Below are 56,926 nucleotides of genomic sequence, written 5' to 3'. Positions count from 1 at the left end.
CATGGCGATCTTGCCGCCGTTGGTCATGTTGGCGACCATCTCGCGCATCGCGCGCGGGTTGCCGGACATCTCCAGGCCGACGTCGAAGCCCTCCTTGAGCCCGAGAGTGCGCTGGCCGTCGGCGATGCTCTGCTCGGCGACGTTCAGCGCCAGCGAGACACCGGTCTTGCGGGCCAGCTCCAGGCGCTCCTCGCTGACGTCGGTGATGACGACGTGGCGGGCACCGGCGTGCTTGGCGACGGCCGCGGCCATGATGCCGATCGGGCCGGCGCCGGTGACCAGGACGTCCTCGCCGACCAGCGGGAAGGACAGGGCGGTGTGCACGGCGTTGCCGAAGGGGTCGAAGATCGCGGCGACGTCGAGGTCGACGGGGACCCGGTGCACCCAGACGTTCGAGGCGGGCAGCACGACGTACTCGGCGAAGGCGCCGTCGCGGCCGACGCCGAGGCCGACGGTGGCGCGGCAGAGGTGGCGGCGGCCGGCCAGACAGTTGCGGCACTTGCCGCAGACGAGGTGGCCCTCGCCGCTGACCAGGTCGCCGACGTTGACGTCCGCGACGTCGCGGCCGGTCTCGACGACCTCGCCGACGAACTCGTGGCCGACGGTCAGCGGGGTCGTGATGGTCTTCTGCGCCCAGCCGTCCCAGGAGCGGATGTGCAGGTCCGTGCCGCAGATACCGGTCCGCTTGACCTTGATCAGGACGTCACCGGGGCCCGCCTCGGGCATGGGCACGTCCGCGAGCCAGAGTCCCGGCTCCGCCTTCTGCTTGACCAGCGCCTTCAATGTCACGGCTCCCGACGTACGTGTCCTGTGATGATCCGGGTCCGGGCGCGGCGAAGCACCCAAGATCCCTGGAAGAAAATCTCCCGCACGTCGGGCCCGTGGTCCATCGAGGTTTTCTTAAGCGGGCGCGCAGATCAGCTTCACGCCCCTGGCGGGGGCGCCGCCGGCGTCAACCTGCGGTGCCCTCGAGTACCGACATGGCCGCATTGTGGCCGGGTACGCCGCTCACGCCGCCGCCACGCACGGCGCCGGCGCCGCACAGCAGCACGTTGGCGTGTGCCGTCTCGACGCCCCACCGGCTCCCCGGCCCTTCCGCGAAGGGGAAGGAGAGGTCGCGGTGGAAGATGTGCCCGCCGGGGAGCCGCAGCTCGCGTTCGAGGTCGAGGGGCGTCTTCGCCTCGATGCAGGGCCGCCCGTCGGCGTCACGGGCCAGGCAGTCGGCGATCGGCTCGTCGAGGCGTGCGTCGAGCTGGTCGAGGGTGGCCTTCAGGAGCGCGTCGCGGGCGCCGTCGGGGTCGGCGGCGAAGAGCCGGGCGGGGGCGTGCAGACCGAAGAGGGTGAGGGTCTGGTAGCCGCGGGCGGCGGCCTCGGGGCCGAGGATGCTCGGGTCGGTGAGGGTGTGGCAGTAGATCTCGGCGGGCGGGGCGGCGGGCAGCCGGCCGGCCGCGGCCTCGGCGTACGACGTGGCCAACTCCCCGTATCCCTCGGCGATGTGGAAGGTGCCGGAGAAGGCCTCGCGCGGGTCGACGGCGCGGTCCCGGAGCCGTGGCAGCCGGGTGAGCACCATGTTGACCTTCAGCTGTGCGCCCTCCGCCGGCGGCAGGGCGGGCTCGCCGAGCAGGGCGGCGAGCGCCTGCGGGGAGGCGTTCACCAGGACGCGCTCCGCCCCGACGACGCCCTCCCCGTCGGCGGTGCGGTAGGCGACCTCGGCGCGGTGGCCGTCGGTCTCGATCCGGGTGGCCTCGTGGCCGGTGAGGATCGTGGCGCCGGCGTCCCGGGCCGCGGCGGCGAGGGCGTCGGTGAGGGCGCCCATGCCGCCCACGGGGACGTCCCAGTCGCCGGTGCCGCCGCCGATGACGTGGTAGAGGAAGCAGCGGTTCTGGAGCAGCGAGGGGTCGTGGGCGTCGGCGAAGGTGCCGATGAGGGCGTCGGTGAGGACGACCCCGCGGACCAGGTCGCTGGCGAAGTGCTTCTCGACCGCGACCCCGATGGGCTGCTCGAAGAGCATGTCCCAGGTCTCGTCGTCGTCGACCCGGGCGCGCAGCGCGTCCCGGCTCGGCAGCGGCGCGGTGAGGGTGGGGAAGATCCGGCGCGCGGCCCGGGCCGTACGCCCGTAGAAGGCCTCCCAGGCCTCGTGCTCGCGGTCGGAGCCGGTGAGCGCGGCGAAGGAGGCCCGGGTGCGGTCGCGGTCGCCGCCGACGAGCAGGCCGGAGTCGCCGTACGGGGTGTAGGAGGAGACGGACCGTTTCCGCACGGCGAAGCGCAGTCCGAGGTCACGGACGATCTTCTCGGGGAGGAGCGAGACGAGGTACGAGTAGCGGGAGAGCCGGACGTCGACCCCGGCGAAGGGCCGCGTGGAGACGGCGGCCCCGCCGGTGTGGTCGAGCCGTTCGAGGACGAGGACCCGGCGTCCCGCGCGGGCGAGGTAGGCGGCGGCGACGAGGCCGTTGTGTCCGCCGCCGACGATGACGGCGTCGTACGAGCTCTGGGGTGCGGTCGGTGCGGTCATGTCTCTTGCTAACACCTCGCGGGCGCTCCCACCAGGTGCCGTGCGCACGGGTGTTGTGCGCGGCGACGGCCTCGCGCCTGGTCCCCGCACCGCGGGCCCCGTCGCCCCGGCCCCCGCGTCCCCGGGCCGCGGCTCACGCCTCCGTGGCGAGGCGTTCCCGGCAGTGGGTCTCGTCCTGACGGGCGGCGCGGGTGTCGGGGTGGTCGAAACCGAGGAGTCGGGTGCGGACCTCGGTGACCTGGCGGTACTCGGCCAGGGCCTCCGACCAGCGGCCCAGCCAGCCGAGGGCGATGGCGGTCTCACGGCGGCTGGCCAGGGTGTCGGCGTGGTCGGCGCCCAGGACGCGCGTGCGGGCGGCGCAGACGGCGCGCGCCTCCGTGAGCGCCTCGTCCCAGCGCCCGAGCCGGCCCAGGTTCACACCGAGGCCGTGGCGGGCCCGCAGCGTCTCCTGGTCCTCGGGGCCGGCGTTCCGGGTGCGGGCCGCGACGAGTTCGCGGTAGAGGACGGCGGCCTCCTCGGCGCGCCCGAGCCGGCCCAGACAGATCCCGGCCTCGTAGCGGGCGGCGAGGGTGTCGGGGTGGTCCGGGCCGAGGACGGCCCGGCGCGCCTCGGCGACCTCCCGGTACTGGTCGAGCGCGGCCGGCCAGCGGCCGAGCCTGCCCAGCGCGTGGCCGACCTCGTGGCGGGTGGCCAGGGTGTCGGGGTGGTCGCCACCGAGCAGCCGGGCGCGGGCGTCGGCCACCTCGCGCGCCGTGGCGTAGGCCTCCGGGACCCGGCCGATCCGGACGAGGGTGAAGGCCAGGTTGTGGCGGCAGCGCAAGGTGTCCGGATGCTCGGCGCCCATGGTGCGTTCACGGGCGGCGAGCACCGTCTCGTACACCGCGTGCGCCTCTGCGTGCCGGCCGAGGCCGCCCAGGACGTAGGCGGTCTCCTGACGGGCGGCGAGCGTGTCCGGGTGGTCGGCGCCCAGGGCCCTGGCCCGCCCCTCGGCCACGGCGTCGAAGTGGCGCAGCGCTTCGGCGGGCCTGCCCAGGCGGGCCAGGGCGAAGGCGAGTTCGTAGCCGCTGGCGAGCGTGTCGGCGTGGTCGGCGCCGAGGACGTGCGTACGGTCCCGGACGACGGTGCCGAGCAGCGCGGCGGCCTCTTCCCAGCGGCCGAGCCGGCCGAGGCCGAGTCCGGCCCGGTGCCGCCCGGCGAGCACGGCGGCGAGCTCGGCGGCCGTCGTCGGGGCCTGCGCGGAGGTGGCCGGGCGGGCGGCGCCGGTCCATTCGCCGGTCAGGGCGGTGGCCGGGTCGTAGACGTCGGTGGCCCGTCCGGCGGGAGTGGTCGTGGCGGGGCGGCCGGTGCCCATGGCGCGGGCCCATGCGGGCAGCGCGGGCGCCACCGGCGGTACCGGTGGCGGAACGGTCCAGGCTCCGCTCACGCCGACGCGGCCGGTGGTGAGGCGGTCGCGGAGTTCGGCCGCGTCGGAGGGCCTGCCCTCGGGGGTCTTGGCGAGCAGGTCGAGGACGATGAGGTCGAGGTAGTCGGGGAGTTCGGCGCGGTGGCTGCGCAGCGGCGCGGGCTGGGTGTCGCGGTGCCCGATGAGGATGGCCCAGGTGTCGTCCAGGTCGAAGGGCGGGACACCGGTGGCCAGCTCGTAGAGGACGCAGCCCAGCGAGTACAGGTCGCTGCGGTGGTCGACCTCGCCGCCGCCGATCTGCTCCGGGCTCATGTAGTGCGGGGTGCCCATGGCGATGCCGGTGCCGGTGAGCCGGGAGGTGAAGCCGATGTCGGCGCCGAGGCGCGCTATCCCGAAGTCGCAGATCTTCACCGTGCCCTCGCCGAGCCGCACGATGTTCGCGGGCTTCAGGTCGCGGTGCACGACGCCCTGGCGGTGGGTGTAGGCGAGGGCGTCGGCGACCTGCTCGGCGATGTCGACGACCTGGGTGACGGGGAGCGGCTGCTTGCGGTTGTCGGCGAGGAGCTGGCTGAGATTGCGGCCGTCCAGCAGTTCCATGACGAGGAAGAGCACGCCGTCGGACTCGCCGAAGTCGTGCACGACGGTGATGCCGCGGTGCTGGAGCGCGGCGGCGACGCGCGCCTCGCGGCGGAAGCGCTCGCGCAGCACGGCGAGGTTGTCCGGGTTGCGCTGCTGGCCGAGCGGCCGGAGGCACTTCACGGCGACGCGCCGGCCGAGCGACTCGTCCGTCGCCCGCCACACCTCGCCCATGCCGCCCCGGCCGATCACCTCCTGCAGCCGGTACCGGCCCTGGATCAGCCTGGTGTCCGTGTCCGCCATCGCGTGCTGTCGCCCCCGTTTGCCCCGTTGTCGTGCCGCTCCCTCCCCGGCCCGTCCAGTATGGCGGCCGCGGTCCGCAGACTGTACGGCACGGGTCGGGTATGTGGGCCGAGCCGCTCCATCGCGCGCAGGATGTGCCCCGGGGGCAGCCGCCAGCGGAGCCGGTCGGGCACGCACCGGAGGAGGTTGGCCAGGGCCGTGAGCCGGTACGTGACGCGCTCGGGCGGCGGCGCGGGCCGGCCGTACAGCTCGTGGGCGTACGGGGGCAGGGTGTCGTACGCGAGGGCGGACACGCGCCGCCAGATCACCTCGCGCGCGGGGCGCAGCGCCGGTGCGACCGGTGGTCTGCGCAGGAAGGCGTCCACGGTGAGCGCGTCGGCACCGCCGGTCAGCTTCGGGCGGATCTCCTCGAAGTAACGGGCGAGCGCGGCGGTGCTGCCGGGCACCTCGTCGGGGTCGAGGCCCACGAGCCGGGCGGAGACGCGCTGTTCGTCGACGTACCGGTCGGCCTGGGCGTCCGTCAGCGGGATGCCGGAGCGGCGGACCACGTGGAGGTACGAGTCGATCTCGGCGCAGTGCACCCACAGCAGCAGTTCGGGGGCGTCGACGCCGAGCAGCCGGTGGATCTTGCGCACCCTGGCGCCGGCGGCCTCGGCCGCCTCGGAGGTGCCGTAGCTGAGCGTGCCGACGAAGCTCGCCGTCCGCATGAGCCGTCCCCAGGGGTCCCGGCGGAAGTCGCTGTTGATCATGACTCCGCGGACGGCGACGGGATGCAGCGCCTGGAGGTACAGGGCGCGCACCCCGCCGATCCACATGACGGGGTCGCCGTGGAGCTGCCAGGTCACGGACCCGGGACCGAAGAGTCCCGGGTCGGCGTCGTGCTTCGTCGCGTCCGACCGCATGGCTTCAGGCTAGGGCCGGGGCCCGTACGGGTCGACGGGTCAGCGCCAGACCGTCTGCGCGGAGTCGAGCTGGACCCAGGTGATCGGGTTGCCGGTGTTGGCGCCGAAGACGCTGACCGAGCCCGCCGTGTTGATCTCCAGGCGGCAGGCGTTGATGCCCTGGCTGTTGTTGCGGGGCACGGCCGCGCGCACGTAGCCGGTCGGCAGCGCGAAGCCGTCGGGCAGGCGGCCTATCTTGGCGTCGCCGGTGAGGTTGCAGGTGACCAGGCCGCGGGCCTGGAGGAACGTGGTGCCGGCGATGGTGACGAGCCGGACCTCGGGGATCGCGGTCGCGTTCGGGGTGATGCCGGGCTCCAGGACGAGCGGGGTCCAGGCTCCGGCGTCGACCGTGCCGGGGTCGGCGGCCGCCGGGGTCGCGGCGGCGAGGCCGCCGACGGTGAGGGCGGCGGGCAGGGCGAGGGCCGCGCCGAGGACGCTGCGGCGGTTCTGCGACATGGTGGTGGGCTCCTTGGTGCCGGGAAGGTGTGGGGGTCAGCGCCAGACGGCGCTGACGTTGTCGAGCTGCGCCCAGGCGATGGGGTTGGTCGTGCGTCCGCCGTAGAGCCGCACCGCGCGGTCGGTGCCGACCTCGACGCGGGCGACGGCGGGGCCGCCGAGGGCGTTGTCGCGCGGCACGGTGGCGCGGGCGACGACGCTCGGGGTGAGCGAGTCGGGCAGGGTGCCGAGGACGGTGTCGGCAGTGAAGGGGCCCTTGACCCCGCCGGAGAGCTGGAGGGTCGTGGTGCCGGCGAGGCTGATCAGGCGTCCCTGCGGGGCGTTCTGATCAGCGGTCACCCCGGCTGCCAGGGTGATCGGCTGCCAGTCCGTGAGGACCTTCACGCCGTCGGTCTCGGGGGCCGCCGAGAGGGACAGGATCGTGCAGGTGCGCGGGCCGGGGTCCTCGCAGGCGAACCCGAAGTGCAGGTGCGGGACACCGTCGCGGACGGAGACGGCCATCCCCTCCGCCTCGCGCCACGTCAGGCCGGGGCCGGCCGTGATGTGCTGGTGGTCGAGCAGGGCGCCGGTGGCCCAGTCGATGGCGGCGATGTGCGTGTTGCCGGGCAGCGGGGCGGCGTCGAGGCTCTGGCCCTTCAGGGTGTACAGCACGCCGCCGTGGGACGCGTATCCCTGGAAGTCGACGCCGTCCGCGGGGACGGCCGGGGTGAGCCGCTGCTTGGCCTGCCAGACCCCGGCCGCCGCCTGGGCCAGGTCGTACCGCTCGAAGGTCATCACGCCGTTGAGGTTGAAGCGGACCACGAGCTCGTCGGCGCTGCGGTCGATCGTCGGGGTGATGCCGCGGCACGCCGGGTCGGGCCGGTACGGCGGCGTGTGGGCCGAGGAGCCGTAGTCGACGGTCGTCCCGGTCTGGAACGGGAAGCTGGTCACGGCCGTGCCGTAGCCCTCGTTCTTGCTGTTCGGCGAGGACGCGGTCTCGGTCCAGAGCCAGACCGTCCCGTCACGGTTCTCCACGCCCAGGCTGACGCCGTGTCCGAACCCGCGCAGGTACATGTGGCCGGTGATCGCGCCGGACGGGTTGAGCCGGGTCAGGCACAGGTCGCCCTTGGTCTTGCGGGTCGGGTAGTCGACGGCGGCCGGCTCGTCGGGCAGCTTGACGTCGCCCTGCATGATCTGCAGCACGAAGATGTCGCCGGACGCCGGATCGATGCCGAAGCCCTGCATGACCGTGCTGTTCTGCAGCGGACGCCGGTGGAGCAGTTTGCCCACCGGGCCCGCGATGTCTATCTGTCCTGCGATGGTGACGCTCAACGGCACGGCTCCTCTGACGCATGTGTTTCCGTCATGATCGAACCGCGTCAGTCTGCCACTCCTCCCCCTCCGTCCGGAGGAACCGCGCCGCCGGCCGGCGGCGAGCCCGGGCAGTTCGCCGGTTCTGCCCGGACCGGGACGACGGGCGCTAGCCGGCCTCTTCGGTCCAGTACCGGGCGAGGGCCCCCTCCCGGTACGGTGCCGGGCTCACGCTGAGGTCGCCGGCGAAGGGGCGGTCGAGGACGAAGACGAGCAGCAGGCTGAAGCCGATGAGCGCGGCGACGCAGGAGACGAAGAGGAGCTGGATCCGCATCCTGCGCATGCCGTAGAGGAAGGTGAGCGGGATCAGGACGACCGCGCCGCCGAAGGCCAGGACCTGCAGCAGCGGGGGGAGTTCCTGCTCGGCCATGGTGAGGCGGGCCCGGCGCTGGCCGGCGACGTCGTTGAGTCGGGCGACGGCCTCCTCGTAGAAGACCTCCTCGCGCGCGGTCTTCGGCTCGTACGCCTGGAGCGCGTCGAACACGGCCTGGAGCTTGACGGCGGTGGTCCCGTAGCTCGGTTCTCCCGCACGCATCCGGGGCCACTGGTCCTCCACGACCGCGTGGACGTATCCGCTGAGCGCGGCGTCGACCTGGCCGCGCACCGGGGGCGGGAAGGCTGCGGCGTCGCGCGCGATGAGGGCGACGTCGGTGGCCTCGGTCGCGACGATGGTCTGTGTGCTGTCCAGCTGCGTCCAGAGGGTGACGATCACGAAGGCGAGGATGATCCCGTAGATCGCGCCGAACATGCCCAACGTCACCCCGACCATGTCGTTGTGCTCCCCCTCGGCGAGCGAAGGGTACTTGCGGCGGGCGAGCACGCTCCCGGCGACCGCCAGCGCGACGGTCCCGCCGACGGTGAGGAGGGCCAGGGTGAAGGTGCTGAAGTGGTTGAGCAGCCAGAGCGACATGTGCCGGAATACTAGGGATCGATCACCGCCGGGCGCGTGCCCGGACGTGCCGGGAAAGGCTTGATCACCCGCGCGTGTCTGCCCGGGAACACGTGGTTGCCTCCTCCTTCGGACACGGGAGCAGTGGCTCACCCGTACGGGACGGCAAGTGGGCCGACCGGGCCGCCGGTTCGCCCCGCCGGTCCCGCTTCCGACGTGGACCGTCGCGTTCGGCCCGAGGCCGCCCGGCCCCGGCGGGCCGCGTGTAGGGTGGCGGTGCAGCTGGTTCGCCCCGCCATCCAGGCGGGCGCGTCGCAAGAGGGAACCCGGTGGGAATCCGGGACTGCCCCGCAGCGGTGAGCGGGAACGACCGCCGTCACACAGCACTGGGCCGATGCACACGGCCTGGGAAGCGACGGCCAGTAGGTGTCCTCCGTCAGGAGGGCGTGCCCGCGAGTCCGAAGACCTGCCCGTTGCCCGCACGCGGACGATTCCGCGCGCGGATCTCCCGGCGACCTCGTGGGCGGGTCGGAGTGGAACGAGACGTACGACGGCGCGGGCGCCGGCGCCGCGCGGCGCGTGCTCGTCCCCGTCCCGTCCGTCACCCCTTCGCGCCCCCGTCCCGCCGGGATCTCAGGGATGCAGATCGCGAAGGAGATCTCCGTGAGCACGAAGTCCACGACCGCGGCCGCTCAGGCCACCGTGTACGGCTATCCCCGCCAGGGACCCGGGCGGGAACTGAAGAAGGCCGTCGAGGGGTACTGGAAGGGGCGGGTCGACGCCGCGGCCCTCCGGTCCGTCGCCGCCGAGCTGCGCGCCGCGAACTGGCGGCAGCTGTCCGAGGCCGGTGTCGGCGAAGTCCCCACCGGAGACTTCTCGTTGTACGACCACGTCCTCGACACCACCGTGATGGTGGGCGCGGTGCCCGAGCGGCACCGGGAGGCCGTCGCCGCGGATCCGCTCGCCGGGTACTTCGCCATGGCGCGCGGCACGCAGGACGTGGCCCCGCTGGAGATGACGAAGTGGTTCGACACCAACTACCACTATCTCGTCCCGGAGTTGGGGCCGGACACGGTGTTCTCGGCCGACTCCGCCAAGCAGGTCGCCGAACTGCGCGAGGCACTCGCGCTCGGCCTGACGGCCCGGCCCGTCCTGGTCGGGCCCGTCACCTACCTGCTGCTGGCCAAGCCGGCGCCCGGCGTGGCCGCCGGCTTCGACCCGCTCACGCTGCTCGACCGGCTCCTTCCGGTGTACGCGCAGGTCCTCGCCGATCTGCGGGCGGCCGGCGCGCAGTGGGTGCAGCTGGACGAGCCCGCCCTCGTGCAGGACCGGACGCCGGCCGAGCTGAACGCCGCCGCGCGCGCCTACCGTGACCTCGGTGCGCTCGCCGACCGGCCGAAGATCCTCGTCGCCTCCTACTTCGACCGGCTCGGGGAGGCCCTGCCCGTGCTCGCCAAGGCGCCCGTCGAGGGGCTGGCGCTGGACTTCACCGGACCGGCCGCCACCCACCTCGGCGCGCTCGCCGCCGTGGGCGGACTGCCCGGGAAGCGCCTGGTCGCGGGCGTCGTCGACGGCCGCAACGTCTGGGTCGGCGACCTGGAGAAGTCCCTCGCCGTCCTCGGCACGCTGCTCGGCCTCGCCGACCGCGTGGACGTCTCCGCCTCCTGCTCCCTGCTGCACGTGCCGCTCGACGCGTCCGCCGAGAAGGACGTCGACCCGCAGATCCTGCGCTGGCTCTCCTTCGCCCGGCAGAAGACCGCGGAGGTCGTGACCCTGGCGAAGGGCCTGTCGGCCGGCGCCGGCGCCGTCGCCGGCGAGCTGTCGGCGAACCGCGCGGCGCTCGCCTCCCGCGCGCACTCCCCCGTCACCCGGAACCCGGCCGTGCGCGCCCGCGCCGCGGCCGTCACCGCCGCCGACGCGCGCCGCTCGCAGGCGTACCCCGAACGGGCCGCGGCCCAGCGCGACCGACTGCGCCTGCCGCTGCTGCCGACCACCACGATCGGCTCCTTCCCGCAGACCGCCGAACTGCGCGGCGCCCGCGCGGACCTCCGGGCCGGCCGGATCGACGCCGACGGCTACGCGGAACGCATCCGGGCCGAGATCCAGGAGGTGATCGCCTACCAGGAGAAGACCGGCCTCGACGTCCTCGTGCACGGGGAGCCGGAACGCGACGACATGGTGCAGTACTTCGCCGAGCGGCTCGACGGCTACCTGGCCACCCGGCACGGCTGGGTCCAGTCGTACGGCACCCGCTACGTCCGCCCGCCGATCCTGGCCGGCGACATCTCCCGCCCCGCGCCGATGACCGTCCGCTGGACGGCGTACGCCCAGTCCCTCACGGACCGGCCGGTCAAGGGCATGCTCACCGGCCCGGTCACCATGCTCGCCTGGTCCTTCGTCCGTGACGACCAGCCGCTCGCCGAGACCGCCCGGCAGGTCGCCCTCGCCCTGCGCGACGAGGTGGGCGACCTGGAGGACGCGGGCACGGCGGTCATCCAGGTCGACGAGCCCGCCCTGCGCGAGACGCTGCCGCTGCGCGCCGCCGACCGGCCGGACTATCTCGCCTGGGCGACGGAGGCCTTCCGCCTCACCACCGGCGGGGTGCGGCCGGACACGCAGATCCACACCCACATGTGCTACGCCGAGTTCGGCGACGTCGTCCAGGCCATCGACGACCTCGACGCCGACGTCATCAGCCTGGAAGCGGCCCGCTCCCACATGCAGGTCGCCCGGGAACTCGCCGCCCACGGCTATCCCCGCGAGGCCGGGCCCGGCGTCTGGGACATCCACTCCCCGCGGGTCCCGAGCGCCGAGGAGGCGACGGCCCTGCTGCGCGCCGGTCTGCGGGCCATCCCGGCCGAGCGGCTGTGGGTGAACCCCGACTGCGGGCTGAAGACCCGCGGCTGGGCGGAGACCCGGGCCTCATTGGACCACCTCGTGGCGGCCGCCCGTAGCGTGCGCGGTGAGCTCCCCACCGCCTGATCCCGCTCCTCGCCCCGACCGGCCCGGGGGCGGGCGCGTCGCGCTCCGCCCCGGGCCGGGCCCCTGCCCATCCCCACCAGCTGCAAGGACGGTTCATGGACATCACGACGGTGGTCTACCCGGGAGAGTCGGCGCTCGCGCTCGCGGACGAGTTCGTCCACCTGCGACGGCTCGCCGCGCGCGGGCGGATCCCGGGGCAGGACGACCGGCACGCCCGGGAGTTGCGCGAGCGGATCGCCGAGGAGGCGCGGTCGCCGGGTTTCCTGGCCGTGACGGCGCGGGCGGACAGTCTCCTGTGCGGGTTCGGGACGGCCACCCGCACCCCCGTTCCGTACGCGGGGGAACTGCTGTCCGGGGACGCCCGTGCGCAGGAGTGGCTCGCCGGCGCCGTACGCATCGCGGACCTGGTGGTCGCTCCGGCGGCACGCGGGCGGGGCGTGGCGACGCGGATCCTGGACACGTTGACGGCGCCCGCCGTCGACGACCGGGTCTGGGTGGCGCCCGACCGGCGCGACGCCGGGGCGCTGTCCTTCTTCCGGCACCTGGGCTGGCGGCAGACGGTGTTCCCCCGCCCGGGGGACGGCCCGTCGCGGACGGTGTTCCTCGCACCGGGTCATCCGGCGCTCGCGGGGCTGCCGGTGGTGGGCTGCTGAGGCGCGCCGCCCGGGGACGGACCGGTCGAGCACGGAAGGTGTTGCCTGATCAAGGCCGATCCGGAGAGGTCAAGGTCACAGCTGATCACCCTGCTGCTCCGTTGTGCATCTGGCCTAGCATCCGGGCATGACTGTGCTGCCTGACGACGGCCTTTCCCTGGCCGCCGAGTTCTCCGCAGCGACCCATGCACAGTGGCAGCGCCTCGTGGCGGGCGTGCTGAGCAGGTCGGGCAAGGACATCCCTGACACCGAGGCCGAGGACGCGCTGTCCACCGTGCTGGAGGACGGCCTGCGTGCCCGGCCCCTCTACACGTCCGCCGACGGCGCGCCCGATCCCGGTCTTCCCGGTTTCGCCCCGTTCGTCCGGTCCGGCCGGGCGGAGGGGAACACGGCCGGCGGCTGGGACGTGCGTCAGCGGCACGTGACCGCCGACCCGGAGGCGGTGCTCACCGACCTCGAGAACGGCGTCACGTCCCTGTGGCTGGCCGTGGGGCCGGGCGGCATTGCGGTGACCGAGCTGGACCGGACCCTCCGCGACGTCTACCTCGACCTGGCCCCGGTCGTCCTGGAGGCCGGCCCGGAGACCTCGGCCGCGGCCACCGAACTCCTCGACATCCACACGCGTCGGGGGGTCGCTCCCGAGGCCGTCCGCGGCAACCTCGGTGCCGACCCGCTGGGCACGGAGGCGCGCACCGGCGCCGCGTACGACGGCGACGGCTTCCCCGCCACGGTCGCCCTCGCCCGGCTGTGCGCCGAGGCGTACCCGGGGCTGCGCGCCCTCACCGTGGACGCACTGCCCTACCACGGGGCCGGCGGTTCGGCCGCGCAGGAGCTGGGTGCCTCGCTCGCGACCGGTGTCGCCTATCTGCGGGCGCTGACCGACGGCGGCCTGACGGTCGAGCAGGCCCTCGGGCAGCTGGAGTTCCGCTACGCGGCGACCGCCGACCAGTTCCTGACGATCGCCAAGTTCCGTGCCGCCCGGCGCCTTTGGGCCCGGGTCGCGGAAGCCTGTGGCGTCCCGGCGGCCGGGGCGCAGCTCCAGCACGCGGTGACCTCGCCGGTGATGATGACGGGCCGCGACCCGTGGGTGAACATGCTCCGCACCACCGTCGCCACGCTGGCGGCCGGGGTCGGCGGCGCCGAGTCGGTCACGGTCCACCCCTTCGACCACGCGCTCGGTCTGCCCGACGCGTTCGCCCGCCGGATCGCCCGCAACACGTCGACGATCCTCATCGAGGAGTCGCACCTCGCGCGGGTGATCGACCCGGCCGGCGGCTCCTGGTACGTGGAGTCCCTGACCGACGAACTCGCCCACGCCGCCTGGGAGTTCTTCCAGGAGATCGAGCAGACGGGCGGCCAGGCGGCGGCCCTGCGCTCCGGCGTCCTGCGCGAGCGGCTCGCCGCCACCTGGGCCGAGCGGTCCAAGGCGCTGGCCAAGCGCCGCGAGCCGGTCACCGGCGTCAGCGAGTTCCCGCACCTCGCGGAGAAGCCCGTCGTGCGCGAGCCGGCACCGGCCACGCCGGAGGGGGGCCTTCCCCAGGTGCGGCGCGACGAGGCGTACGAAGTGCTGCGCGCCCGATCCGACGCCCACCTGGCGGCGACCGGCGCCCGGCCGCGGGTGTACCTGGCGGCCCTCGGGCCCGCCGCCGCGCACACCGCACGGCTCACCTTCGCAGCCAACCTGTTCCAGGCGGGCGGCATCGAGCCGGTCACCGAGGGCTCCTTCGAGGACAGCGGGGCCACCGAGGTCTGCCTCTGCTCCAGCGACGCGCTCTACGAGGAGCAGGCCGAGTCCACCGCCGCCGCCCTCCGCGCGGCCGGTGCCGGGCACGTGTCCCTGGCCGGCCGGGGAACGTACGCCGGTGTCGACAGCCACGTCTTCGCGGGGTGCGACGCCGTCGCCGTCCTCTCCGCCACCCTCGACCGCATGGGAGTGTCCTGATGGGAATCCCCGACTTCACCGGGATCGACCTGGGATCCCCGACCCCGGCGGGCAGCGCCGACGAGTGGCGCTCCGCCGTCAAGGGCGCCGCCGGCGGGGACGACCTGCTGTGGGAGACGCCGGAGGGCATCGCGGTCAAGCCGCTGTACACCGGCCGTGACCTGACGGACGTCGACTTCCTCGGGACGTACCCGGGCATGGCGCCGTACCTGCGCGGCCCGTACCCGACGATGTACGTCAACCAGCCGTGGACGATCCGGCAGTACGCGGGCTTCTCCACGGCCGAGGAGTCCAACGCCTTCTACCGGCGGAACCTGGCGGCGGGTCAGAAGGGCCTGTCGGTCGCCTTCGACCTGCCGACGCACCGCGGCTACGACAGCGACCACCCGCGCGTCACCGGCGACGTCGGCATGGCGGGCGTGGCCATCGACTCGATCTACGACATGCGGCAGCTCTTCGACGGCATCCCGCTGGACAAGATGTCGGTGTCGATGACGATGAACGGGGCGGTGCTGCCCGTCCTCGCGCTGTACATCGTCGCGGCCGAGGAGCAGGGGGTGCCGGCGGAGAAGCTCACGGGGACCATCCAGAACGACATCCTCAAGGAGTTCATGGTCCGCAACACCTACATCTACCCGCCGAAGCCGTCGATGCGGATCATCTCCGACATCTTCGCCTTCACGTCGCAGCACATGCCGCGCTACAACTCCATCTCCATCTCCGGCTACCACATCCAGGAGGCCGGTGCGACGGCCGACCTGGAGCTGGCGTACACCCTGGCGGACGGCGTCGAGTACATCCGGGCGGGCCGCGAGGCGGGTCTGGACGTGGACGCGTTCGCGCCGCGCCTGTCGTTCTTCTGGGCGATCGGCATGAACTTCTTCATGGAGGTCGCCAAGCTGCGCGCGGCCCGCCTGCTGTGGGCGAAGCTGGTCAAGGAGTTCGACCCGAAGAACGCCAAGTCCCTTTCGCTGCGCACCCATTCGCAGACCTCGGGCTGGTCGCTGACCGCCCAGGACGTGTTCAACAACGTCACCCGCACCTGCGTGGAGGCTATGGCGGCCACCCAGGGGCACACGCAGTCGCTGCACACCAACGCGCTCGACGAGGCGCTGGCCCTGCCGACCGACTTCTCGGCCCGCATCGCCCGCAACACCCAGCTCCTCATCCAGCAGGAGTCGGGCACCACCCGGGTCATCGACCCGTGGGGCGGCAGCGCCTACGTGGAGCGCCTCACCTACGACCTGGCGCGCCGGGCCTGGCAGCACATCCAGGAGGTCGAGGCGGCCGGCGGCATGGCGCAGGCCATCGACGCGGGCATCCCGAAGCTCCGCGTCGAGGAAGCCGCGGCCCGTACGCAGGCACGGATCGACTCGGGGCGGCAGCCGGTCATCGGCGTGAACAAGTACCGCGTCGACGGCGACGAGCAGATCGAGGTCCTCAAGGTCGACAACTCCTCGGTGCGCGCCCAGCAGATCGACAAGCTGCGGCGGCTGCGCGCGGAGCGCGACGAGCGGGACTGCCAGGCCGCGCTGGACGACCTCACCCGGGCCGCCGGCGGCGAGGGCAACCTGCTGGAGCTGGCCGTGCGCGCGGCCCGCGCGAAGGCCACGGTCGGCGAGATCTCGGACGCCCTGGAGAAGGTGTACGGACGGCACGCGGGCCAGATCCGTACGATCTCCGGGGTGTACCGCAACGAAGCAGGCGAGTCCCCGTCCGTCGACAGCACCCGCGCGCTCGTCGACTCCTTCGAGGAGGCCGAGGGACGCCGTCCCCGCATCCTGGTCGCCAAGATGGGCCAGGACGGCCACGACCGCGGCCAGAAGGTGATCGCGACCGCCTTCGCCGACCTGGGCTTCGACGTCGACGTCGGCCCGCTCTTCCAGACGCCGGCCGAGGTGGCCCGGCAGGCCGTCGAGGCGGACGTCCACATCGTGGGTGTCTCGTCCCTGGCGGCCGGCCACCTCACGCTCGTCCCCGCGCTGCGGGACGAGCTGGCGGCGGAGGGCCGCGAGGACATCATGATCGTGGTCGGCGGGGTCATCCCGCCCCAGGACGTGCCCACGCTCCTGGAGATGGGCGCCGCGGCCGTCTTCCCGCCGGGCACGGTGATCCCGGACGCGGCGGCGGACCTGGTGCGGCGTCTGTCGGCCGACCTGGGGCACGATCTCTGACCCCATGGCGATCGACATCGACACGTACGAGAAGGGTGTACGGGACGGGAAGCGCGCGCTCGTGGCGCGCGCCATCACGCTCGTCGAGTCCACCCGGCCCGCCCACCGGGCACTGGCCCAGGAACTGCTGACCCGGCTGCTGCCCCACAGCGGCCGGGCCCGGCGGATCGGGATCAGCGGAGTGCCCGGCGTGGGCAAGTCCACCTTCATCGACGCCTTCGGCACGATGCTCACCGGCCTCGGGTTCCGGGTGGCGGTGCTCGCCGTCGACCCCTCCTCGACGCGCACGGGCGGGTCGATCCTGGGCGACAAGACGCGGATGGAGCGGCTCGCGGTGGACCCGGCGGCGTTCGTCCGCCCCTCCCCCAGCGCGGGCACGCTCGGCGGCGTCGCCAAGGCCACCCGCGAATCGATGGTGGTGATGGAGGCCGCGGGCTACGACGTGGTCCTGGTGGAGACGGTCGGCGTCGGCCAGTCGGAGACGGCCGTCGCCAACATGGTCGACACCTTCCTGCTGCTCAGCCTCGCGCGCACCGGCGACCAGCTCCAGGGCATCAAGAAGGGCGTCCTGGAGCTCGCGGACGTCGTGGCGATCAACAAGGCGGACGGCCCGCACGCCACCGACGCGCGGGCCGCCGCGCGTGAACTCGCGGGCGCGCTGCGCCTGATGCACGGCCGCGAAGCGGTGTGGACCCCGCCGGTCCTCAGCTGCAGCGCCCGCGAGTCGACCGGGCTCGACGAGGTGTGGGAACGCCTGGAGCAGCACCGCTCGTTGCTCGACGCCACGGGCCGCCTCGACGCCCGGCGCCGGGACCAGCAGGTCGACTGGGCCTGGACGATGGTGCGCGACGAGCTCCTCGGCCGTCTCCACTCCGACCCGGCCGTCCGGGCGCTCACCCCGGAGGTCGAGCGTCAGGTCAGGGACGGGGAGCTGACGGCGACGCTGGCCGCGGAGCGCATCCTGGCGGCGTTCGAGAGCCGGCAGGACTGAGGCACGCGGGTCCCCGTACGGCACGGGGACCCGCGACGCTCCCCCGGACCCGGTGCCGCCCCGTGGGACCGGACGACGTCGCCGCGCCCGACCGCGCCGATCACACGGGGTGCCCGGTCGGGCCGTCAGGCGTCCGTGCCGCCGCCGAAGCGGGTGCGGAAGGACTCCAGGTCCTCCTCCGTGATCTTCGCGAAGAGCACGGGCGGCACCGTGAAAGCGGTGCCGGCCGGGACGGCGTCCAGGGCAGCGGCCTCATCGGCGGTCACCCAGGTCGCGGTGTCGTTCGCCAGAGCGAAGGCACCGCGCATGGCGGCGGCCGTGGACGGGATGAAGGGCTCGGACACGACGGCGTACAGGTGGATGAGGTTCATCGCGGTGCGCAGCGTCAGCGCGGCGCCCTCGGCATCGGTCTTGATCTCCAGCCAGGGGGCCTTCTCCTCCAGGTAGGAGTTGCCCGCGGACCACAGCGCGCGCAGGGCGGCGGCGGCCTTGCGGAACTGCAGGCCCTCCATCTGCTCCTCGTACTCGCCGAGCAGCCGCGCGATCTCCTCGCCGAGCCTCGTCTCGGCCTCGCCGGCCGCGCGGCCGGCCGGGACCTCGTCCCCGAACCGCTTGCGGGAGAAGGACAGCACGCGGTTGACGAAGTTGCCGAGGGTGTCGGCGAGGTCCTTGTTGACGGTGGCGGTGAAGTGCTCCCAGGTGAAGGAGGAGTCGTCGGACTCGGGGGCGTTGGCGACGAGGAAGTAGCGCCAGTAGTCGCCGGGGAGGATCTCCAGGGCCGCGTCGGTGAAGACGCCGCGCTTCTGGGAGGTGGAGAACTTGCCGCCGTAGTACGTGAGCCAGTTGAAACCCTTGACCAGGTCGACCTTCTTCCACGGCTCGCGTACGCCGAGCTCGGTGGCGGGGAACATCACGGTGTGGAAGGGGACGTTGTCCTTCGCCATGAACTGCGTGTACCGCACGGAGTCGTCGGCCTCGTACCACCACGACCTCCAGTCGCGGGTCTCGCCGTCGGAGGCGGCGTCCGCCCACTCCTTCGTGGCGGCGATGTACTCGATCGGGGCGTCGAACCAGACGTAGAAGACCTTGCCCTCGGCGGCGAGCTCCGGCCAGGTGTCGGCCGGGACGGGCACGCCCCAGTCCAGGTCGCGGGTGATGGAGCGGTCGTTCAGGCCCTCGGTGAGCCACTTGCGCGCGATGGAGGTGGACAGGTGCGGCCACTCGGCGCCGACGGCGGCGATCCACTCCTCGACCTCGTGCTGGAGCTTGGACTGCAGGAGGAAGAGGTGCTTGGTCTCGCGGACCTCCAGGTCCGTGGAGCCGCTGATCGCCGAGCGCGGGTCGATCAGGTCGGTCGGGTCGAGGACGCGGGTGCAGTTCTCGCACTGGTCGCCGCGGGCCTTGTCGTAGCCGCAGTGCGGACAGGTTCCCTCGACGTACCGGTCCGGCAGGAAGCGCCCGTCGACCGGCGAGTACACCTGCCGGATCGCCCGCTCCTCGATGAAGCCGTTCTCGTTCAGCTTCCGGGCGAAGTGCTGGGTGATCTCGACGTTCTGCGGCGAGGAGCTGCGCCCGAAGTGGTCGAAGGCGAGCTCGAAGCCGTCGTACACGGCCTTCTGCGCGTCGTGCGCTCGCGCGCAGAACTCGGCGACGGAGAGCCCGGCCTCCTTGGCGGCCAGCTCGGCCGGGGTGCCGTGCTCGTCGGTGGCGCAGATGTAGAGCACGTCGTGACCACGCTGGCGGAGGTACCGGGAGTACACGTCCGCCGGGAGCATCGACCCCACCATGTTGCCCAGGTGCTTGATCCCGTTGATGTAGGGAAGCGCGCTGGTTACCAGGTGTCGAGCCATCCTCGGATGCTCCATTTCGTACGTACGGCGCCGGTGCGACTGCTCCGGCGGGCCCGGGTCGGGGGCCGCGAACCGCGACCTCCGGGTCGCGGCGGCGTCACGGCGGGTGACCGGGGGTGCTGCGGGCCTTCGGCATCGTATCGAAGGCGGGCTGTGTGTTTCGCCGGGATTTCCGCTGGTGGCGACGCGGCGGGCCGCCCGGCGGGCCCTCTCGGGCGGGCCGGACGGGCGTTCGTCAGACGGCGGGCAGCCGTGCCGCGTAGTAGGCCTGCAGCGCGGCCTCGGCGCCGGAGCCCAGTGCGGTCATGATCCGTTGGAAGCGGGCGGAGCGCAGGTCGCCGGCCACGAGGACGCGTGGGTGCTGGTCGCCGGGTGGGCAGTAGCCGTCCGGGCCTCGGACCAGGTCTCCGGGCGGGGCCGTGGGGGCGTTCCCGATGCTGAGGTAGGCGGCGTCCGCCGTGACGGTACGGCGTGCGCCGCGCGGGTCCACCGCTTCCGCGGTCACGGCGGTCGGCCCTCCGGAGGACCTGAGCGTCAGGTGCTCGACGGGCAGGAGCGTGACGCGGGGGTCGTCGCGGATCTCCTCCGTCTTGTACGCGTCGGCCGCCGTGTGCGCGACGAGCAGGCGCGTGGCCGTGGTCGGGTGGGCGCGCAGGAACGTGCCGATGGGGCGGTCGCCGCCGAGGACGAGGAGGGTACGGCCTGCGGCGTCGTCCCCGTCGGCCTGCCAGAGCGGAGGCAGGGCGAGGCCGCTCGGGGAGCTGATCCAGGGGACCTCGGCCGGCTGGAGGGGGCCGACGCCGGTGGCGACGACGGCGTACGGGGCGGTGAGGCGGGTGCCGTCGTCCAGGGTGACGGTGACGTGGGTGGCAGCGGCGCGCAGATCGGTGACGCGGCGGCCGATTTCGAGCCGGCACAGGTCGGTGTTCTTGAGCTCCGTGGTGACGGCGTCGGCGAGTGAGGGGCCGCCCGGGTGGCCGCCGAGGACGTTGTTCAGGGCGGTGACGCGGTAGAGGTTGCGGCACAGGGCGTCCGGCTCGACCAGGACCGAGCGCATCCCGACGCTCGCGGCCGTGCGGGCGGCGGCGCAGCCCGCCGGGCCTCCGCCGATGACGAGCAGGTCGGTGTGGGACGAGGTGGCTGGCATGCGGACCATTCCAGCATCACCCGCCCCACGACGGCAGGGCGCGTCCGCTCGCGCTTTCGCGATCGTCCCCCTGCGCCTGCGCGATGCCCCTGGACTTCCGCTCAGCGCTTCCGTGATCGTCCCTCGGCACTTCCGTGGGCGTCCCCTGAGTTTCCCGTGATCGCCCCCTTGGTCTCCCGTGGTCGTCGCCCTGAGCTTCGGTGATCGTTCCTTTCCGCTTCCGCGGGAACCCGGCGCCCCGCCCGTCCGACTGCCTCTTCGTACCGGGCAGCAGCGGCGAAAGGCGGACGATGGGCGGACTGGACATACGCATGCGCGGAGTCGTCTGCCGACACGGCCGCACCGAGGCGGTCTCCGGGGTCGATCTGGAGGTCGCCGCCGGCGAGCGGGTCGCCCTGACCGGGACGAACGGCTCCGGGAAGACCACGCTGCTCCGTGCGGTCCTCGGGCTGCACCGCCCGTCCGGCGGTGCCGTCGAGGTCGGCGGGCGGCCCGCCCGCTCGGCCGCCGAGTGGGCGTGGCGCCGCAGGTCCTGCGCGTGGATTCCACAGAAGCCGGCCGCCGGGCGCTTCCCGCTGCGCGGGGACGAGCTCCTGGCGAGCAGCGGCGCGCCGACCGAGGCGGCCGAGGCCGCGGATCGGCTCGGTGTGGGCGTGCTGACCGCACGCCCCGTGCACTCGCTGTCCGGTGGGCAGCTGCAGCGGATGTACCTGGCGCGGGCGATCGGCTGCGTCGCGGCCGGGGCGCAGGTCCTGCTCGCCGACGAGCCGACCGCCGCGCTCGACTTCGACGGCCAGGCGGAGGCGGCCGACGTGCTGACCGCGCTGCCGGTCACCCTCGTCGTCGTCACCCACGACCGGGCGCTCGCCGAACGCTGCGACCGGGTCCTGGAAATGGCGGCGGGCCGGCTGCGGGAGGTGCGGTGAGCACGCTCGCGGCCGCCGACCTCGGCGCGATGCTCCAGCTCGTGCCCGTACAGCGGGCGGGGCTCGCCCTGCTGCTGGCGGCGATCGGGCTGCCGGTGATCGGCGTCGTCATCGTCGGACTGGACATCATGCCGGTGCGGTTCGCGATGATGCACGTGGCCCTGCTGGGCATCGCGGTCGGCCTCTTGACCGGGCTCGACCCGATGCTGTGCGCGCTGGTGGCGTGCGCGCTGTCCGGGGCCGGGGTCGCCCCGCTCGCCCGTACCCCCGACGGCCTTTCGGGGGCCATGGGCCTGCTGATGAGCCTGGCGATCGCCGCGGCCCTGCTGGTCCTGGCCGTGTCCGGGGTCAACGCCTCGGGGGCGTTCGCGCTCCTGTGGGGGTCGATCCTCTCAGTCGGCACCGCCGACCTCGTGGTCCTCGGCGTGCTCGCCGTGGCCGTGCCGTCCCTGTTCTTGTGGCGGCGCCGCGACGTGGCGCTGCTCCTGTACGACCGGGAGCTCGCCCAGTGCTCGGGCGTGCCCGTCCGGCTGCTGACCACGGCACTCCTCGTGCTGGTAGCGGTCGCGGTCGCCGGGGCGATCAAGCTGACGGGGGCGCTGCTCGTCGACGCCCTCACCCTGCTGCCCGCGCTCGCCGCGCGGCGCCTGGGCCGTTCGCTGCGGTCGATCACCCTGTGGGCGGTCGGCATCGGCGTCGCGGTCGACCTCACGGGCTTCCTGCTGGCCCTGTGGCTGGACTGGCCGCCCGGCCCGGTCCTCGTCCTGACGGCGGGGGCGGTCGTCCTCGCCGCGCACCTCGTCCCCGAACGGAGAACCACCTCATGGCGCGCATCCGCGTCCGCAGCACCGCCCGTATCGCTTCCCTCGTCGCACTGAGCGCGGCGCTCCCGCTCCTCGCCGGGTGCGGCACGGACACCGCCGCGTCCGGCGGCGCGCCCGCCCCTGGCGCGGCCGGGCGCAAGCCGGTGGTCGTGGTGACCACCACGTGGGAGGGTGCCTTCGCCAGGGCCGCCGGGGCCGAGGACGTCACGGTGATCGTGCCGCGGTCGGTCCACCACGCCCCCGACTACGACCCCAAGCCCTCGGACCTCGCCGCCGTCGCGAAGGCCGACTTCGTGCTGTACGCGCCGTTCGAGCCGTACGCGGCGAAGATCAAGGAGGCGGCGGGGTCGAAGGCGAAGCTGGTCGAGGTGAACCTCGACAACGACCCGGCCAGGGCCGGTGCCGAAGTCGCCCGGCTCGGCGGACTGTTCGGCACCGAGGACGTCGCCGCCCGCTGGAGGACCCGGCTCGACGGCGAGGTCACGAAGCTGAACGGAGAGCTGAAGTCCGCCTGGCCCGGCGGCCGGAGCCCGGTGGTGGTGAGCCAGGTGTTCACCGCCTGGGCGGCGAACCTCGCGGGCGCCACGCAGGTGGGCACGTACGGTCCTGAGCCGGTCACCCCGTCCCAGCTCGCCTCGCTGTCGGCGAAGGAGCCCGCGTACGTCCTCGACAACGCGCACATGTCGACGGGGACGGTGCTGCCCGACTCGGGCGCGCGCCAGATCGAGATCGCGAACTACCCCGGCGAGGACCTGGACCTGCTGGCCGTGTACCGCGGAGCGGCGACCCAGCTGAAGAAGGCCATGAGCGGAGCCTGACCGCCCCGCGCAGCGGTGCGCGGAGGGGGAGGGAGGGCCGCGGAAGCGGTCCGCCCTCCCCCGTGGTCACCGTGCCGGAGCGGGGTCCGGTTCAGCTGGTGAAGTAGCCGGCGTCGAGCCCGATCCAGCCGGTGAACCCGCGCTGGTCGAAGATGCGCAGCGAGCCGTCGGTGAGGACCTCCCACCGGACGGTCAGGGAATCCGTGACCCCGGAGCCGGTGATCTGACCGACCATGCCCTGGGTCCGGTTGGGACGGATGTGCGGCGGGAGGGTGAGGATCGTCTCGCCGTTGGTCCACGCGGCGCCGTTGACCCGGGACACGCGCAGGTGGAGGTCGATGCGGTTCCCGAGCTGGCGGTACTGGGGTACGTAGTTGTCGGAGTTGGGCTTGTAGGTGGCGACGTCGTAGTCCAGTGGCGTCCACGGGACGTGGTCGCCGGTGCCGTCGGTGGTGCTGGTGATGCCGTAGAGAGCCATCTGGCGCGGTCCTGTCTCCTGGGTGGCGAAGCCGAAGACGAGCTGCGGCCCGTTCGGCGTCTGACGGACGGTGATGGCTTCGGTCTCGCGGTGGGACAGGTCGAGAGCGGTGGTGTTGAAGCTCCGCTCGATGATCTGGCCCGTGGTGATGTCGTAGACGTTCCACCAGGAATTGCCGGGACGGGGGTTGGTGGCGCTGTAGGCGCCGCCCTCGTTCTGGTAGACGAGGTCCCCGTAGAGGCACCAGGCCTGGGTGCGGTACCGGGCCGGGAAGCTGTACAGCGCGGTGAAGGTACGGGCCTTGAACGCGGCGAGGTCGTAGACGCGGTACTCCTCGGTGCCGGGAGCCCCGTGACGTACACCGATCCGGCCGTGGGCGACGTCCAGGGACGGAGTGACGCCGGCGGACCCCGGGACGGGGTCGTACACCTCGATCAGCGAGCTCCCCGCATCGACGATCGCGTCGGGAGTGAACGCGACGCGGCCGATGCGCTTGCCGTAGGCGAAGCCGTCGGACACGGGGGTCGCGTCGGTCTCCAGCCAGAGCCAGGGGCGGCCGTCGACGTGCTCGACGCCGAGTCCGCCGCCGTGGCCGACGCCCCGCAGGTACATGACGGCGCGGACGGTGCCGTCGGGAGCGACCTCGTTGACGCACAGGTCGCCCCGGCGACCGCGCTCGCCGTCGGGCAGGACCGCGGTCTCGTCGGCGAGCCGGCGCCCGTCGCTGATCAGCTGCGTCACGTAGGCCAGGCCGGTCACCGGATCGAAGGAGACCTGCTGGTGCACCCTGCCCTGCTTGAGCGGGATCTCCCTGCCGAACAGGTCGACGGGCTGGGCGCGCAGGTCGAATCTGTTCTGCGCGTTCAGGAGGGCACCCGCCCCGCCCTCGGCGACGAGGGCGGCCGCGTGGGGAGCCTGGTGGCCGGCCGCCACCGCGGTTCCGGCGGGGGCGAGGACCGGAGCCGCGACCATGGCGGTCAGGACCGTGCGACGAGTCAGCGGCATGAGGCGTCCCGTTCCACGGAGTTGAGGACGGCGGTCCGGGTGTCGGCGGTCACCGTGGCCTTCGACGAGCTGCGGCACGGTCTGCGGTCGGAACAACCCTTCATGAGCGTGCAAGCCCCCCTTTCAAGATCATCACTATGGTGCCGCAATCCTCGCACACCAGACCGGACGGGTCAGGTCTGCGCGAGGGCGGTGGTGCGGGCCTCCATGACGATGCGGCGCAGGGTGGCGCGGTCGGGCTTGCCCGCGGCCGTGAGGGGCAACTCGGCGAGCACCAGCAGGTGTTCGGGGTGCTTGTGCCGGGCGAGGCCGCGCGCGGAGAGGTGGTCGCCGAGGTCGGCGAGGTCCGGGGCCCCGTCGCCCTTGGGCACCAGGCAGGCGGCGAGCCGCTCGCCCATCAGCGGGTCCGGCACACCGACGCAGACGGCGTCACGCACCCGCGGGTGGGAGACGAGTTCGCGCTCGACCTCGGCGGGGCTGATGTTGGCGCCGCCGCGGATCACGATGTCCTTGAGGCGGCCGACGACGTGCAGGACCCCCTCGTCGTCGAGGAAGCCGAGGTCGCCGGTCCGCACCCAGCCCTCGGGCGTCCGGTACCGGGCGTCGAGGTCCGGGGAGGCCACGTAACGGAGCGGGGTCATCGGTCCGCGCGACACGATCTCGCCGATCCGCCCGTCGGGCAGCGGCTCGTGCGTCTCGGGATCGGCGATACGGATCTCGGCGACGCGGGGATCGGGGCGGCCCACGACGACTCCGGTGCGGTCGGTGGGCGGCACCGTGTGCCGCAGGCCGGTGTGGCAGTTGACGCCGTCGGCCGAGCCGTAGAGGTTGACGACCGGGCAGCCGAAGGCCTCGGCCGCCGCCTTCGCGGTCGCCTCGTCGAGAGGGGCTCCGCCCAGGACCAGGGCGGTCGGTGCCGGCAGCGGACCGGCCGACGCATGGGGGGCCTTGGAGGTCGCGGGCGCCTGAGGCACCTGAGCGGCCCCGGGGGCCGGTGACGCCTCTCGTGCCGCCGCCGCCACCCGCCTGGCCTCCGTCGCCTCCGTCGCCTCCGTCGCCTCCCTGGCCTCCCTGGCCTCCGAGGACTCCCTGGCCTCCGAGGACTCCAAGAACTCCAAGGACTCCAAGGACTCCAGCATCATGCGGATCATGGTGGGCACGCCGAGGACGTGCGTCGGCTGGTGCTCCCGTACGGCGGCGAGCGCGGCCTCGGGCGTGAAGTGGTCGATCAGCACGAGCGTGCCGCCGTGCCGGGCCAGGGTCACCGGCGTTCCGTTCGAGCCGAAGGCCGAGCCGAGCGGGACGAGGAAGAGGCAGCGGGGCGGGGTCGCGTCGGGAATGAGGGAGGCGAGGAAGTTCCCGCGTCCGCCGGCCAGGGCGTTGTGCGAGTACGCCACCATCTTCGGCTCCGCCTCCGATCCGGAGGAGACGAGGATGCGCGCGGCACTGTCGGGGTCGGGGCGGGCAGGGGTGAAGGCGAGGGGGTCGGCGCGCAGCAGCGCCTTCAGCGGAATCGTTCCTTCGGGCGGGGTCCCGGGGCCCGCCGCGATCACGTGCCGCAAGGTCGGCAGGGCGGGTGCGAGCGCGGCGAGGTCCGCCGCGTGCGCCCGGCCCCGGTGCTCCGTGACGGCGATGACGGCGACGGCCTCCGCCCGGCGCAGCAGGCACTCGGCCTCCAGCACGCCGCGCCCGACCGGGAACGGCAGCGCCACCGCGCCCAGCGCCGCGAGCGCCAGGTCCGCGGTGACGGCGTCCCGGTCGTTGGGCAACTGGACGGCGACGACGTCCCCCGCGCCGATACCGAGCCCGCGCAGGCCCTCGGCGAGGCGTCGCACCCGGCGGTCGAGCGCCGTGTAACAGAGCTTTCCCTTGGCGTCGAGGACGGCGGTCCGGTGCGGGTCGGCGATCTGCCGGGCCCGGAAGAGGCTGTAGAGGTCGAGGTCGGGGCAGGTCCCGTCCACGGCCCACTCGCGGCGGAGGCGTGCGGGCAGGAGGTCGGTCAGGGTCACGGTCACGCGAAGCTCCAGGGGTCGGGAACGGCGAGGGCGCCGTGCGCGTCCCGGCCGATCGGGCCGGACAGGCGCGGGTCGTGGCGGAGGGCGGGCAGGTCGGTGGTGACGGTGGTCGCCGTCAGGCCGTGGGAGCGCAGCCGGTGCAGGGCCTCCTCGGTGCACAGGCCGCGCAGGTCGTGGGTGGCGGCGGCCGCCGCGGAGGCGTCACTCGGGGCGATCCAGCCGTCGGCCGTCCGCAGCGGGTGCCGGAAGCCGGCGGGCGGGCGGGGGTCGAGCCCCTGGCGGGCCCGGCGCAGGGCGGGGGCGAGGAGGGTGTCGGCGGCGCCGAGCAGCGAGGAGTCGACCCGGACGCCGCGGCCTCCGGACCGTTCGCGCAGGAGCAGTCCGGCGAGCACGGCCTCGGTGCCGTGCAGGCCGCCCAGTACGTCGAGCAGGGTCATGAGGGAGGGGACGGGCGGCTCGCCCGCGGGGTGGACGGCCTCGCCCACGCCGGTGCGGGCCTGCACCATGAAGTCCGTGCCCATGGGGGCGTCATCGATCCGGTCGGCCCAGCCCCCGGTGTAGGCGTAGACGAGGGAGGGGTTGGCGGCGGCCAGGTGCTCGGCGTCGAGCTCCAGCTCGGCCGCCTTTCCCGGGGCCCAGTTGTGCAGGAACACGTCGGCGTCGGCGGCGAGTTCGCGCAGCCGGCGCCGGTCGGCGGGCGCCTTGATGTCGATCTCGACCGCCTCCTTGCCCCGGTTGAGGGCGAGCCAGCGCGCGGAGACGCCGGAGCAGGCGGGCGGCATGCCGCGCAGCGGGTCGCCGCCCGGCGGCTCGACCCGGATCACCCGGGCCCCGAGCAGGCCGAGCAGGTGGGCGGCGAGGGGTGCCTGGATGCGGCGGCCGGCCTCCAGGACGGTGAGGCCGTCCAGCGGCAGGCCGGGGGCCGTCCGCAGGGAGAGGGACGGGGCCCCGCCCCCGCGCAGCGGGCGCAGGGACCACGGGTCCGGGCCGCCGCCCTCGTCCTCCTGGGCACGCTCCACGAGCGTGCGCAACGGGCACACCTCGGCGTCGGCGACAGCTGCCGCCTGCGCGATCCGCCGCATGGTGTGCGTCAGGGTCGCCTCGTGCAGTGCCGGCGGGAGCGGGGCGCAGGCGGTCGCGTACCGGAACTGGAAGGGGCGCCAGCCGGCCCGTATCGCCTCGGCCGGCGCGTCGAGGGCGCGCCAGAAGGCGGCCCACGCTCCGGGATCGAGCGTCTCCAGCTCGAAGACGACACCGTCGGCCGAGCGGAAGGGCGGCCCGCCGGGGGCGAGTTCGACGGCCTCGGGCTCGTCGGCACCCGCGGCGGCCAGGTACTGCGAGACCGTGAGCAGGCCCGCCCGGTCCACCGCCGTGGCCACGTGGTGGGCCCCGCCGCCGCGCGCCCGGCCGACGAGGGCGGCGAGCAGGCCCTGGACGGTGAGCACGCCGGTGGCGGTGGCCAGGTAGTCGACGCCGAGCCCGCGCGGGGCGCCGTGGCGGCGCCCGTGGACGCCCATCACGCCGGTGGCGGCCTGCGCGGTGGCCTCGTCCTCGATGCCGGAGCCGACCGCGCCCCACACGGTCCTGGTGGTGACGCGTCCGGGCCCGGCGCCGTCGAGCGCGATCTCCCCCGCCTCCGTACCGGCGTCCTCACCGGCACCCCGACCTGTGCCCGCGCCCGTGGGCCCGTCTGCGCCCGCGCCTGTGCGCGCGTCGCCGTGGCGGGGCAAGGCCCCGAGGCGGCGCAGGTGGTCGGCGGCCACCCGGATCAGGGCCGGAGGGCCGGCGAGGTCGTAGCTCAGTCCGTCGAGCGGACCCCGGACCTCGGCGGGTGCGCCGTCCACGCCTCGGGAGCCGCCGGTGGGGCGCGTGCTGTGCCTGGTCGCTGGTGACGCCATGGCTCTCCTTTCCTGGCGCGGCGTTGGCCGGCGCACGGGTTGTCAGGGTGGCGGGAACCGACGGGCGGGTGCGCCCGACCACTTCCTCGGGCAGGCAGTCGGACGCGTGTTCTGCCGAGTTCCCGAGACGGAGGAAAAACAGTGACGGATCCTGACGTAACGGATGTGGATCTGCTGCGGAAACGGGTCTCGGCGTTCGTACGCGACCGGGTCTTCCCGTGCGAGTCCCGGCTCGACGCGGGAGGCGCGACGGCCCGGGAACTACGCGAGGGACTGCGCGCCGAAGCCCGCGGGGCAGGCCTGTGGGCGCTACCGCTGCCGGACGAACTCGGCGGCGGAGGAATCCCGTTGAAGGCCTACGCGTCGCTCGCGGAGGCCGAGGGCGCCAGCGATCACGGCCCGGCGGCCCTCGGCTCGGCGCCCCTGCTCGACGTCACCATGCTGTCCCGGCACGGGACCGAGGCGATCCGCTCCACCTACCTCCGTCGCCTGGTGAGCGGCGACCTCCGCACCTGTTACGCGATGACGGAGCCGGACACGCCCGGCACCGAGCCCTGGCTCACGGCCACCCGTGCGCAGCGGCGGCCGGGCGGCGGGTGGCGCGTCACCGGGCGCAAGTGGTTCGTGTCGAACGCGGCGGACGCGGATCTCGTGACCGTGCTCGCCCGCACCGGCGGAGCGGCCGGGGACCGCGACGGCCTGTCCCTCCTCCTCGTCCCGACCGACTCCCCCGGCTTCCGCGTCGTGCGCGAGCTGCCCGTCCTGGGCGCCACCGGGCAGTACGAGATCGCGTTCGACGACGTCGACGTCGCCGCGAACCATCTCGTCGGCGAGACCGGCCGCGCGCTGGCGATCGCGGGCGAGCGCCTCCAACTGGGACGCACCCTGCGGGCGTTGCGCTGGCTCGGCCAGGCCCAGCGGGCCTTCGACCTGATGTGTGCTCGCGCCACCGCCCGACAGGGCGCCCGGGGGCCCCTCGCCGACCGGCAGCTCGTGCAACAGCACGTCTTCGAAGGGCTGCTGGCGCTACGCACCACGCGTCCGCTCGTGCACGAGGCGATGTCCCTGGTCGCGGAGGGCCGCGACGCCCATGTGGAGGTGGGTCTGGCGAAGACGGCGGCCGCGCGCACGCTCCAGGACGTCGCCGACCGGGCCGTGCAGGTCTTCGGCGCCGCCGGTCTCGGTCCGGACACCCCGCTGCCCGCGCTGTTCCGCACGGGGCGGACGGCCCGGATCCTCGACGGACCCGACGAACAGCACGTCTCTTCCGTCGCCCGGCGGGTGCTGCGGAGCCCGCAGAGCCGGTCGCCGGTCACACCCGGGTGAGGTCGACCCGGCCGAGGAGCGCGGACAGGCCGAGGGCGAGGAAGAAGTCGCCCCAGACGAGTTCGTGCCGGACGGCCGTGCCTGCGGCGGCGTCGTAGCAGCCGTCCAGCAGCATGCCGGCCGGTCGAGGACCGCCGGGCCGGGTGAGGTGGACGGGAGAGGCGAGTCTCCTCAGGACCGCCTCGCCACGTGCCGCGCAGGCGGACCCGAGGGAGGGCTCGACGACGCGGGAGAGCTTGAGGAGCGCGACGGCCGTGACGGCGGCGGCGGAAGTGTCCAGGGGACCGTCGGGCCGGTGCACGTCGGCATGCGGAACGAGCGGCCCGGTGAGGAACGCGCAGCGCTCAAGAAGCAGTTCGGCCACTGCGACCCATTCGGCCCGTTCAGCCGCTTTGGCCCCTTGGGCCGCTTTGGCCGCTTTGGCCGCTTGGGCCCCTTGGGCCCCTTGGGCCCCTTGGGCCCCTTGGGCGACCTCGGCCGCGCCTCCGCCCTCTCCCTCTCCCCCTCCCCCGACCTCGTGCGCCGGGGCGAGCAGGTCCGCGCCCGCCGGGCCGTCCGAAGGCCCGGACCGGGACGTCGCGCGCATGAGGGCGTCGGCGACGGCCAGGAGGAGCCAGGCCTCACCGCGGCTCCAACCCGGCGCCGGCTCGGCATCGTTCACCCAGCCACCGGCCGCGTCCCAGTGCCACGCCGGGTGGGGGCGCCGGTCCCCCGACCGGGGCACGCACAGGTCGAGATGGCGCCGAAGATGCGCGGCGGCCGCCGCCTCACCCTCCGGCCCGGCACACGCCAGCAGCGGTACGAGGCCGGGAACGGCGTCCGCGCGTGCCCGGAGCCGTGCGCCGCCGAACGCCGCGCCCCACGGGACCACACCGAGCACCGGGTCCCAGTCCGCGAGTACCGCCTTCGCCGCGCGCATCCGCAGCTCGTCGGCCGTCGGGTCCCCCGCGGCCAGCACCGTGCCGTACCAGAGGATGAGGCCGCGCGTCGCGGTGTCGGCCTCGGCCCAGGGGGCGAGCCCGGCGGTGGCGGCGGCAGCCGACGCACGGGCGTCGGCACGACCGGTGTGCCGGGCCCGCAGCCACAGCAGCCCGGCCCAGAAGCCGCCGGCCCACGCGCCGCGGCCGGTGGTCGTCCACCGGCCGTCGGCCGGATCCGCGTAGAGCGGGAAGCGGGCGCCGACCTCCGCGGCGGTCTGCCCGACGCGCCGCATCAGCAGATCGATCGCGTCCTCGGCCCAGGCGTCGTCCCCCGTCATGCCCCGGTGCTCCCACCCGTCCGCCGGTCCCGCAGCGCCCAGGCACAGGCCACCGCCCCCGCGACGGCGAACTCCGCCGCGACCAGGAGCCAGCCCTGGCCGTAACGGCCGCGCTCGGCGAGCAGCCCGAACAGCGGCGGTCCCACGGCGAATCCGGCGAAGAACCCCGCGGCGACCAGCGCGGAGTCCTGACCGGCGCGGCCGGGCGCGGAGCGCTGGAGCACGAGCACCATCGAGACGGCGTTGCCGGACACCGCGAACACCCCCACCGCCACGGCCGCCACCCACACCAGCGGCTCGACGCGGACGGCGAGCGCCAGGAGCAGGGCCGCGGCAACGGCGCCGCCCGCCAGCAGCCCGGGGAACCACGGAGCCCGGCCGGGCGTGGCGGCCCGGGACCAGCCGACGCGACCGCCGATCCCGGCGATGCCGAGAACGGCGACGAGCGTGCCTGCCACCGCCGGCCCCATCCCGAGACGTAGGACGCCGAACAGGGCGAGGTAGGTGTTGACCGAGGCGATGCCCGCCCCCAGGAAGAGCGAGAAGGCCGCGAGCCAGGCCACGAGGCTGCCGCCCCCCGGCGACGGCGCGCGGGGCGCCCCACCCCCCGGCGACGGCGCGCCCGCCTTCGGCGGCGGGTCGGCCGGCAATGCCCGCCAGGCCCACAGGGACGCGAGCAACGCCGCCCCGGCCGCCACCCACACGGCGCCCCGCCAGCCGAAGAGCCCTGCCGCTGTCGCGAGCGGCAACCCGGCCGCGAAGGCTCCCAGTTGGACCCCGGACTGCTTGGCGCCGGCCACCACGCCCCGCTTCGGCGCCGGAACCGCCGCCAGGATCGCCTTGTTCGTCGCCGGGTTGGCGAGGGCCTGCGGCAGGCCGCCGAGCGCGACGGCCGCGAGCAACAGGGCGGGGCCCGGAGCCGCGCCGATCAGGCCGAGCGCCGCCGCGGCGAGCGCGAGCAGCCCGACGAGTGCCCGACGCGGTCCCACGCGGTCCACGATCCGGCCGCCGACGGGCGAGAGGACGGCGGCCGTCCCGAACCCCACCGTGGTGGTCAGGCCGAGCACCGCCTCCGAGACGCCGAGCCCGTCGACGAACCGCGGACCGAGCGCCCCGATGAGGAAGAGCTGCATCATCGAGAAGGCCATGGCGGTCGTCAGCAGCGCGGTCAGTCCACGCGGCACGCCCCGGTCGAGCTCGATCGGCGACGTGGGCGTCGTCCCGCTGGCGGTCCTCACCTGGTGTCCCCTCTCCCTCACGCCGCCCGGGCCGTCCGGCGGCGCGCGGGAGAAGTCGTGCCGCAGGTGCCGAAAGTTCCCGAAGTTCCCCACGTTCCGCCAGGAATCGCGAGCGCCAAGGCACTCCGACGGAACCCGAAGGAACAGCCCGGGACTCACAACGGAAGACGGCAGACGCACAAGGGCGGGATACGCGAACGCAGGAGGGCGGACCGGCCACGGAGGAGCCGAGGGTGCCCGAGGCGCTCTTGTGGGACGCGCCTCCGTCGCGTAGTCATGACCCGACAGGTCGAGGGGGCGGCCGCGGACAGCCCTGCCCGCCCCCGTGCCTCCGGAGAGGGGTGCAAGGATGGGCACGCCATGACACCAGGCCGATGTTCGCGAGGGGGGCGGGCCGCGTTGTTCGCGGCCGTCTGCGTGCTGCTCGCGGCCACCGGCCACATACTGATGTCGGGTCAGGCCGTGCCGAGCTGGACCCTGGCCCTCGCGTCGGCCGGCACCGGCGGCGTCGCCTGGCTCCTCGCGGACCGCGAACGCGGCCTGCTCGCCGTCACGACGGCCACCGTCGCCGTCCAGAGCCTGCTGCACGCGATGTTCACCTGGGCGCAGCCGTCCCCGGCCGGGAGCCCCACGCCTCCCGCGACACCGACCATGCCCGCCATGCAGGACACGGGCGCGCACCTGACGATGGACCACGCGCACCTGGCGCACGCGGCGATGGGACACATCGACTTCGCACCGCCCGCCGCGCACGACATGACAGACCTGTCCTCGAACTTGGGCATGTTGTCGGCGCACCTGCTCGCCGCACTCCTCAGCGGTCTGTGGCTGGCCCACGGCGAACGGGCCGCCTTCCGCCTGCTGCGCGCCCAACCGCTTCGCCTCTTCCGGCCGCTCCTCCTGCTGCTCGCCGCCACCGTCACCACACCTCCCACTCGACTTCGCATACGTCCCGCGCGAGCCGCTGACGAGCCCGATCCACCTCTGCTCCTCCTCGCCCATTCGGTCATCTCCCGGGGTCCCCCACAGGCACTCGCTGTCCTCTGACAGCCGGCTCCTCGGGCGCGACGGCTCAGAACCGTGCGCCCGGGCATCGGCCGCGCCGTTCCGGCGTGCCGTACCCCTCATCGGCGCCGCCGTTCGCGCGCCGCCGGACTCCCTTTGCCTCGTAAGGACTTGTGGCGATGACTCCTGCCCACGACACCCTCCACCAGGGACCGACGAGACCGTCCTCCCGCTCCGCGTACGCGTCCGACGCCGAGACCGACGCGGCGACGACCCTGCTCGCGCTGGCCGCCCGGGACGGCGATCCGGCGAAGGCCGACCTCTTCGTCCGCGCCCTGCACCGTGACGTCCGTCGTTACGTGGCCTACCTCAGCGCCGACCGCCAGGCGGCCGACGACCTGACCCAGGAGGTCTTTCTGCGCGCGCTCGCCGCGCTGCCCCGCTTCCAGGGGCGCTCCTCCGCCCGCACCTGGCTGCTCTCGATAGCCCGCCGGACCGTGGTGGACAGCCTCCGCCACGCGGCCGCCCGCCCCCGCCTGTCCGACCGCGACGACTGGCAGGCGGAGGCGGAGCACACCCAGCCCCGGGGGCTGCCGGGCTTCGAGGACGGCATCGCTCTCGCCGAACTCCTGGCCACGATCCCGGCCGAGCGAAGGGACGCCTTCGTCCTCACCCAGTTGATCGGCCTGCCCTACGCCGAGGCCGCGGAGACGATCGGCTGCCCCGTCGGCACGGTCCGCTCGCGGGTCGCCCGGGCCCGGGCCTCACTGATCGCCCTCCTGCGGGGCGAGGAGGACACCGCTCCGCCGGCCTCGGGCAGGGCGGCGACAGCGGGCCGGTTCACCCGGGCACCCGCGCTCGCCTGACCGGCGCCACTGCCGCCCCCGTCCCCTGTGCCGAGGGGCGGGGGCCGAGGGGGCGCGCCGAGGAGGCGGGCCAAGCAGACGGGCCGAGCAGACGGGCCCAGCAGGCGGACCGAAGGAGAAACATCCCTCTTGGCATGGATCGTCCAGGCAGGCTCTTCGCCCTGCGCTCCGGGACACGTAGGGTCCGGTGCAGCACAGAAGGCGCCCGGAGCGGGGAGCTCCTCCCCCGCACCCGGACCTGGTGAAGGAGCGGCGGCATGTCGATGGTCGGAGGGCTGCGCAAGATGGCGCGGCTGGCGCGGCGGGTGCGCCGGGTGGATCTGAGTCATCCGGCGCGCTCCCCTCTGGGCACCACCGTGGTCAACTGTGTCGCCTACCGCGACGGCCGCCGCCTCCGGGCCGCGGACGGCATGGAGGAGTCCCTGCGGCAGATCCGCAAGCACGGCGACGGCTTCGTCTGGATCGGCCTGCACGAGCCGTCGGAGGAGGAGTTCGCGGGTGTGGCCGAGCTCTTCGGCCTCCACCCGCTGGCCGTGGAGGACGCCGTCCACGCCCACCAGCGGCCGAAGCTCGAGAGGTACGACGACGTCCTGTTCACGGTGTTCAAGACGGTCACGTACGTCGAGCACGAGCGGCTCACGGCCACCAGCGAGGTCGTCGACACCGGCGAGCTCATGGTCTTCACCGGCCCCGACTTCGTGGTCACGGTGCGGCACGGTCGGCACGGCTCCCTCGGGCCCATGAGGGAGGCTCTGGAGGCCGACGTCGAGCAGCTGGCGAAGGGCCCTTCCGCCGTGCTGCACGCGATCGCCGACCAGGTCGTCGACGACTGCCTCGCGGTCATCGACGCCGTGCAGGCCGACATCGAGCAGGTCGAGACCGACGTGTTCGCGCCGCGCGGTGCCGAGTCCGCCGACGCGGGGCGCATCTACCAGCTCAAGCGCGAACTCCTCGAACTGAAGCGGGCCGTGGTGCCGCTCGCCCGCCCCGTCACGACGCTCGCCACCGAGCCGTGCCCTTCGGTCGACGCCGCGATACAGCCGTACTTCCGTGACGTCGCCGACCATCTCGCCCGCGCCGGTGAGCAGATCAGCGCCTTCGACGGCCTCATCGACTCCATCCTGCAGGCGCACCTGGCCCAGGTGACCGTCGCCCAGAACGAGGACATGCGCAAGATCACGGCGTGGGCCGCCATCATCGCTGTGCCCACCATGGTCTGCGGCGTGTACGGCATGAACTTCGAGCACATGCCCGAGCTGCGCTGGACCTACGGCTACCCCTTCGCCCTCTCGGTCATCGCGGTGGCCTGCTTCTTCATCCACCGCGGTTTCAAGCGCAACGGCTGGCTGTGACCGCCGCCTCGCCCTCGGCGCCGAGTATCTGGCGGAGCCGGGCCGCGTAGGCCCGCGGGTGGCTGGTGTTGCCGTTGTGCCCGCCAGGCAGGAACTGGCACGCGTTGCCCGTCCATTCCGCCAGCGCCTCGGCACAGCGGTAGTCGAAGACGGTCCGCGGTGTCGTGAGACCCGCGGCCGGTATGACATGGGTGCCGGCGGGGCCGAGTGACGCGATCCGCTCGGGGCGGAGGGTGTCGTCGATGATGGCGGCGAAGTCGTGCCGGATGAAGCGATCGAAGTTCGCGACGCGACCGGCGTCGAGCGGCTGGGGCGTCAGCCCCGTTTCGGCGTCCTGCCCCGACGGGTCGATGCCGACGACGCGGGCCATCTCCGGGAACGCGGCCCGCAGCCCCTCCCCGCGATAGAGCTCGACGATCTCGGCCAGCTCACGCTCATGGGCGCGCCTGTCCACGTCCGGCAGGAGTCGGGGCGCGACGGGCTCGTGGGCGATCAGGGTGCGGATCAGGCCCGGGTGCCGCAGCGCCGCGTGGAGGCCGATGAGGGCGCCGAAGCTGCAGCCGAGCATGAGGGCGGGCTCGTCCGTGACGGCGGCCAGGACGTGCCGGACGTCGTCGGCGTGCTCGGCCAAGGTGGCCGTGCCCTGCGGTTCGTCGAGTCGGCTGCGTGACAGCCCTCGCCGGTCGTACGTGACCACTGTGAAGGCGTCCGCGAGGTGCGGGACGAGGTCGACGGTGCGGTCGGCGTCACCTTCACCGCTCTGCGAGAGGAGCAGGACCGGGCCGGCTCCCTGGACCTGGTAGTGCAGAACAGCGCCCGGGACCTTCAGCGTCGCGGACTCTGCGGTGGGCGGTGTGGTGGACGGTGCCGTGGACATGGTGCTCCCCCTTGTCGAAGGTCGACGGACCCTCCGCCGCTCCTTCTGCATCCACCATAACCCATCGAGTTCGATACATCTAGTCCGATGCATTGGAATGGATAGATCTTTTTCGATGTACGCTGCGCGCGTGAACGGAGTCGAGCTGTTTCTGCTGGGGCGCACGCTGATGAAGATCGGTGAGGACGCCCTGCCCGAGCCGCCCGGCGGCGCTGACCGCCACGCCGGCAGCGCCCGCCTGGTCCTGATCGTCGCCAGCGACATCGCCGCACACCCCGACAGCGCCATCAGCGAGATCGTCGCCCGCACCGGCCTCCCGCAGAGCCAGGTGTCCGCGGCTGTCGCCCGCCTGAAGGAAGCGGGATCGGTGGTGGCCGCCCCTGATCCCGCCGACCGGCGCCGCGTGCTGGTCAGGCAGGCCGGCGAGGTGTCCGAGCGCGTGGCCCAGGTGCGCGCCACCGGCATCGAGTCCGCCCTCATGGCCGCGCTCGGCACGGACGCGCCGCAGCACCTCCCCGAGGTCCAGGCCGCTCTGGACGTGCTCGCCCGCCATTTCCTGGACCTCACCCCCGCCCCCACCCCGGCAGCCTCGTCATCCCCGGCCGCCCCGCCGTCCGCAGCCACCCGGGCGGACCAAGCGACCCCGTAGGCCCCAGTGACCCTGTTAGCCCCAGCCACCCTGCCCTCCTCAGCCACTCCGTCGGACCCAGCCACCCCGTCGGACCCAGCCACCCCGCCGTCCCCAGCCACCCCGTCGGACCCAGCGACCCCGTCAGCCCCGTAGAAGCGCCGGCCCACCCGTGAAGTGGCCCGGGCCCGTTGGGGCGCGAATGATGGTGGGCACGGAGGTGACCGTCATGACGGCGAGCATCGTGGTGGGCCTGGACGGCACGGAACAGGCACACACCGCCGCGGAGTGGGCGGCCGACGAGGCCGTGCTGCGCGGCACCCGCGTCCACCTGGTGCACGTACAGGAGTCGTCGCCCGAGCTCCTCCTCCCCCTCGTGTCCCGGGAGCCCTCCGAGTCATGGGCCGAGGAGATGCTCACGCGGACGGCGGCCGCGCTGCGCGAACGCCGTCCCGGCCTCGCGGTCACCACCCGGCTCCTGCCCTCGCAACCCGTGCCGAGCCTCATCGCCGCAGCCGAGGACGCCGAGTTGCTGGTCCTCGGCTCTCGCGCCATGAGCGGTATGGCCGGATATCTCGTCGGTTCGGTCGGGATGACCGTCACGGGGCGGACCGAGCGTCCCGCCGTGCTCGTCCGGTCCCTGCGCCCGCCCCATCCGGAAGGACCGGTGACGGTCGGGATCGATGTGCGTGAACCCGCCGAGGAGGTCCTGGGGTTCGCCTTCGCGGAGGCGGCCCGGCGCCGCACCGGATTGGACGTGGTGCACGCCCGGCACTTCCCCCTCCACGCCCGCCTCGGCGCTGCCGTCGTGCCGGATCACCGGCTCACCGTGCCCCCGGAGGTCCAGCGCTCGCTCGACGAGCTCCTGGCCCCATGGCACGAGGAGTTCCCCGACGTGGCGGCCACCGGACGCGTGGCGATCGGCTCCGCCGGGCAGGAGCTCGTACAGGCCGCCGAACGCGCCGTCCTCCTGGTCGTGGGCCGGCGCAGCCGCCGTTCGACACTCGGCTCGCACATCGGCAGCGTTGCCCACGCCGTCCTCCACCACAGCCGCGCGCCGGTCGCCCTCGTCCCCCACGATTGACGGCCCGGACGAGCATGCCCCCGGCCCGTCCCGGACCCGTCGGCGCCGTCCCCCGGGCGGTCGTCCCCGTGCGGGACGCGGGCCCGCCGCGCATGCTCGAAGCATGTCCCAGGTCACGACCACCGACCTGTACCAGGTCACGATGGCGCTCTCGTACCTGCGGGAGGACATGCGGGCCCCGGCCACCTTCAGCCTCTTCGTCCGCGACCTCCCGCCGGGCCGCGGGTTCCTCGTGGCCGCCGGGATCGAAGCGGGCCTGGACTACCTCGGCCGCTTCCACGTGGGCCGCTCCGACATCCAGGACTTCGCCGCGGCCCTGCACCGGCCCGTCGAGGACCTCGAACCGCTGCACGGCCTGTCCTTCGACGGGGAGGTCCGCGCCGTGCCCGAGGGACGGCTGGTCCTGGCCGGTGAGCCGCTTCTGGAGGTCACCGCCCCGCTGCCGCAGGCGCAGCTCGTGGAGACGTACCTGCTGTCGCTCCTCTGCCACCAGACGGCGGTCGCCTCCAAGGCGGCGCGCTGCGTGGTCGCCGCAGCCGGGCGGCCGTTGATCGACTTCTCGCTGCGCCGGGCCCACGGGCCCGAGGCCGGGCTGCAGGCGGCGCGTCTGGGCGCCCTCGTCGGCTTCGCCGGCACCAGCAACGTCGCGGCCGCTCGCCGCTACGGCATCGCCGCCGCGGGCACGATGGCCCACTCGTACGTCGAGAGCTTCCCTTCGGAGGAGGCGGCGTTCCGGGCCTTCGCCCGCACCCATCCGGGCCCGGTGACCTTCCTCGTCGACACCTACGACACCGACCGCGGCGTCGCGACCGCCGCGCGCGTCCTCGCCGACCTCGGGCTCGGCCCGGAGTGCGCGATCCGCCTGGACAGCGGCGACCTGGGCGCCCTCGCCCGCCGGGCGCGCGCCGCTCTCGACGCGGCGGGGCCCGAAGGCGTACGGATCATCGCGAGCGGCGGTCTGGACGAGTACGAGGTCGACCGGCTGGTGCGGGAGGGGGCGCCGATCGACGCGTACGCGGTGGGGACGAAGGTCGGCACGGCCGCCGACGCCCCCTACCTGGACATGGCGTACAAGCTGGTCGAGTACGACGGACGGCCCGTCATGAAGCTCGCGACGGCGAAGGCGACGGCGCCCGGGCGCAAGCAGGTCTTCCGGGGGCCGGCGCTGCACGACGTCATCGGTCTGGCCAACGAGCAGCCGCCCGAGGGAACGGAGCCCCTGCTCCTGCCCGTGATGCGGGGCGGGCTGCGCACCGGACCGCCCGACACCCTGGCTGCCGCCCGCGCGCGCTTCGAGGCCGACCTCGCCGCGCTTCCGGAGGAGGCCCGGCGCATCGAGCGCCCGGTGCCGCCGGTGCCCGCGGTCTCCACGCGGCTCACAGCGCTGACGGCCGTCGTCCGGCACCGGATGCAGGCGCGGACGGGAGCCGGCCGGTGGGCACCGGAATGACCTGGATCCTGACGCTCGTCGGGGCGGCGATGGTGCTCTTCATCCTCCGGGACATCTTCCACACCCTGTGGCACCCCACCCGGCACGGCGGGCTGAGCAGGCTGGTCATGCGGGCCGTGTGGCGACTCTCCGCCTTCCGCACCACGCCCTGGCAGCCGGCGGGACTCTCGGGCCCGATGGGCATGATGGCCGTCGTCGCCTTCTGGGCCGTCGTCATGGCCGTCGGATGGGGCCTCATCTACTGGCCGCGCATGCCCGAGGACTTCTCGTACGCCGCCGGGCTCACCCCCTCCGAGCACGCGGGTCCCCTCGACGCCCTGTACTACTCCCTGGTCACGCTTGCCACGCTCGGTCTGGGGGACATCGCGCCCACCTCGGGCTGGCTGCGGGTGCTCGCGCCCATGGAGGCCCTGGTCGGCTTCGCCCTCCTGTCGGCCACCGTCGCCTGGATCCTCGGCATCTACCCGGCCCTGGCCCGCCGCCGAGCGCTCGCCCTGCGCCTGTCCCACGTGCGCCGCAGTCGCGCCGACTCGCAGGCACTCGACTCCGCCGGGGGCGCCGCGCTCCTCGACGGTCTCGCCTCGGCCGTCGCCACGATCACGGTCGACTTCCTGCAGTACGCCGAGTCGTACTACTTCTTCGACGGCGACGAGACCACGTCCCTGCCCCGGCAGCTGGGCCACGCCGTCGACCTGGCGGACCAGGCGGCACGGGCCGACCACCCGGACGTCCGGCTCTCCTCCTCGGTGCTTCGCACGGCGCTGGAGGACCTGGCCACCGTGCTCGACGAACGGTTCCTGCGCACGGGCGGGCCGCCCGACCGGGTCTTCGCTGCGTACGCCGACGACCACGGTCGCTCGCAGGGACCCGACGCGGGAACCGGGTCTTCCTGAGAGGGGGACCGGAGCGACGGGTAAGTCCGGACGGACGGGATGGACCAGAGAAGCGGGGAGACCGGAGCAACCCGGGAGGGACCGGAGCAACGGGGAGACCGGAGCGATGCAGGAGGAACCAGAGCAACGGGGAGACCAGAGCGATGCAGGAGGAACCAGAGCAACGGGGAGACCGGAGCGATGCAGGAGGAACCAGAACAACGGGGAGACCAGAGCGATGCAGGAGGAACCAGAACAACGGGGAGATCAGAGCGATGCAGGAGGAACCAGAGCAACGGGGAGATGCGGAACCACGTCCAGGCGGGGACCGGACCCGGCCGGGCACCGCGTCTGGGCGGAACCACGTCCACCCACCCGCGAGCCTGATCGCGGGCTTCGCTCTCGCCTTCACCCACCGGTGTCGGACGTGGCTCACATCCCCCCGGCGGACGTGGCACACGTCTCCCCGGCGGACGTGGCTCACCTCTCCTCGCCCGAGGCGGCTCGCATCTCCGCGTCGTGGGCCGCGAAGCCGTGCGGGACGATCTCCACCGGACAGTGGGCGTGGTGGATCAGCGCGTGCGCGACGCGCCCCAGGGACGGACCGACGCCCAGGGGGCGCCGGCCACGGCCCATCACGATCAGGTCGGCCCGGCCGCTGGCGTCGATCAGGATGCCGGGGGCACTCGTCCCCGTCTCCACGTGGTGGCCGACGCTCAGGTCGGGGTACACCTCACGGACCCGGTCGGCGAGCTCCTTCGCCCGGTGCACGCGCCGCCGGGCGACCCCGTCGAGGTCGTCGAGCATGGTCGCGACCCTCCCCACGTGCGTGAGCACGTTCCAGACGCTGACGAGGTGCAACGCGGCCCTACGGGCGTGCGCCTCGGCCGCCGCCACCAGCAGCCACTCCAGGTCCGTGGCGTCGTGCACGGCCGCGGTCACCGAACCGGTCTCCGGGCGCTCGGCCTCACCGCGTACGACGATCACGGGCACGTCGGCGCGCGCCGCCACGCCCAGTCCCACCGAGCCGAGCATGAGGGTGGCGAAGCCACCGAGGCCCCGGTGCCCCACCACGATCGTGCCGCGCCGCCCAGCAGCCGCTCGGAGGCCCGCGATCGACTCCTGACGGCTGAGCTCCCTGGTGACGTCGAGCTCAGGAAAGCGCTCGTGCACCGCGCTCGCCGTCTCGACGAGCAGCTCGCGGCCCGCTTCGCGAACCGCCTGGACCGTCTCGGCATCGCTGAACATGAGGCGCCGATCGGTGTTCGCGGCGTGGACGAGGTTCAGCGGACGGCCTCTTCGGTCGGCCTCGGCGGCGGCCCAGAGCGCGGCCGTCCGCGCCGTCGGGGACCCGTCGACACCGGCGACCACGGCGCCGAGCTCCGGCCGGACGGGGATCTCGCTGTCCATGGTGCCTCCGTTGTCCATGGTGCCCCCTCGACGCGCGTCCGGGGCACCCGAGCGGGTGCCCCGGGGCCACGCGCCGAGGGTGCGGCCCGAGGGAGCCGCGACCGCGGGCGCGCTCGGGGAGCGCGGTACCCGGATGGCTCCGCCTGGCGGACAATCCTTGTAGGGGCGGGCAGGAACCCACCGAGCACAGGGGTCGCCATGACCGATCTGCCGGCAGCCGAGACGCGCACGCGGGTGTTCCTCGTGGACGACCACGAGGTCGTCCGTCGGGGCCTGCGCGACCTGATCGACGACGAGCCCGACATGGAAGTGGTCGGGGAGGCCTCGACCGCCGACCACGCTCTGGCCCGGGGGCCCGCGCTGCGGCCGGACGTGGCCGTCCTCGACGTACGGCTGCCCGACGGGGACGGCATCTCCGTGTGCCGCGAGCTGCGCTCGCGGATGCCCGGTCTGGCGTGTCTCATGCTGACGTCGTTCGACGACGAGGACGCCCTCATCGACGCGATCATGGCGGGGGCGGCCGGGTACGTGCTCAAGCAGATCAAGGGCTCCGATCTGGTGTCGGCGGTACGGACCGTGGCCACGGGCCAGTCGATGCTCGATCCGGCCACCACCGCCCGGCTGATGCACTCCTTGCGGGATCCGGAGACGGCCAGGGCGCCGGAGGACGAGCGGCTCGCGGGGCTGTCCGAGCGCGAGCGATCGGTGCTCGACCTGATCGGCGAGGGCCTCACCAACCGGCAGATCGCCAAGCAGTTGTACCTGTCGGAGAAGACCGTCAAGAACCACATCTCGCGTCTGCTCGGCAAGCTGGGCGTCGAGCGGCGGGTGCAGGCGGCCGTCATCGCCGCACAGGCCCATGAGCACGACGTCGGGGAGAAATAGCCCCGCTCGCCTCCGGCCGGACAGGCCACCACGGCTCCCCACCGGCCGACGGCCCGGCAGCCTCCGGGGGAACGGCTGTGCGCCCCCGCCTCCGCCTCCCTCTCCGTCTCCGTCTCCGTCTCCGTCTCCGTCTCAGACCGCGTCCTCGGCACTCGCCAGGCGGGCATCAGCGCGGGCCTCGGCACGCGCCAAGCCGGTATCAGCGCGGGCCTCGGCACGCCTCCGACGGGGCTCGGTACGCGTCAGGCGGCCCTCGCTGCTCGCCGGGCGGCCCTCGCAGCCGGGCGGCCGTCGCGACTCGCCGGGCGGGGCCTCGCTGCTCGCCGGACGGGCTTGGCGCGCCTCAGGGGTGGCCTCGGCGTTCGTCGGGCCGCAGCGGGACCCGCCATTCGAGCAGCGTCCCGCCCGGTGTCCCGCCCGTTCCCGGCCGTGCACGGACCAAGAGGTCGCCGTTCAGGCGCTCGGCCCGTTCGGCCAGGTTGCGCAGACCGCTGTGCGCCGCGCCCGCCGGAATGCCGACCCCGTCGTCGCTCACGGTCACCGCCAGTGTGCCGTCCTCGACGACGACCGCCACCTCCACGTGCCGGGCCTCGGCGTGGCGGGCGACGTTGGTGAGCGCCTCCCCGACGACCGCGATGACCTCGTCGGCCGCCTCCGTCGGCACGTCGGTGTCGAGCAGGCCCTCCATGCGTACGGCGGGGGCGAAGCCGAGCGTCGCCGCGGCCTGGTCCACCGCTTTGACGATGCGGTTCCTGAGCTTCGGTGCCGCCCCGGGGGACTCGTGCTCGCGCAGGCCGAAGATGCTGGACCGGATGATCTTGATGGTGGCGTCGAGGTCGTCGATCGCCCTGGTCAGCCGCTCCGTCGCCTCCGGGTGCTCGACGAAGCGGCGGGCGCTCTGCAGGGTGATACCGGTGGCGAACAGGCGCTGGATGGCCAGGTCGTGCAGGTCGCGGGCGATCCGGTCGCGGTCCTCCAGCAGGCTCACCTGTTCGGCGTCGCGGCGCCGGTCGGCCAGTTCGAGGGCGAGGGCCGCCTGCCCGGCGAAGCCGGGGAGGGCGGTGATCTCGGCTCCCGTGAACGGGGGGCGCCCCCGCCGCCTGGCCAGGATCAGGACGCCGTTGAGCCGCTCCTTCGTGCCGACCGACACCGCCACGGCCGGCCCGAAACCCTTCCACCGCTCGGGCTGGACGGTGACCCGCTGGTCGTGCTCGACGTCCGCCACGGCGACCAGCCCGTCCTGGAGGAGGGCCGCCGCGGCCAGGGTTCCCTCGATGCTCGACAGGACCACGCCCTGGTGCGCGTCGGACCCCTCGCCGCGGGCCAGTGACCCCCGGAGCTCGCCACCGGGCCCGACCAGGTAGAAGACGCCGATGTCGGCGCCGGCGATGTCCACGGACTGTTCGAGCATCCCGTCGAGGACCTCGGACTCCTCCGCCCCGGAGAGGAGGGCGCGGGTGAAGTCGGAGCTCGCGGCCAGCCAGCGATGGCGGAGCCGTCCCTCCTCGTACAGTCGGGCGTTCTCGATGGCGATGCCGGCCGCGATCGCGAGGGTCGTCACGACGGCCTCGTCCTCGGCCTCGAAGTCGGCCCCACCGCGCTTCTCGGTGAGGTAGAGGTTGCCGAACACCTCGTCGTGGACGCGGATCGGCACGCCGAGGAAGGAGTGCATCGGCGGGTGGTGCGGCGGGAAGCCGTACGAGGCGGGATGCTGGGACAGCTCGGTGAGGCGCAGCGGGTGCGGGTTGCGGATCAGCTCGCCGAGGATGCCGTGGCCCGAGGGCAGGTCCCCGATCCGCCCGCGCAGCTCGTCGTCGATCCCGACGGGGACGAACTCGGAGAGCCTCCGGTCGTCGCCGATGACGCCCAGCGCCCCGTACTCGGCGTCCACCAGGGTGACCGCCGCCTCCACGATGCCGCGCAGCACCTGTGGCAGGTCGAGTTCCCTGCCGACGGACATGACGGCTTCGAGGAGCCCGTTGAGCCGGTCCCGGGTGCCCCGGACCTCGTCCATGCGTGCCTGGAGCTCGTCCAGCAGCTCGTCGAGGCGCAGCCGCGGCAGTCGCGCGTCCGCGGCCTCGGCGTCCTGCGGGTCCGCCAGGTCCGTGCCGTCCGCCCCGCCGACCAGGTCCGCCCCGTCCGTCCGGTCCGTGCGGCGGCCCGCCCCGTCCGCCCGCTCGGCCCGGTCGGTCCCTTCCGCCCGGCCGGTCCCTTCTGCCCGCTCGGCCCGGTCGGTCCCTTCCGCCCGGTCCGGCCGGTCCGCCCGGTCCTCCGGATGCTCCCGGTCCATCGCACCCTCCGCGGTCACGTCGGGCGCGCGGACGGCGCCCGTCACGCCCGTCTTCACCGTAGACCGGATGCCCCCGCCGTACCTGCCGGGCCCCTCCCGCGCAGGCTCGCCGTCGAGGGTGGCCGCCGCCGGAAGTGCCGGTCATGACGTGTGGCCGTGTCCGGCTCCGTGTCGGGGGATCAGCTGCACCGGGCAGTGGGCGTGTTGCAGCAGACCGAGTGTGGTCCGGCCGAGTGTCGGTCCGAGGTACCCGGGTGCGCGCCGGCCGCCGGCCACGAGCAGGTCGGCGTGGTGCGACGCCTCCACGAGCGCACCGGGCACACTGTGGTCCTTCTGCCCGTCCGCGTCGAGGTCGAGGTCCGGGAACTCGTCGCTGAGGCGTTCGGTGACCTCGGCCAGGGCGTGCACGTGCGCGCGGGCGGCCTCCGCGGAACTGCCCGGCAGCATGGCGCGGACGCCGGTGGACGGGGTGGTGCCCCACACGTGCAGCAACCGCAGCGGCACCTTGCGCAGCAGCGCCTCGCGGGCCGCCGCCCGGGCGCAGCCGAGGTCGTCGGCGTCGCGGACCCCGGCGAGCACGGCGCCGGCCTCGGCGGTCTCGGCGGCGTCGCGCACGACGACCACCGGGGTGGTGGCGTCGGCCGCGAGTTCGAGACCGACCGATCCGAGCAGCAGGGCGGAGAAGCCGCCGAGTCCCCGGTGCCCGACGACGATCGTGCCGTTCAGGGCGGCGGCGTCGCGCAGGGCGCGGGCGGGCGTGCCGGTGGCGAGCTCCCTGACGACGGTCAGCTCGGGGTGGCGTGCCGCGACCGTTCCGACTGCCGAGTCCAACAGCTCCTCCGCCGCTCGCCGGACCCGGCCGGTCTCCGCGTCCGACAGGTAGAGGGCGTCGGTGTCCGTCGCGTGGACGACGCTGAGGCCGCTGCCCCGGAGCACCGCTTCCCCCGCGGCCCACGCCAGCGCCGTACGGGCGGACGGTGAGCCGTCCACGCCGACGACGACCCTGCCCAGCCCGGGCCGTTCCGTGGATCCGTCCATGACTCCTCCTCACGGGTCCTCGGGACTCGTCCGGTCCCGTTTCCGCGCTGCTCCCACCGTGTCATCCGGCGTCCGCCCGGTCGCAGGGCCGCAGAGGCCAAGGGCAGGCCCTGTCGGTCCGTGCGGTGGGGACCGTTCGGCCCTCCCGGAGCGTCGGCGCGCGGGCGACGGTGGTGGAACGGGGAGCCGGCTCGCCCTCCGGACGCGCGAAGACGAGGCGCGGTGACGAAGCAGCTGAAAGGTCGCCGACCCGGCACGTTCACCCGCGGGCAGTACGGTCAGCCGGCCTCCGCGGAGTCCGTAGCCGCGAGGGACGTGTGCTGCGGGCCGCCGAGCGCGACCTTCAAGGCGCCGGTGTCGGCCGCTCGGCCGAACACGTCGTACGCCTCCTCCATCTGTCCCAGCTCGAAGCGGTGCGTGACCAGCTCCGCCGCCGGCAGCCGGCCGGCCGCCATCATGCGCAGCAGCATGGGCGTGGACGAGGTGTCCACGAGGCCGGTCGTGATGGTGACGTCCTTGATCCACAGGTCTTCGAGGTGCAGGACCGCCGGCTTGCCGTGGACGCCGATGTTCGCGACCCGACCGCCGGGCCGGACCATCCGCGTGCACATCTCGAACGCCTCGGGAACACCGACCGCCTCCATGACGACGTCGGCGCCGAGGCCGTCCGTCAGGTCCTCGACGAGCTGCTCCGGGCCCTCGTCGGCGGTCGCGGTGGCATCGGCGCCGAGCGTCCGCGCGGCGGCGAGCCGGGACCCGGCGAGGTCGACGGCGACGATGCGGCCGGGGCTGTAGAGCCGTGCCGTGACGATGGCGGCGAGACCGATGGGGCCCGCGCCGACCACGACGACCGTGTCGGCCGGCCGGACCCCGCCGTTGAGGACGCCCACCTCGTACGAGGTGGGGAAGATGTCCGCGAGCAGGACGGCGTCGAAGCTGTCGACCGCGCTCGGCAGCGGGTGCACGGACAGGTCGGCGAAGGGCACCCGGACGTACTCCGCCTGCGTGCCGTCGACGGTGTGGCCGAGCACCCAGCCTCCACCGCCGCGGCACTGGCCGTAGCGGCCCTCGCGGCAGAAGCGGCAGCGGCCGCAGGCCGAGATGCAGGAGATCAGGACCCGGTCCCCGGGGCGTACGGTGCGCACGTCCCGGCCGGTCTCGACCACCGTGCCCACGGCCTCGTGGCCGAGCACCCGGCCCGGCGTCACCTCCGGCACGTCGCCCTTGAGGATGTGCAGGTCGGTCCCGCAGATGGTGACCACGTCGACCCGTACGATCGCGTCGCCGGGGTCCTTGATGCCCGGGTCGGGCACGTCCCTCCAGGCGATCCGGCCCGGTCCCTGGAAGACGGCTGCCTTCATGGCGCCCACCCACTTTCCTTCGGTGCGTTCGGGTGTCCTCCTCGCTAAGACTCGGCCTCCGACACCGGGCGGCGCATGTGCCGGTCGGTCCCCGTTGCGGGCCGACCGGGCCCTGCGGCCAGGGCCGGTGCGGGTGCAGGTGCCGGTGCCCGTTCCCTTACTCGTGCCCGGGCGAGGGTGAGGACGAGCACGGAGACGGAGACGGGACCGGACCAGAACCCGGGGCACCGGGGCGGTCCTCCCCGGGCCGTCCGTCCGACGGCGGCCCGTCGAGTGGGACCCGACGGCCGCCGGCGGGCGGGCGGCCCGCAGCGCCGCTCAGCCGGTGCCGTCGAGTTCGGCTCCGATGTGACGGGCCCACGTCCGGATCCTGGCCGGGTCGCGGAAGTCCCCGCCCTTGCCGTGGCGCACCATGGACCGGGCCACGTGGCCCGGTGTGTCGGCGGTCACGGCGCCGCCGAAGGTCACGTGCTCCCGCGCGCCGAGCTTCTTCATGCGGCGGGCGACTCCGCGCACCGGCGGGATGTCGTGCTGCTCGGCGGAGCTGTCGACGGGCCCGCTGCTGAAGAGCCAGACGGGCCGGTCGCGGAGCTGGTCGGCGTTGCGCCGGGCGCACCGGCGTGCCTTGCCGTTCCAGAGCCCGGCGTAGAGGGCGCCGCCGAGGACGACCCCGTCGTACGCGCTGACGTCGGTGACGCGGTCGGCCGGCAGGACGACCGCGTCGATGCCGTCCGCCTGGAGCGTCCTGCCGATCTCGTCGGCGATGCCCGCGGTCGCACCGTGCCTGCTCCCGTAGGCGACGAGGACTCGCTTGGTGCTCATGACGTGGTGCTCCCGTTCGCTCGCTTGACCGGGATGGTGCGGGCGGCGTCGCCCTCCTCCTCGTCGGGGATCGGGACACGGACGGTCAGGACGCCGTCCGCGTACGAGGCGTCGACGTCGTCGGGGATCGTGGCCGGGAGGCGCACGGTCCGGCGGAACGATCCGTAGCGGAACTCCGAGTGCTCCTTGTCCTCCTCCTTCTCGCTGTGCTCCGCGCTCACGGTGAGGAGGTCGTCGTGAGCGGTGAGGGTGATGTCGTCGGGGTCCATGCCGGGGAGTTCGGCCCGCAGCACGTACGCGCCGTCACCGGTGGTCACCTCCATCGGGATGGAGTGGGCGGCGGTGGCCGGGCGCCATCCGGGCATCCCGGGGAACTCGCGGCTGAACCAGTCGTCGAAGTCGGGGAAGAGGCGGCGCCTGCGGTCCACCTTGTTTCCGGTCATCGTTCTCTCCTGGTACGTGGCCTGTGAGCCGATGCCGAGGGAGGGGTCGGGTCCGGCTCCTGTCCCCACTCTCCCGCCGTACGGTCGCGCTGCTCAGAGCCCAACGGGGCCGGGCGGAGGGCCGAACGGACCGTCCTGGGGAAGGGCCGATCGGCCCGCCCGTCAGGGGGCCAGGTCACGGCGGCGGAGCAGGACCTGGGCCAGGAGCAGCCCGGCCACGCCCACCCCCGCCAGGACGGCCAGGCTCGCCCACTGGACGGCGCCCTGCGCCAGGGCGTCACCCGGTGTGTAGTAGTGGAACGGGCTGAGGTGGCGCAGGGGCGCGGCGGGTTCCCAGGCGAGGGCGATGAAGTTGACCGCGAAGCCCACCGCCCCGATCGCGACGACGGCGCCGAGCACGTGGGCCCGTCGTCGTCCCGCGGCGGACACGGCGAGCGCGGGCCCGGTCACGCTGAGGGTGAAGCCGTAGCCCATGAGTCCGGCGGCGAAGACCCCGCCGAGGCCGACCTCGGCGTGGATCTTCGGCGACAGGGCCACACCGGCTGCGACGGTCAGGGTGGCGGCGGCGGTGAGCGCGGCGGAGGCGAGGAGGAGTGCGGCGGCGCGTTCGGCGAGCAGCCGGGTGCGGGTGACGGGCCGCACCATGACGAGCTCGATCGTGCCGGATTCGATGTCGGCGGCGACGGCGGCCGCGGCGAGCGAGCCGATCACGGTCAGCTGGAGGGCGATCCAGAAGGGGTGGGTCAGTCCTGCGCCGAGCAGTCCGGGGTAGCTGGCGAGGGAGACCTCGCCGCTGGAGCCGCTGAAGGCCCGGTAGGCGGACGGCGGCTGCCTCCCGCCGGAGAAGAGCTGCCCGGGCGGGATCGTGTTCGTCACGACGACGATCAGGGTCTCGAAGGCCACCATGCCGACGAGCAGGGCGGTGAGCATGCGCCGTCTGCGGCGCAGGGCGAGCCGCAGCAGGGGCAGCCTGGGGTTCACCGCGGTTCCTCCGGGGGCGTACGACCGGGCTCGTGGCGGTGGGTGTCGCTCGCGTCCCGGTAGAGGTCGAGGAACGCCTCGTCGAGGCCGGCCTCCTCCACGGTGATGTCGACGACGGGCAGCGCGAGCAGCTCGCGCAGGGTGCTCGTGAGGTCGCGGGGCGGGACGAGGAGTTCGGCCCGGTCGTCCTCCCAGTGCGGCTGCCACCGGTCGGCGGCTCCGAGGCTGCGGGGGCGCCCGCCGCCCGTGGGGGCGAGCGTGACGCGGATCCTGCGGGCCCTGGCCTCACGCAGCGCGGAGACCCGCTCGACGGTGACGAGCCGGCCCTCGCGGACGATGGCGACCCGCCCGCACGCCCGCTGCACCTCAGGCAGCACGTGGCTGGACAGCAGCACCGTGTGCCCCGCCGCCGGCGCCTCGGCCATCAGCTCGTAGAAGGTCTCCTGCACGAGCGGGTCCAGGCCTTCGGTCGGTTCGTCGAGCACCACGAGCCTCGGGTCGTGCTGAAGGGCCTGGACGAGCCCCAGCTTCTGCTTCATCCCCCGCGAGTAGCCGAGCACGGGCCGCCGCAGGTCCCGCTCGGAGAGGTCCAGCCGCTCGCACAGTTCTCCTCGGCGCGGCGACGGGGCCTGTTGGAGGGCGGCGAGCAGATCGAGGGTCTGCGCACCGGTGAGCTCGGGGTAGAGACGCAACTCGCCTGACAGATAGCCGAGTTCGGGTGCGAGGCGAGCATGGTCGGCGACCGGGTCGAGACCGAGCACCCGGGCGCTTCCCCCGGTGGGCCTGAGCAGCCCGGCGAGGCAGCGCAGCGTGGTCGTCTTTCCGGCTCCGTTGGGACCGAGGAAGCCGAAGACCTCCCCGGCGCTCACCGTCAGCGACAGTTCCGCCACGCCCACCACCGGTCCGTACGACTTGGACAGCCTGCGCAGCTCGATGGCGTGCGCCTCGCCCATGGCCACGGTCCGCCCCCGTCAGAGGAAGGCCGCCGACACCTGGACGGTGTGCACGGGGCGCCGAGGCAGTCCGTTCGTCCTGTTCAGGGGAGGCGGACGGTCCTCGGGACCGGCAGGGTGCGCGTCTGCGTCCGCGGCATGCCCCCGCTCCGGCCTGATGCCGGGCTGGGACCGCGGCCGCGACCTGTGGTCGCGGTGGTGTGTCTTCCTCGACATGGGTCACCTCCTCCGGGACCTGGGAGGACGACGTCCCCGGGGCCGCGCCCGTGCACCGCCCCGGGCCTCGCCCTCGCCGTCGCGCCCGGCCGCGCCACCGTCCCCGTCCGCGCTCGCGAAGGCGGGCGGGAGGATCTCGACGGGGCAGTGGGCGTGGTGGATGAGGGCGTGGGCGACGCGCCCCAGGGTCGGTCCGGCGCCGAGCGGGCGCCTGCCACGTCCCATCACGATCAGGTCGGTACGACCGCTCGCCTCGATGAGGAGGCCGGGGACGCTGGTGCCGGTCTCCACGCGGTGGCCGACGATCAGCTCGGGGTAGACCTCGCGGACCCGGTCGGCGAGCTCCTTGCTCTCGAGGACGCGCTGCCGGGCGATCCCGTCGAGGTCGTCCAGCATGGTCGCGACGCTGCCGACGTGGTCGAGCACGTTCCACACGCCGACCAGCCGGAGGGCCGCCTTGCGGGCGTCCGCCTCGGCGGCGGCGAGCAGCAGTCCGCCGAGGTCGTCGGCGTCCTGCACGGCCGCGGTCACGGAGCCGGTCTCGGGACGTTCGCTCTCGCCGCGCACGACGATCACGGGTACCTCGGCGCGGGCCGCCACGCCCAGGCCCACGGAGCCGAGCATGAGGGCGCCGAAGCCGCCGAGGCCCCGGTGGCCGACGACGATCGTGCCCCGCCGCCCGGCGGCCGCCCGGAGGCCGGCCACCGGCTCCTGACGGCTGAGCTCCCTGGTGACGGGAAGGTCGGGGAGGCGCTGGTGGATCGCCTGCGCGGTGTCGGAGAGCAGGTCGCGCCCCGCCTCGCGCACCGCCTGGAGGGTCTCCGCGTCGGCGAAGGCGGCACGTCGGTCGGTGTCGGCGGCGTGGACGAGGTGCAGGGCGCGGCCACGGCGGTCCGCCTCTGCGGCCGCCCACAGCGCGGCCGTCCGGGCGGAAGGGGACCCGTCGACTCCCACGACGACGTTCCCGAGCTCCGGCCTTACGGGGATCTCGCTGTCCATGGCACCTCCTCAGCTGTATGCCCGCGGGGAGCACCTCTCACGCTCCATCACAGCGCGTCCGCCGGGGATGGGCCGTTCGGCCCAGATCGACACCCTGCCCGGCCCCTGCTCCCGCCGCCACCGGCGACGGAGCCTGGGGCCATGGGGGTCTCGGGGTGAGGAGGCAGGTCATGGCGCCGCAGGTCGCCGTCGGGCTGGACGGCTCCGGGGAAAGCCTCGCCGCCGCGCGTCGGGCGGCGCGGGAGGCGGTGTTGCGTGAGGTGCCGCTACGGCTCCTGAACGTGTACGAGTGGCCGAGCGTGCCGGAGGTGGGCGCCGCGCAGGTCGACGCCGTCGCCGAACGGGCCGAGTCGCTGTGGTGGGAGGCGGCGGAGCGGGCGCACAAGGACCACCCCGGTCTGGAGATGCTCGCCGAGCGGGTGCGGGGCCGGGCGGCCTGCCAGGAGGTGATCGGCACGGCCCCCATGCCGGGGGATGATCAGAATGACCCCTGACGGGGGTGGTCGGTGTGCCCGCTGCCGGTGGGCGTCACGGCTCCCCCGCCGCGGTTCGCGGCAGGCGGTGGGGGACGACGGCGACCGGGCACAGGGCGTGGTGCAGGGCGCGGTGGGCGACCCTGCCGAGCTCGAGGCCGACGAGCGAGTCCCGTCGGCGGGCACCGACGACCAGCAGGTCTGCGGCGGCGGACCGGTCGGTCAGCACGCGGTGCGCGGGGCCCTCGACCGTGCTCCTGCGGAGCGGTACGGCGCTGTACTCGGCCGCCGCCGAGTCGAGCGCCTTGTCGAGCAGCTCGGACGCCTGCTGCTCCGCGTACGCCCGGGAGCCCCCGCTCAGGAGCAGGTGATCGGCCGGTTCGAAGGCCGGCCGTCGCCACGCGCGGACGACGTCGAGTTCCGCGCCGCGCACGGCTGCCTCGTGGAAGGCGAACCGGACGGTCCGCGAGTCCACGTCGTGCTCGCCGATGCCGAGCACGACGCGTCCGTGGCGTGCCTCCAGGGCGGGCGCGTCGCCTCGGACGACGACGACCGGGCACTGGGAGCGGGCGGCCACGAGGAGGGCGACGGAGCCGAGCAGCAGGTCGGCGAACTCGCCGCGCCCGCGCGACCCGACGACCAGCAGACCGGCCTCCCAGCCGGCCCGGAGCAGCGCACCGGCCGCGTCCTCGGCGAGGACGTCGAAAGTGACGTCGAGGCCGGGCGCACGAAGCCGGGCGCGTTCGGCCGCGGTGGCGGCGATGCTCTCGGCGAGGAGCTGGCCCGAGGGCCGGTCCGCGCTCCTGTCCGGCGCGACTCCCTCGTACCGTTCCCACAGCGAGGCGTGGACGATGTGGAGGGGCAGTCCGTGCCGTGCCGCTTCGTCGGTGGCCCAGTCCACGGCCGTGAGGCTGGGTGCGGAACCGTCCGCTCCCACCACGAGGGGTCCTGCCACGAGGGGTCCGGTCACCACGGGCGATTCCATCGCACCCACCGCCTTCCGGGTAGCGAGCCGACCTGTTGCCATGCTCGCACCGGGGGCAGGGGGCCGGACAGGGCCGTTCGGCCCCAGGGGACACCCCCACCACCGCACCCCCGCCGGCTCCCCGGGCCGCCGTGCCGCCCGCCGCCTCGGCTCCCGGATTCAGCGGCGGACGCGGGGCATGCCCAGGCCGATCCAGGAGATGATCTCGCGCTGGATCTCGTTGTTGCCGCCGCCGAAGGTGAAGATGACGGCCGAGCGGTAGCCGCGTTCGAGTTCGCCGTGCAGGACCGCGCCGGCCGAGCCTTCCTTGAGGGCCCCCGCGGAGCCGGTGATCTCCATCAGCCAGGCATAGGCGTCGCGGCGGGCCTCGGAGCCGTAGACCTTGACGGCGGAGGCGTCCTGCGGGGTGAGGGTGCCGTTCTGGACGGCGTTCACCATCTGCCAGTTGAGGAGCTTCATCGCGTCGAGGCGGGCGTGGGTGCGGGCCAGGGTACGGCGGACCCAGCCGAGGTCGAGGACGCGGCGGCCGTCGGCCAGCTTGGTGTCGGCGGCCCAGCGCTGCACGTCGTGGAGGGCGCGGATGGCCATGGTGCCGTGGGCGGCGAGGGTGACCCGCTCGTGGTTGAGCTGGTTGGTGATCAGACGCCAGCCCTTGTTCTCCTCGCCGACCCGGCGGGAGCAGGGGACGCGGACGTTCTCGTAGTAGCTCGCGGTGGTGTCGTGGGAAGCGAGGGTGTTGATGAGCGTGCAGGAGTAGCCGGGGTCGTCGGTCGGCACGAGGAGCATGGTGATGCCCTTGTGCGGCGGGGCGGCGGGGTCGGTGCGGACCGCGAGCCAGACCCAGTCGGCCGTGTCGCCGTTGGTGGTCCAGATCTTCTGTCCGTCGACGACGTAGTGGCCGGTGGTCTCGTCGCCCTCGCGGACCGCGCGGGTCTTCAGGGCGGCGAGGTCGGTGCCGGCGTCCGGCTCGCTGTAGCCGATCGCGAAGTCGATCTCGCCGGAGAGGATCTTCGGCAGGAAGTACGCCTTCTGCTCGCCGGTGCCGAACTGCATGATCGTCGGCCCGACCGTGTTGAGTGCCATCAGCGGCAGCGGTACGCCGGCCTGGGCGGCCTCGTCGAAGAAGATGAACTGCTCCATGGGCGTGAGCCCGCGTCCCCCGTACTCCCGGGGCCATCCGACGCCCAGCCAGCCGTCGGCGCCGAGGCGGCGGACGGTCTCGCGGTAGAAGCGCTTCTGCGCGGCGGGGTCGGCGTACCGGGCGTGGACGTCCTCGGGGACGAGCTCGGCGAAGTACGCACGCAGTTCGGCGCGCAGCCGGTGCTGGGCGGGCGTGTACTCGAGATGCATGGCGTCTCCCGTGGCTCGGTGCTCCGCGCGGTGCGGCGCCACGGTAGAACGTGTTCCATAAATGGGGAAGGCCCGTGCGCCGGCCGGTGGCGTACGGGCCTGTCCCACGCATCCTTCAGGGGAGCAGCTCGTCCAGGCAGGCGCGCCCCTTCTCCGCCATGCGCCGCTCGGCCCAGGCCAGGTTCTTCGGATTCACGTCACGGCCGGAGGCGAGGACCACGTCCTCGGCCGTGTACTCACCCTCCGACCCGGCGTGCAGCAGCCGGTCGGGCGTCGGAGCATCCCCCCGGACCCCCCGGGACGTCTTGTCGGTGTCACCGTTCATACCGCGGCCTCCTGTTTCTGCAAGGTTCTGCAGGCACTCGCCATTCTCGTGGCCGGGTCCCCGTCCCGCATCCGGGCGCCGCCGCCGCGCGGGCCCTGTCGGCTCGCCGCGTCGGCACCGTGTCGACGGGGGCGGGTCCGGGCGGCCGCCCGTCATGCGGGCCCGCCGGGCCCAGGGCGGCTCCCGGGCCCGGCGTCGGCCCGGATCCCCGGAGATCAGGAGTGCCGCCATGCCGTCCCCCGCCCGCCACCCCTCCCGCTGCGACCGCCACCCCTCCCGCTGGGTCGGGTGCGGGGTGGCCGCCGTCCGGACGCTCACCCCGCGCATGACGCGCGTCACGCTCGGCGACCCGTCCCTCGCGGGCGCACCGCCGCGGGGCCGGGCGGGCCGACCGCGGGGCCCGTCAGCCCCTTACCAGCGCCGCCGCCTCCCGCACCGTGAGGGACGCGCCCTCCGCGTGCCGGGCGGCGAGGACGCCCGGGGGGAGTGCGGCACGCAGGGACCGTTCGGCGTGGCCCCGCAGCGCGGACTCGGTGCGGGACGTCAGGGGACGGATCCCCGCCCCGCCCAGGGCCCCGCGGTGCGCGTCGTAGGCACCGAGGAGGCGGGCGCCCTCCTCGGGCGCTCCGGTCTCCGCGCGGACCCAGGCGGCGGTGGCGAACTGGGTGACGATCAGGTAGGGGGCGACCAGGTAGGCGAGGGCCTCCATCTCCCCCACGGCGCGGGCGAGCCGGACGGCGGCCTGCTCGAACGCGCCGTCCAGGCAGTCCAGCCAGCCGCCCAGTCCGTCGAGCATGCCGTGGAAGAGTCCGGGGGTGACGTCGCCGAACTCCTTCCGCATCAGATCGAGTTGGGCGCGCGCCAGGGAGGTCCGGCCGGTGTCGCCGTAGTGCTGGGCGAGGAGCAGGCGCGGGGTGCTGACGGCCTCCATGCCCAGCTCTCCCGACTCCTCGGCCGCCTCGACCAGCACGCGCTCCGCCTCGGCCCGGGCCGTCGGGTCCTCGGCCACGGCGGGGGTACGGAGCCGGACGGCGGCGAGGAGCGCCTTGAACACCGGGACCTGGGAGCGGGCGCCGAGGCGGGCGACGGCGTCCATGGCCCGCGTGAAGTCCTCTGCGGCCTCCGCGGTCCGGCCGGCCCGCTCGTACGTCTCACCCCGCGCGGCGAGCGACTCGGCGATCCCCCAGGAGTCCTGGGCCGCCTCGAAGAGGGCCAGCGCCTCTTCGGCCTCCTGCGCCCGGCCGCCGAGCAGCTTGGCGCGCAGGAGCAGCCCGAAGGCGAGGTCCCATCCGTCGCCGTGGGCGCGGGCGGCGGCCACGAGCGCGGCGAGGGTCTCGTCGAGGCTGCGCAGGCGCCCGGTCATCAGCTGGACGAAGAACCACATGGTTCCCGGGTGCCGGGCGGTCTGCGGCAGCCCGGGGCGGTACGCGGCGATGATGGCTTCGAGGCGGGCCCGGGTCTCGGGGCGTTCGAGGGCGGTGGCGCCTTCGCCGCCCTCGGTGGCGAGGGCCAGCAGCCGACCGCCGCGCCGCGCCTCCCTCAGCCGCTCCCCCGACCAGGGTGGCGGCACGTCGACGCAGCGCCCCTCGAAGGGCTCAGCGGGCGTCACGGGCTCCGCGAAGGGGTCGGGCCCCAGGGCGGTGGCCTCCCGCAGCCAGGTGCGGGCGTCGTACTGGTGGTTGCGCAGCTGCCAGAACCAGCTCATCGCATGGACCAGGCAGAGCGCCTCCTGCTCCTCCCGGAGCCGGACGGCGGTACGGAGTGCGCCGCGCACGTTGTCGTGCTCGGTCTCCAGCCGCCGCAGCGCGAACGCCTGGCGCCCGGTGCGCAGTTCGGGGTCGGTGAGCCGGGCGAGCTCGCGGTAGTACGTGAGGTGCCGGCGCTCGGCGGCCTCCCGGTCGCCGGCCTCGTCGAGCCGCTCGGAGGCGTACTCCGCGACGGTCTCGAGGAGGCGGTAGCGCATGCCCGCCTCGGTCTCGGCCGCCACGACCAGCGACTTGTCGACGAGCGAACCCAGCACGTCCAGGACGTCCGCGGCCACGGGGTCGCCGCAGACCGCCTCCGCGGCCTCCAGCTCGCAGCCGCCCGTGAACACCGAAAGCCGCCGCAGCACCGCCCGCTCGCCCTCGTCGAGCAGGTCCCACGACCAGTCCACGACCGCCCGCAGGGTCTGCTGCCGGGGCAGCACCGTCCGCGCACCCGAGGTGAGCAACCGGAACCGGTCGTCGAGCCGCTCCGCGATCTGACGGACACCCAACATCCGCAACCGCGCCGCCGCCAGCTCGATCGCCAGCGGCAGACCGTCCA

At 74.1% G+C, this 56,926-nt stretch carries 45 protein-coding genes, 1 pseudogene and 1 riboswitch (1 of these 47 cut by a window edge); of the genes and pseudogenes, 18 read left to right on the top strand and 28 right to left on the bottom strand.

Annotation, left to right across the window (positions count from 1 at the left end; translation table 11 throughout):
• The 7 genes from tdh to AB0M16_RS24285 form a co-directional block, all read right to left on the bottom strand.
• A protein-coding gene (gene tdh, locus AB0M16_RS24315) for an L-threonine 3-dehydrogenase (protein WP_365346482.1) crosses the window boundary here: on the bottom strand, positions 1-783 show its 5' portion. Its footprint begins 246 nt before the window's first position; only the first 783 of its 1,029 coding nucleotides appear in the window; the start codon lies at positions 781-783; its stop codon lies beyond the left edge, outside the window.
• Between the two features lie 169 nt (positions 784-952).
• Positions 953-2,512, bottom strand: coding sequence for an NAD(P)/FAD-dependent oxidoreductase (locus AB0M16_RS24310; protein ID WP_365346255.1), 1,560 nt, complete (start codon positions 2,510-2,512; stop codon positions 953-955).
• Positions 2,513-2,645: 133 nt separating this feature from the next.
• Complete coding sequence (locus AB0M16_RS24305) at positions 2,646-4,793, bottom strand: serine/threonine-protein kinase (RefSeq protein ID WP_365346253.1); 2,148 nt, start codon at positions 4,791-4,793, stop codon at positions 2,646-2,648.
• Complete coding sequence (locus AB0M16_RS24300; RefSeq protein WP_365346251.1) at positions 4,769-5,695, bottom strand: oxygenase MpaB family protein; 927 nt, start codon at positions 5,693-5,695, stop codon at positions 4,769-4,771. Before AB0M16_RS24300 ends, AB0M16_RS24305 begins: the two co-directional genes overlap by 25 nt.
• Positions 5,696-5,734: 39 nt before the next feature.
• A complete protein-coding gene (locus AB0M16_RS24295; RefSeq protein ID WP_365346249.1) occupies positions 5,735-6,190 on the bottom strand; it encodes a hypothetical protein in 456 nt (151 codons plus the stop codon).
• Positions 6,191-6,226: 36 nt separating this feature from the next.
• Positions 6,227-7,501 (bottom strand): hypothetical protein, encoded by a 1,275-nt coding sequence (locus tag AB0M16_RS24290; RefSeq protein WP_365346247.1) that lies wholly within the window; start codon positions 7,499-7,501, stop codon positions 6,227-6,229.
• Between the two features lie 148 nt (positions 7,502-7,649).
• Entirely contained in the window at positions 7,650-8,450 is an 801-nt protein-coding gene (locus AB0M16_RS24285; RefSeq protein ID WP_365346245.1) for a DUF4239 domain-containing protein, read from the bottom strand.
• 295 nt (positions 8,451-8,745) lie between these two features.
• Positions 8,746-8,897: riboswitch (cobalamin riboswitch) on the top strand.
• Between the two features lie 195 nt (positions 8,898-9,092).
• On the opposite strand from AB0M16_RS24285, the gene metE reads away from it, so the two are divergent.
• The 5 genes from metE (at position 9,093) to meaB (ending at position 17,171) form a co-directional block, all read left to right on the top strand.
• The gene (gene metE, locus AB0M16_RS24280) at positions 9,093-11,411 is read left to right on the top strand and encodes a 5-methyltetrahydropteroyltriglutamate--homocysteine S-methyltransferase (RefSeq protein ID WP_365346243.1); all 2,319 of its coding nucleotides are present in this window, start codon (positions 9,093-9,095) and stop codon (positions 11,409-11,411) included.
• A gap of 95 nt (positions 11,412-11,506) precedes the next feature.
• Complete coding sequence (locus AB0M16_RS24275) at positions 11,507-12,064, top strand: GNAT family N-acetyltransferase (protein WP_365346241.1); 558 nt, start codon at positions 11,507-11,509, stop codon at positions 12,062-12,064.
• A 127-nt stretch (positions 12,065-12,191) separates the two neighbouring features.
• Complete coding sequence (locus tag AB0M16_RS24270) at positions 12,192-14,006, top strand: methylmalonyl-CoA mutase subunit beta (protein WP_365346239.1); 1,815 nt, start codon at positions 12,192-12,194, stop codon at positions 14,004-14,006.
• Positions 14,006-16,180, top strand: coding sequence for a methylmalonyl-CoA mutase (gene scpA, locus AB0M16_RS24265; protein WP_365346237.1), 2,175 nt, complete (start codon positions 14,006-14,008; stop codon positions 16,178-16,180). The genes AB0M16_RS24270 and scpA overlap by 1 nt, the downstream gene beginning before the upstream one ends.
• 4 nt (positions 16,181-16,184) lie before the next feature.
• Entirely contained in the window at positions 16,185-17,171 is a 987-nt protein-coding gene (gene meaB, locus AB0M16_RS24260) for a methylmalonyl Co-A mutase-associated GTPase MeaB (protein ID WP_365346235.1), read from the top strand.
• Between the two features lie 125 nt (positions 17,172-17,296).
• Here the strand turns inward: meaB and metG are convergent, their stop codons facing one another.
• Both metG and AB0M16_RS24250 read right to left on the bottom strand, forming a co-directional pair.
• Complete coding sequence (metG, locus tag AB0M16_RS24255; protein ID WP_365346233.1) at positions 17,297-19,021, bottom strand: methionine--tRNA ligase; 1,725 nt, start codon at positions 19,019-19,021, stop codon at positions 17,297-17,299.
• 235 nt (positions 19,022-19,256) lie between these two features.
• The gene (locus AB0M16_RS24250; protein WP_365346231.1) at positions 19,257-20,168 is read right to left on the bottom strand and encodes an FAD-dependent oxidoreductase; all 912 of its coding nucleotides are present in this window, start codon (positions 20,166-20,168) and stop codon (positions 19,257-19,259) included.
• A gap of 290 nt (positions 20,169-20,458) precedes the next feature.
• On the opposite strand from AB0M16_RS24250, the gene AB0M16_RS24245 reads away from it, so the two are divergent.
• From AB0M16_RS24245 to AB0M16_RS24235, 3 genes are read left to right on the top strand one after another with little or no spacing between them, the layout of a single operon-like run.
• Positions 20,459-21,094, top strand: coding sequence for an ABC transporter ATP-binding protein (locus AB0M16_RS24245; RefSeq protein ID WP_365346229.1), 636 nt, complete (start codon positions 20,459-20,461; stop codon positions 21,092-21,094).
• The gene (locus tag AB0M16_RS24240) at positions 21,091-21,972 is read left to right on the top strand and encodes a metal ABC transporter permease (RefSeq protein WP_365346227.1); all 882 of its coding nucleotides are present in this window, start codon (positions 21,091-21,093) and stop codon (positions 21,970-21,972) included. Before AB0M16_RS24245 ends, AB0M16_RS24240 begins: the two co-directional genes overlap by 4 nt.
• Positions 21,918-22,736 carry a zinc ABC transporter substrate-binding protein gene (locus tag AB0M16_RS24235; protein ID WP_365346225.1) on the top strand — a complete coding sequence of 273 codons (819 nt, stop codon included), beginning with the start codon at positions 21,918-21,920 and terminating at the stop codon, positions 22,734-22,736. The genes AB0M16_RS24240 and AB0M16_RS24235 overlap by 55 nt, the downstream gene beginning before the upstream one ends.
• 91 nt (positions 22,737-22,827) lie before the next feature.
• On the opposite strand, the gene AB0M16_RS24230 is transcribed toward AB0M16_RS24235, so the two are convergent.
• From AB0M16_RS24230 to AB0M16_RS24220, 3 genes are all read right to left on the bottom strand, one after another.
• Entirely contained in the window at positions 22,828-24,219 is a 1,392-nt protein-coding gene (locus tag AB0M16_RS24230; RefSeq protein WP_365346223.1) for a signaling protein, read from the bottom strand.
• A gap of 173 nt (positions 24,220-24,392) precedes the next feature.
• Positions 24,393-26,234, bottom strand: a complete 1,842-nt coding sequence (locus AB0M16_RS24225; protein WP_365346221.1) for a class I adenylate-forming enzyme family protein — start codon at positions 26,232-26,234, stop codon at positions 24,393-24,395.
• Positions 26,231-28,132, bottom strand: a complete 1,902-nt coding sequence (locus tag AB0M16_RS24220; protein ID WP_365346219.1) for a CoA transferase — start codon at positions 28,130-28,132, stop codon at positions 26,231-26,233. The genes AB0M16_RS24225 and AB0M16_RS24220 overlap by 4 nt, the downstream gene beginning before the upstream one ends.
• 141 nt (positions 28,133-28,273) lie before the next feature.
• Between AB0M16_RS24220 and AB0M16_RS24215 the strand changes: the two genes are divergently transcribed.
• Positions 28,274-29,458 (top strand): acyl-CoA dehydrogenase family protein, encoded by a 1,185-nt coding sequence (locus tag AB0M16_RS24215; protein WP_365346217.1) that lies wholly within the window; start codon positions 28,274-28,276, stop codon positions 29,456-29,458.
• Here AB0M16_RS24215 and AB0M16_RS24210 read toward each other — a convergent pair.
• On the bottom strand, positions 29,445-30,716 hold the full coding sequence (locus AB0M16_RS24210; protein WP_365346215.1) for a sugar ABC transporter permease: 1,272 nt from the start codon (positions 30,714-30,716) through the stop codon (positions 29,445-29,447). The two genes, AB0M16_RS24215 and AB0M16_RS24210, sit on opposite strands and share 14 nt — an antisense overlap.
• Positions 30,713-31,954, bottom strand: a complete 1,242-nt coding sequence (locus tag AB0M16_RS24205) for an MFS transporter (RefSeq protein WP_365346213.1) — start codon at positions 31,952-31,954, stop codon at positions 30,713-30,715. The genes AB0M16_RS24210 and AB0M16_RS24205 overlap by 4 nt, the downstream gene beginning before the upstream one ends.
• 360 nt (positions 31,955-32,314) lie before the next feature.
• Between AB0M16_RS24205 and AB0M16_RS24200 the strand changes: the two genes are divergently transcribed.
• From AB0M16_RS24200 to AB0M16_RS24190, 3 genes are all read left to right on the top strand, one after another.
• A complete protein-coding gene (locus AB0M16_RS24200; protein WP_365346211.1) occupies positions 32,315-33,001 on the top strand; it encodes a hypothetical protein in 687 nt (228 codons plus the stop codon).
• 137 nt (positions 33,002-33,138) lie between these two features.
• Positions 33,139-33,825, top strand: coding sequence for a sigma-70 family RNA polymerase sigma factor (locus tag AB0M16_RS24195; protein WP_365346209.1), 687 nt, complete (start codon positions 33,139-33,141; stop codon positions 33,823-33,825).
• Positions 33,826-34,082: 257 nt separating this feature from the next.
• On the top strand, positions 34,083-35,177 hold the full coding sequence (locus AB0M16_RS24190) for a magnesium and cobalt transport protein CorA (RefSeq protein WP_365346207.1): 1,095 nt from the start codon (positions 34,083-34,085) through the stop codon (positions 35,175-35,177).
• Here AB0M16_RS24190 and AB0M16_RS24185 read toward each other — a convergent pair.
• Complete coding sequence (locus tag AB0M16_RS24185) at positions 35,155-36,054, bottom strand: alpha/beta hydrolase (protein WP_365346205.1); 900 nt, start codon at positions 36,052-36,054, stop codon at positions 35,155-35,157. The two genes, AB0M16_RS24190 and AB0M16_RS24185, sit on opposite strands and share 23 nt — an antisense overlap.
• Before the next feature lie 130 nt (positions 36,055-36,184).
• Between AB0M16_RS24185 and AB0M16_RS24180 the strand changes: the two genes are divergently transcribed.
• From AB0M16_RS24180 to AB0M16_RS24165, 4 genes are all read left to right on the top strand, one after another.
• Positions 36,185-36,703 (top strand): MarR family transcriptional regulator, encoded by a 519-nt coding sequence (locus AB0M16_RS24180; protein ID WP_365346203.1) that lies wholly within the window; start codon positions 36,185-36,187, stop codon positions 36,701-36,703.
• 208 nt (positions 36,704-36,911) lie between these two features.
• Complete coding sequence (locus tag AB0M16_RS24175) at positions 36,912-37,766, top strand: universal stress protein (protein ID WP_365346201.1); 855 nt, start codon at positions 36,912-36,914, stop codon at positions 37,764-37,766.
• Positions 37,767-37,869: 103 nt separating this feature from the next.
• Positions 37,870-39,216, top strand: a complete 1,347-nt coding sequence (locus tag AB0M16_RS24170) for a nicotinate phosphoribosyltransferase (protein ID WP_365346199.1) — start codon at positions 37,870-37,872, stop codon at positions 39,214-39,216.
• Entirely contained in the window at positions 39,213-40,109 is an 897-nt protein-coding gene (locus AB0M16_RS24165) for a potassium channel family protein (RefSeq protein ID WP_365346197.1), read from the top strand. The genes AB0M16_RS24170 and AB0M16_RS24165 overlap by 4 nt, the downstream gene beginning before the upstream one ends.
• A 459-nt stretch (positions 40,110-40,568) precedes the next feature.
• On the opposite strand, the gene AB0M16_RS24160 is transcribed toward AB0M16_RS24165, so the two are convergent.
• The gene (locus AB0M16_RS24160) at positions 40,569-41,516 is read right to left on the bottom strand and encodes a universal stress protein (RefSeq protein WP_365346195.1); all 948 of its coding nucleotides are present in this window, start codon (positions 41,514-41,516) and stop codon (positions 40,569-40,571) included.
• 180 nt (positions 41,517-41,696) lie between these two features.
• Between AB0M16_RS24160 and AB0M16_RS24155 the strand changes: the two genes are divergently transcribed.
• A complete protein-coding gene (locus AB0M16_RS24155) occupies positions 41,697-42,383 on the top strand; it encodes a response regulator transcription factor (RefSeq protein WP_365346193.1) in 687 nt (228 codons plus the stop codon).
• A 343-nt stretch (positions 42,384-42,726) separates the two neighbouring features.
• On the opposite strand, the gene AB0M16_RS24150 is transcribed toward AB0M16_RS24155, so the two are convergent.
• The 8 genes from AB0M16_RS24150 to AB0M16_RS24115 all read right to left on the bottom strand — a co-directional run bounded on the left by AB0M16_RS24150 (position 42,727) and on the right by AB0M16_RS24115 (position 51,486).
• Complete coding sequence (locus AB0M16_RS24150; RefSeq protein WP_365346191.1) at positions 42,727-44,718, bottom strand: GAF domain-containing protein; 1,992 nt, start codon at positions 44,716-44,718, stop codon at positions 42,727-42,729.
• Between the two features lie 96 nt (positions 44,719-44,814).
• Complete coding sequence (locus AB0M16_RS24145; RefSeq protein ID WP_365346189.1) at positions 44,815-45,711, bottom strand: universal stress protein; 897 nt, start codon at positions 45,709-45,711, stop codon at positions 44,815-44,817.
• Positions 45,712-45,989: 278 nt separating this feature from the next.
• Positions 45,990-47,072, bottom strand: coding sequence for a zinc-dependent alcohol dehydrogenase family protein (locus AB0M16_RS24140; RefSeq protein WP_365346480.1), 1,083 nt, complete (start codon positions 47,070-47,072; stop codon positions 45,990-45,992).
• A 318-nt stretch (positions 47,073-47,390) separates the two neighbouring features.
• Complete coding sequence (locus AB0M16_RS24135) at positions 47,391-47,894, bottom strand: flavodoxin domain-containing protein (protein WP_365346187.1); 504 nt, start codon at positions 47,892-47,894, stop codon at positions 47,391-47,393.
• Complete coding sequence (locus AB0M16_RS24130; protein WP_365346185.1) at positions 47,891-48,337, bottom strand: Hsp20/alpha crystallin family protein; 447 nt, start codon at positions 48,335-48,337, stop codon at positions 47,891-47,893. Before AB0M16_RS24130 ends, AB0M16_RS24135 begins: the two co-directional genes overlap by 4 nt.
• A 162-nt stretch (positions 48,338-48,499) precedes the next feature.
• Positions 48,500-49,318: an ABC transporter permease subunit gene (locus AB0M16_RS24125; protein WP_365346183.1), complete on the bottom strand. Its 819-nt coding sequence runs from the start codon at positions 49,316-49,318 to the stop codon at positions 48,500-48,502.
• On the bottom strand, positions 49,315-50,271 hold the full coding sequence (locus tag AB0M16_RS24120; protein WP_365346181.1) for an ABC transporter ATP-binding protein: 957 nt from the start codon (positions 50,269-50,271) through the stop codon (positions 49,315-49,317). The genes AB0M16_RS24125 and AB0M16_RS24120 overlap by 4 nt, the downstream gene beginning before the upstream one ends.
• Before the next feature lie 219 nt (positions 50,272-50,490).
• Entirely contained in the window at positions 50,491-51,486 is a 996-nt protein-coding gene (locus tag AB0M16_RS24115) for a universal stress protein (protein ID WP_365346179.1), read from the bottom strand.
• Positions 51,487-51,656: 170 nt separating this feature from the next.
• On the opposite strand from AB0M16_RS24115, the gene AB0M16_RS24110 reads away from it, so the two are divergent.
• Entirely contained in the window at positions 51,657-51,980 is a 324-nt protein-coding gene (locus AB0M16_RS24110; protein WP_365346177.1) for a universal stress protein, read from the top strand.
• A 34-nt stretch (positions 51,981-52,014) separates the two neighbouring features.
• On the opposite strand, the gene AB0M16_RS24105 is transcribed toward AB0M16_RS24110, so the two are convergent.
• The 4 genes and pseudogenes from AB0M16_RS24105 to AB0M16_RS24090 form a co-directional block, all read right to left on the bottom strand.
• Positions 52,015-52,932: a universal stress protein gene (locus AB0M16_RS24105; protein WP_365346175.1), complete on the bottom strand. Its 918-nt coding sequence runs from the start codon at positions 52,930-52,932 to the stop codon at positions 52,015-52,017.
• A 171-nt stretch (positions 52,933-53,103) separates the two neighbouring features.
• On the bottom strand, positions 53,104-54,294 hold the full coding sequence (locus tag AB0M16_RS24100; RefSeq protein WP_365346173.1) for an acyl-CoA dehydrogenase family protein: 1,191 nt from the start codon (positions 54,292-54,294) through the stop codon (positions 53,104-53,106).
• A gap of 115 nt (positions 54,295-54,409) precedes the next feature.
• Complete coding sequence (locus AB0M16_RS24095; protein ID WP_365346171.1) at positions 54,410-54,619, bottom strand: hypothetical protein; 210 nt, start codon at positions 54,617-54,619, stop codon at positions 54,410-54,412.
• A 403-nt stretch (positions 54,620-55,022) separates the two neighbouring features.
• Positions 55,023-56,926: pseudogene (locus tag AB0M16_RS24090) on the bottom strand (AfsR family transcriptional regulator); the annotation flags it as partial.

Source organism: Streptomyces sp. NPDC051921 (assembly GCF_040680975.1).
Classification (GTDB): domain Bacteria; phylum Actinomycetota; class Actinomycetes; order Streptomycetales; family Streptomycetaceae; genus Streptomyces.
This window is presented reverse-complemented; position numbering and strand designations above follow the sequence as displayed.

Bases quoted from the DNA above. Each gene is read 5' to 3' on its own strand.
- AB0M16_RS24310 (WP_365346255.1), bottom strand. From the start codon at position 2,512: ATGACCGCACCGACCGCACCCCAGAGCTCGTACGACGCCGTCATCGTC.
- AB0M16_RS24305 (WP_365346253.1), bottom strand. From the start codon at position 4,793: ATGGCGGACACGGACACCAGGCTGATCCAGGGCCGGTACCGGCTGCAG.
- AB0M16_RS24300 (WP_365346251.1), bottom strand. From the start codon at position 5,695: ATGCGGTCGGACGCGACGAAGCACGACGCCGACCCGGGACTCTTCGGT.
- AB0M16_RS24295 (WP_365346249.1), bottom strand. From the start codon at position 6,190: ATGTCGCAGAACCGCCGCAGCGTCCTCGGCGCGGCCCTCGCCCTGCCC.
- AB0M16_RS24285 (WP_365346245.1), bottom strand. From the start codon at position 8,450: ATGTCGCTCTGGCTGCTCAACCACTTCAGCACCTTCACCCTGGCCCTC.
- AB0M16_RS24275 (WP_365346241.1), top strand. From the start codon at position 11,507: ATGGACATCACGACGGTGGTCTACCCGGGAGAGTCGGCGCTCGCGCTC.
- AB0M16_RS24270 (WP_365346239.1), top strand. From the start codon at position 12,192: ATGACTGTGCTGCCTGACGACGGCCTTTCCCTGGCCGCCGAGTTCTCC.
- scpA (WP_365346237.1), top strand. From the start codon at position 14,006: ATGGGAATCCCCGACTTCACCGGGATCGACCTGGGATCCCCGACCCCG.
- meaB (WP_365346235.1), top strand. From the start codon at position 16,185: ATGGCGATCGACATCGACACGTACGAGAAGGGTGTACGGGACGGGAAG.
- metG (WP_365346233.1), bottom strand. From the start codon at position 19,021: ATGGCTCGACACCTGGTAACCAGCGCGCTTCCCTACATCAACGGGATC.
- AB0M16_RS24250 (WP_365346231.1), bottom strand. From the start codon at position 20,168: ATGCCAGCCACCTCGTCCCACACCGACCTGCTCGTCATCGGCGGAGGC.
- AB0M16_RS24245 (WP_365346229.1), top strand. From the start codon at position 20,459: ATGGGCGGACTGGACATACGCATGCGCGGAGTCGTCTGCCGACACGGC.
- AB0M16_RS24235 (WP_365346225.1), top strand. From the start codon at position 21,918: ATGGCGCGCATCCGCGTCCGCAGCACCGCCCGTATCGCTTCCCTCGTC.
- AB0M16_RS24230 (WP_365346223.1), bottom strand. From the start codon at position 24,219: ATGCCGCTGACTCGTCGCACGGTCCTGACCGCCATGGTCGCGGCTCCG.
- AB0M16_RS24220 (WP_365346219.1), bottom strand. From the start codon at position 28,132: ATGGCGTCACCAGCGACCAGGCACAGCACGCGCCCCACCGGCGGCTCC.
- AB0M16_RS24210 (WP_365346215.1), bottom strand. From the start codon at position 30,716: ATGACGGGGGACGACGCCTGGGCCGAGGACGCGATCGATCTGCTGATG.
- AB0M16_RS24200 (WP_365346211.1), top strand. From the start codon at position 32,315: ATGACACCAGGCCGATGTTCGCGAGGGGGGCGGGCCGCGTTGTTCGCG.
- AB0M16_RS24195 (WP_365346209.1), top strand. From the start codon at position 33,139: ATGACTCCTGCCCACGACACCCTCCACCAGGGACCGACGAGACCGTCC.
- AB0M16_RS24190 (WP_365346207.1), top strand. From the start codon at position 34,083: ATGTCGATGGTCGGAGGGCTGCGCAAGATGGCGCGGCTGGCGCGGCGG.
- AB0M16_RS24185 (WP_365346205.1), bottom strand. From the start codon at position 36,054: ATGTCCACGGCACCGTCCACCACACCGCCCACCGCAGAGTCCGCGACG.
- AB0M16_RS24175 (WP_365346201.1), top strand. From the start codon at position 36,912: ATGACGGCGAGCATCGTGGTGGGCCTGGACGGCACGGAACAGGCACAC.
- AB0M16_RS24170 (WP_365346199.1), top strand. From the start codon at position 37,870: ATGTCCCAGGTCACGACCACCGACCTGTACCAGGTCACGATGGCGCTC.
- AB0M16_RS24165 (WP_365346197.1), top strand. From the start codon at position 39,213: ATGACCTGGATCCTGACGCTCGTCGGGGCGGCGATGGTGCTCTTCATC.
- AB0M16_RS24160 (WP_365346195.1), bottom strand. From the start codon at position 41,516: ATGGACAACGGAGGCACCATGGACAGCGAGATCCCCGTCCGGCCGGAG.
- AB0M16_RS24155 (WP_365346193.1), top strand. From the start codon at position 41,697: ATGACCGATCTGCCGGCAGCCGAGACGCGCACGCGGGTGTTCCTCGTG.
- AB0M16_RS24145 (WP_365346189.1), bottom strand. From the start codon at position 45,711: ATGGACGGATCCACGGAACGGCCCGGGCTGGGCAGGGTCGTCGTCGGC.
- AB0M16_RS24140 (WP_365346480.1), bottom strand. From the start codon at position 47,072: ATGAAGGCAGCCGTCTTCCAGGGACCGGGCCGGATCGCCTGGAGGGAC.
- AB0M16_RS24135 (WP_365346187.1), bottom strand. From the start codon at position 47,894: ATGAGCACCAAGCGAGTCCTCGTCGCCTACGGGAGCAGGCACGGTGCG.
- AB0M16_RS24130 (WP_365346185.1), bottom strand. From the start codon at position 48,337: ATGACCGGAAACAAGGTGGACCGCAGGCGCCGCCTCTTCCCCGACTTC.
- AB0M16_RS24120 (WP_365346181.1), bottom strand. From the start codon at position 50,271: ATGGGCGAGGCGCACGCCATCGAGCTGCGCAGGCTGTCCAAGTCGTAC.
- AB0M16_RS24115 (WP_365346179.1), bottom strand. From the start codon at position 51,486: ATGGACAGCGAGATCCCCGTAAGGCCGGAGCTCGGGAACGTCGTCGTG.
- AB0M16_RS24110 (WP_365346177.1), top strand. From the start codon at position 51,657: ATGGCGCCGCAGGTCGCCGTCGGGCTGGACGGCTCCGGGGAAAGCCTC.
- AB0M16_RS24100 (WP_365346173.1), bottom strand. From the start codon at position 54,294: ATGCATCTCGAGTACACGCCCGCCCAGCACCGGCTGCGCGCCGAACTG.
- AB0M16_RS24095 (WP_365346171.1), bottom strand. From the start codon at position 54,619: ATGAACGGTGACACCGACAAGACGTCCCGGGGGGTCCGGGGGGATGCT.